46 protein-coding genes (1 of these 46 only partly in view) are annotated in these 44,867 nt (G+C 70.4%); 19 read left to right on the top strand and 27 right to left on the bottom strand.

Going from position 1 to position 44,867, the window contains the following annotated elements; translation table 11 throughout:
* Window positions 1-183 precede the first annotated feature (183 nt).
* The 7 genes from ACFV6H_RS33365 to ACFV6H_RS33335 all read right to left on the bottom strand — a co-directional run bounded on the left by ACFV6H_RS33365 (window position 184) and on the right by ACFV6H_RS33335 (window position 8,626).
* On the bottom strand, window positions 184-1,932 hold the full coding sequence (locus ACFV6H_RS33365) for a dipeptide ABC transporter ATP-binding protein (RefSeq protein ID WP_385549894.1): 1,749 nt from the start codon (window positions 1,930-1,932) through the stop codon (window positions 184-186).
* 14 nt (window positions 1,933-1,946) lie between these two features.
* Complete coding sequence (locus ACFV6H_RS33360; protein ID WP_385549892.1) at window positions 1,947-2,936, bottom strand: ABC transporter permease; 990 nt, start codon at window positions 2,934-2,936, stop codon at window positions 1,947-1,949.
* Window positions 2,933-3,967, bottom strand: coding sequence for an ABC transporter permease (locus ACFV6H_RS33355; protein ID WP_384986078.1), 1,035 nt, complete (start codon window positions 3,965-3,967; stop codon window positions 2,933-2,935). Before ACFV6H_RS33355 ends, ACFV6H_RS33360 begins: the two co-directional genes overlap by 4 nt.
* A complete protein-coding gene (locus ACFV6H_RS33350) occupies window positions 3,964-5,688 on the bottom strand; it encodes an ABC transporter substrate-binding protein (protein ID WP_385549888.1) in 1,725 nt (574 codons plus the stop codon). Before ACFV6H_RS33350 ends, ACFV6H_RS33355 begins: the two co-directional genes overlap by 4 nt.
* Before the next feature lie 216 nt (window positions 5,689-5,904).
* On the bottom strand, window positions 5,905-6,003 hold the full coding sequence (locus ACFV6H_RS33345; RefSeq protein WP_345941103.1) for an Ms4533A family Cys-rich leader peptide: 99 nt from the start codon (window positions 6,001-6,003) through the stop codon (window positions 5,905-5,907).
* Between the two features lie 56 nt (window positions 6,004-6,059).
* Window positions 6,060-7,613: a DUF3152 domain-containing protein gene (locus ACFV6H_RS33340; protein ID WP_385549884.1), complete on the bottom strand. Its 1,554-nt coding sequence runs from the start codon at window positions 7,611-7,613 to the stop codon at window positions 6,060-6,062.
* 8 nt (window positions 7,614-7,621) lie between these two features.
* Window positions 7,622-8,626 carry an alpha/beta fold hydrolase gene (locus ACFV6H_RS33335; RefSeq protein WP_385549881.1) on the bottom strand — a complete coding sequence of 335 codons (1,005 nt, stop codon included), beginning with the start codon at window positions 8,624-8,626 and terminating at the stop codon, window positions 7,622-7,624.
* Between the two features lie 177 nt (window positions 8,627-8,803).
* Between ACFV6H_RS33335 and ACFV6H_RS33330 the strand changes: the two genes are divergently transcribed.
* The 4 genes from ACFV6H_RS33330 to ACFV6H_RS33315 all read left to right on the top strand — a co-directional run bounded on the left by ACFV6H_RS33330 (window position 8,804) and on the right by ACFV6H_RS33315 (window position 10,718).
* A complete protein-coding gene (locus ACFV6H_RS33330) occupies window positions 8,804-9,040 on the top strand; it encodes a hypothetical protein (protein ID WP_385549878.1) in 237 nt (78 codons plus the stop codon).
* Window positions 9,041-9,227: 187 nt separating this feature from the next.
* Entirely contained in the window at window positions 9,228-9,869 is a 642-nt protein-coding gene (locus ACFV6H_RS33325) for a TetR/AcrR family transcriptional regulator (protein ID WP_093603694.1), read from the top strand.
* Window positions 9,870-10,002: 133 nt separating this feature from the next.
* Window positions 10,003-10,230 (top strand): DUF3107 domain-containing protein, encoded by a 228-nt coding sequence (locus ACFV6H_RS33320; protein WP_093603697.1) that lies wholly within the window; start codon window positions 10,003-10,005, stop codon window positions 10,228-10,230.
* A gap of 221 nt (window positions 10,231-10,451) precedes the next feature.
* Window positions 10,452-10,718, top strand: coding sequence for a hypothetical protein (locus ACFV6H_RS33315; protein WP_384986083.1), 267 nt, complete (start codon window positions 10,452-10,454; stop codon window positions 10,716-10,718).
* Between the two features lie 29 nt (window positions 10,719-10,747).
* Here the strand turns inward: ACFV6H_RS33315 and ACFV6H_RS33310 are convergent, their stop codons facing one another.
* Complete coding sequence (locus ACFV6H_RS33310; protein ID WP_384793568.1) at window positions 10,748-11,494, bottom strand: ferritin-like fold-containing protein; 747 nt, start codon at window positions 11,492-11,494, stop codon at window positions 10,748-10,750.
* A gap of 559 nt (window positions 11,495-12,053) precedes the next feature.
* On the opposite strand from ACFV6H_RS33310, the gene ACFV6H_RS33305 reads away from it, so the two are divergent.
* Together ACFV6H_RS33305 and ACFV6H_RS33300 are read left to right on the top strand one after the other, a co-directional pair.
* Window positions 12,054-13,991, top strand: a complete 1,938-nt coding sequence (locus tag ACFV6H_RS33305) for a DEAD/DEAH box helicase (RefSeq protein ID WP_385549872.1) — start codon at window positions 12,054-12,056, stop codon at window positions 13,989-13,991.
* 89 nt (window positions 13,992-14,080) lie between these two features.
* The gene (locus ACFV6H_RS33300; protein ID WP_385549869.1) at window positions 14,081-14,932 is read left to right on the top strand and encodes an alpha/beta fold hydrolase; all 852 of its coding nucleotides are present in this window, start codon (window positions 14,081-14,083) and stop codon (window positions 14,930-14,932) included.
* A 75-nt stretch (window positions 14,933-15,007) separates the two neighbouring features.
* Here the strand turns inward: ACFV6H_RS33300 and ACFV6H_RS33295 are convergent, their stop codons facing one another.
* Window positions 15,008-15,937, bottom strand: a complete 930-nt coding sequence (locus ACFV6H_RS33295; RefSeq protein WP_093602059.1) for an NYN domain-containing protein — start codon at window positions 15,935-15,937, stop codon at window positions 15,008-15,010.
* Window positions 15,938-16,127: 190 nt separating this feature from the next.
* Here ACFV6H_RS33295 and ACFV6H_RS33290 point away from each other — a divergent pair, with 190 nt between their 5' ends.
* A complete protein-coding gene (locus tag ACFV6H_RS33290; RefSeq protein ID WP_363083873.1) occupies window positions 16,128-16,280 on the top strand; it encodes a hypothetical protein in 153 nt (50 codons plus the stop codon).
* A gap of 153 nt (window positions 16,281-16,433) precedes the next feature.
* Here the strand turns inward: ACFV6H_RS33290 and ACFV6H_RS33285 are convergent, their stop codons facing one another.
* From ACFV6H_RS33285 to ACFV6H_RS33270, 4 genes are all read right to left on the bottom strand, one after another.
* Window positions 16,434-17,039, bottom strand: a complete 606-nt coding sequence (locus ACFV6H_RS33285) for a MarC family protein (protein ID WP_384782139.1) — start codon at window positions 17,037-17,039, stop codon at window positions 16,434-16,436.
* Window positions 17,040-17,203: 164 nt separating this feature from the next.
* Window positions 17,204-18,073: a PHP domain-containing protein gene (locus ACFV6H_RS33280; RefSeq protein WP_093602053.1), complete on the bottom strand. Its 870-nt coding sequence runs from the start codon at window positions 18,071-18,073 to the stop codon at window positions 17,204-17,206.
* Between the two features lie 174 nt (window positions 18,074-18,247).
* Entirely contained in the window at window positions 18,248-18,886 is a 639-nt protein-coding gene (locus ACFV6H_RS33275) for a DUF6758 family protein (RefSeq protein WP_093602051.1), read from the bottom strand.
* Between the two features lie 162 nt (window positions 18,887-19,048).
* Window positions 19,049-19,723, bottom strand: a complete 675-nt coding sequence (locus tag ACFV6H_RS33270) for a suppressor of fused domain protein (protein WP_385549863.1) — start codon at window positions 19,721-19,723, stop codon at window positions 19,049-19,051.
* Window positions 19,724-20,157: 434 nt separating this feature from the next.
* Between ACFV6H_RS33270 and ACFV6H_RS33265 the strand changes: the two genes are divergently transcribed.
* Both ACFV6H_RS33265 and ACFV6H_RS33260 read left to right on the top strand, forming a co-directional pair.
* Window positions 20,158-21,282: a magnesium and cobalt transport protein CorA gene (locus tag ACFV6H_RS33265; protein ID WP_384986087.1), complete on the top strand. Its 1,125-nt coding sequence runs from the start codon at window positions 20,158-20,160 to the stop codon at window positions 21,280-21,282.
* A 56-nt stretch (window positions 21,283-21,338) separates the two neighbouring features.
* On the top strand, window positions 21,339-21,866 hold the full coding sequence (locus ACFV6H_RS33260) for a hypothetical protein (protein ID WP_384986088.1): 528 nt from the start codon (window positions 21,339-21,341) through the stop codon (window positions 21,864-21,866).
* Between the two features lie 103 nt (window positions 21,867-21,969).
* On the opposite strand, the gene ACFV6H_RS33255 is transcribed toward ACFV6H_RS33260, so the two are convergent.
* Window positions 21,970-22,758, bottom strand: a complete 789-nt coding sequence (locus ACFV6H_RS33255) for a hypothetical protein (protein ID WP_384986147.1) — start codon at window positions 22,756-22,758, stop codon at window positions 21,970-21,972.
* A gap of 217 nt (window positions 22,759-22,975) precedes the next feature.
* Between ACFV6H_RS33255 and ACFV6H_RS33250 the strand changes: the two genes are divergently transcribed.
* The 3 genes from ACFV6H_RS33250 (at window position 22,976) to ACFV6H_RS33240 (ending at window position 26,085) form a co-directional block, all read left to right on the top strand.
* Window positions 22,976-24,259, top strand: coding sequence for a magnesium transporter MgtE N-terminal domain-containing protein (locus ACFV6H_RS33250; protein ID WP_384782128.1), 1,284 nt, complete (start codon window positions 22,976-22,978; stop codon window positions 24,257-24,259).
* A gap of 7 nt (window positions 24,260-24,266) precedes the next feature.
* Entirely contained in the window at window positions 24,267-24,851 is a 585-nt protein-coding gene (locus ACFV6H_RS33245) for a DUF1003 domain-containing protein (protein WP_385549905.1), read from the top strand.
* A gap of 73 nt (window positions 24,852-24,924) precedes the next feature.
* The gene (locus tag ACFV6H_RS33240) at window positions 24,925-26,085 is read left to right on the top strand and encodes an Mrp/NBP35 family ATP-binding protein (protein ID WP_385549858.1); all 1,161 of its coding nucleotides are present in this window, start codon (window positions 24,925-24,927) and stop codon (window positions 26,083-26,085) included.
* A gap of 145 nt (window positions 26,086-26,230) precedes the next feature.
* On the opposite strand, the gene ACFV6H_RS33235 is transcribed toward ACFV6H_RS33240, so the two are convergent.
* The 5 genes from ACFV6H_RS33235 to sigE all read right to left on the bottom strand — a co-directional run bounded on the left by ACFV6H_RS33235 (window position 26,231) and on the right by sigE (window position 31,008).
* Window positions 26,231-26,896, bottom strand: coding sequence for a hypothetical protein (locus ACFV6H_RS33235; RefSeq protein ID WP_384782126.1), 666 nt, complete (start codon window positions 26,894-26,896; stop codon window positions 26,231-26,233).
* A 116-nt stretch (window positions 26,897-27,012) separates the two neighbouring features.
* Window positions 27,013-27,474 (bottom strand): sec-independent translocase, encoded by a 462-nt coding sequence (locus ACFV6H_RS33230; protein WP_384782125.1) that lies wholly within the window; start codon window positions 27,472-27,474, stop codon window positions 27,013-27,015.
* Window positions 27,475-27,601: 127 nt separating this feature from the next.
* Complete coding sequence (locus tag ACFV6H_RS33225) at window positions 27,602-29,275, bottom strand: S1C family serine protease (protein ID WP_385549854.1); 1,674 nt, start codon at window positions 29,273-29,275, stop codon at window positions 27,602-27,604.
* A gap of 87 nt (window positions 29,276-29,362) precedes the next feature.
* Window positions 29,363-30,253, bottom strand: a complete 891-nt coding sequence (locus tag ACFV6H_RS33220) for a zf-HC2 domain-containing protein (RefSeq protein WP_385549851.1) — start codon at window positions 30,251-30,253, stop codon at window positions 29,363-29,365.
* Window positions 30,250-31,008: an RNA polymerase sigma factor SigE gene (gene sigE, locus ACFV6H_RS33215; protein ID WP_384782119.1), complete on the bottom strand. Its 759-nt coding sequence runs from the start codon at window positions 31,006-31,008 to the stop codon at window positions 30,250-30,252. The genes ACFV6H_RS33220 and sigE overlap by 4 nt, the downstream gene beginning before the upstream one ends.
* A 182-nt stretch (window positions 31,009-31,190) precedes the next feature.
* On the opposite strand from sigE, the gene ACFV6H_RS33210 reads away from it, so the two are divergent.
* A complete protein-coding gene (locus ACFV6H_RS33210; protein WP_384986149.1) occupies window positions 31,191-31,826 on the top strand; it encodes an O-methyltransferase in 636 nt (211 codons plus the stop codon).
* A 313-nt stretch (window positions 31,827-32,139) separates the two neighbouring features.
* Here ACFV6H_RS33210 and ACFV6H_RS33205 read toward each other — a convergent pair whose 3' ends face one another.
* Window positions 32,140-32,307: a DUF3117 domain-containing protein gene (locus ACFV6H_RS33205; RefSeq protein WP_003966491.1), complete on the bottom strand. Its 168-nt coding sequence runs from the start codon at window positions 32,305-32,307 to the stop codon at window positions 32,140-32,142.
* 311 nt (window positions 32,308-32,618) lie between these two features.
* Here ACFV6H_RS33205 and ACFV6H_RS33200 point away from each other — a divergent pair, with 311 nt between their 5' ends.
* Entirely contained in the window at window positions 32,619-33,422 is an 804-nt protein-coding gene (locus tag ACFV6H_RS33200) for an enoyl-CoA hydratase/isomerase family protein (protein ID WP_384986092.1), read from the top strand.
* A 93-nt stretch (window positions 33,423-33,515) separates the two neighbouring features.
* Here the strand turns inward: ACFV6H_RS33200 and ACFV6H_RS33195 are convergent, their stop codons facing one another.
* Together ACFV6H_RS33195 and ACFV6H_RS33190 are read right to left on the bottom strand one after the other, a co-directional pair.
* Entirely contained in the window at window positions 33,516-34,100 is a 585-nt protein-coding gene (locus ACFV6H_RS33195) for a DNA-3-methyladenine glycosylase I (RefSeq protein WP_093598412.1), read from the bottom strand.
* Complete coding sequence (locus ACFV6H_RS33190; protein WP_384986093.1) at window positions 34,097-34,450, bottom strand: DivIVA domain-containing protein; 354 nt, start codon at window positions 34,448-34,450, stop codon at window positions 34,097-34,099. The genes ACFV6H_RS33195 and ACFV6H_RS33190 overlap by 4 nt, the downstream gene beginning before the upstream one ends.
* Window positions 34,451-34,563: 113 nt before the next feature.
* Here ACFV6H_RS33190 and folP point away from each other — a divergent pair, with 113 nt between their 5' ends.
* Window positions 34,564-35,436, top strand: a complete 873-nt coding sequence (gene folP / locus ACFV6H_RS33185; RefSeq protein ID WP_384986094.1) for a dihydropteroate synthase — start codon at window positions 34,564-34,566, stop codon at window positions 35,434-35,436.
* A gap of 43 nt (window positions 35,437-35,479) precedes the next feature.
* Here folP and ACFV6H_RS33180 read toward each other — a convergent pair whose 3' ends face one another.
* Window positions 35,480-36,229 (bottom strand): TIGR00730 family Rossman fold protein, encoded by a 750-nt coding sequence (locus ACFV6H_RS33180; RefSeq protein WP_384782111.1) that lies wholly within the window; start codon window positions 36,227-36,229, stop codon window positions 35,480-35,482.
* 91 nt (window positions 36,230-36,320) lie between these two features.
* Complete coding sequence (gene dapE, locus ACFV6H_RS33175) at window positions 36,321-37,400, bottom strand: succinyl-diaminopimelate desuccinylase (RefSeq protein ID WP_385549845.1); 1,080 nt, start codon at window positions 37,398-37,400, stop codon at window positions 36,321-36,323.
* 166 nt (window positions 37,401-37,566) lie between these two features.
* On the opposite strand from dapE, the gene ACFV6H_RS33170 reads away from it, so the two are divergent.
* Together ACFV6H_RS33170 and ACFV6H_RS33165 are read left to right on the top strand one after the other, a co-directional pair.
* Window positions 37,567-38,559 (top strand): hypothetical protein, encoded by a 993-nt coding sequence (locus ACFV6H_RS33170; RefSeq protein ID WP_385549842.1) that lies wholly within the window; start codon window positions 37,567-37,569, stop codon window positions 38,557-38,559.
* A gap of 373 nt (window positions 38,560-38,932) precedes the next feature.
* Window positions 38,933-39,367, top strand: coding sequence for an ATP-binding protein (locus tag ACFV6H_RS33165; RefSeq protein WP_384986097.1), 435 nt, complete (start codon window positions 38,933-38,935; stop codon window positions 39,365-39,367).
* A gap of 150 nt (window positions 39,368-39,517) precedes the next feature.
* On the opposite strand, the gene dapC is transcribed toward ACFV6H_RS33165, so the two are convergent.
* Both dapC and fdxA read right to left on the bottom strand, forming a co-directional pair.
* Entirely contained in the window at window positions 39,518-40,630 is a 1,113-nt protein-coding gene (gene dapC / locus ACFV6H_RS33160) for a succinyldiaminopimelate transaminase (protein ID WP_385549839.1), read from the bottom strand.
* A 165-nt stretch (window positions 40,631-40,795) separates the two neighbouring features.
* Entirely contained in the window at window positions 40,796-41,116 is a 321-nt protein-coding gene (gene fdxA, locus ACFV6H_RS33155) for a ferredoxin (RefSeq protein WP_003985062.1), read from the bottom strand.
* Window positions 41,117-41,256: 140 nt separating this feature from the next.
* Between fdxA and ACFV6H_RS33150 the strand changes: the two genes are divergently transcribed.
* Window positions 41,257-42,321, top strand: coding sequence for a GNAT family N-acetyltransferase (locus tag ACFV6H_RS33150; RefSeq protein WP_385549836.1), 1,065 nt, complete (start codon window positions 41,257-41,259; stop codon window positions 42,319-42,321).
* A 17-nt stretch (window positions 42,322-42,338) separates the two neighbouring features.
* Window positions 42,339-43,202, top strand: a complete 864-nt coding sequence (locus tag ACFV6H_RS33145; RefSeq protein WP_385549833.1) for a tetratricopeptide repeat protein — start codon at window positions 42,339-42,341, stop codon at window positions 43,200-43,202.
* 74 nt (window positions 43,203-43,276) lie between these two features.
* On the opposite strand, the gene ACFV6H_RS33140 is transcribed toward ACFV6H_RS33145, so the two are convergent.
* Window positions 43,277-44,867, bottom strand: partial view of a hypothetical protein gene (locus ACFV6H_RS33140; RefSeq protein WP_385549830.1) — the 3' portion only. Its footprint extends 587 nt past the window's final position; 1,591 of the gene's 2,178 nt are visible here — the last part of the coding sequence; the start codon falls outside the window, past its right edge; its stop codon occupies window positions 43,277-43,279.

Raw genomic sequence — 44,867 nt, 5'->3', positions numbered from 1 at the left:
CCCCGGTCCGGCTGGTCGGGGGCGCGGGGGGTCCGGCCGCCGCCGTCGGGTCCGCGAATGTGTGTTGTGGGCGGCGGCCGCTCCCCCCCTCCCCCCCCCCCACCACCGGAAGGGGTGAATGCACGTAACTTTCCCGCACCGGTAGCGTTCTGTCGCGCTACGGAGTGCTCCGGCTACGCAAGGTCAGGCCACGGCGACTTTCTCGGCAGGCGCCACAAGCGCCTTCCTGGCCGAGCGGCGCGCGGCGGCGAGCACCGGATCGAGCGCGGGCACGGCCGCGAGCAGTTGCCTTGTGTACGGGTCGGAGGGCGCGCCGTACACCTCCTCGGCCGTTCCCTGTTCCACGATCCTGCCGTCCCGCATCACGGCGACACGGTCACTGACCTGCCGTACCACGGCGAGGTCATGGGCGATGAAGACCAGCGCGAGGCCAAGTTCCCGCTGGAGTTCCGCGAGGAGCGCGACGACCTGCGCCTGAGTGGTCACATCGAGGGCCGAGACGGGCTCGTCGCAGACGATCAGCCGGGGCTCGGCGGCGAGGGCCCGCGCGATACCGACGCGCTGGCGCTGGCCGCCGCTGAACTCGTGCGGATACCGGTCGTAGCGGTCGGGATCGAGCCCGACGCGCTCCAGCAGCTCCCGTGCGCGCGCCACGATCCGTCCCTCGTCCAGCGCTCCGGCCGCCCGCAGCGGATCGGCAACGGACTCGCCCACCGAGCGGCGCGGATTGAGCGAGGCGACGGGATCCTGGAAGATCATCTGCAACTCACGGCGGTACGGCCGCAGTTCCTTCTCGGAGACCGCTCCGATCTCCGCGCCGCGGTAGCGCAGCCGCCCGTCGGTCGGATCCAGCAGCCGTACGAGCATCCGTCCGAGCGTGGTCTTGCCGCTGCCGCTCTCGCCGACGATGCCGAGCGTCTCGCCGGCGCCGACGGTGAGCGACACTCCGTCGACGGCGGTGACGGTCCGCCGCCCGCGCCGGAACTCCCGCCGCAGATCGACGGCTTCGAGCAGCACCTCATCCGCCGAAGGGCGCGGCTCGCCCTGAAGCTCACGCAGAGGACGCGGCTCACCCGCCGGAATGCGCGGCTCGCTCAGAGGGCGCGGCTCCGTCACCGTCCGCGCCACCGGCGCGTCCACCCGAGGCACCGAGGAGAGCAGCGTGCGCGTGTACGTCTGCTTGGGCGCTCCCAGCACCTCGGCGACCGGACCGCGCTCCACCTCCCTGCCGTGCCGCATCACCAGCACCTCGTCCACGCTCTCCGCCGCGACTCCCACGTCATGGGTGACCAGCAGCAGTCCCATGCCCGTCTCGCCGCGCAGATCATGGAGGAGATCGAGGATCTGCGCCTGGACCGTCACATCGAGCGCCGTGGTCGGTTCGTCGGCGATCAGCAGACGCGGCTCGCAGGCGAGCGCCATCGCGATGAGCGTGCGCTGGCGCATACCGCCGCTGAACTCGTGCGGTCTGGAATGCGCCCGGCGCGCCGCGTCCGGGATGCCCACCCGGTCGAGCACCTCGACGGCCCGTGCGCGGGCCGCCCGCCGTGTGGCGTCCGTATGGACCCGGTAGACCTCGGCGATCTGGTCGCCGACGGCGTAGTACGGGTCCAGGGACGACAGCGGGTCCTGGAAGACCATCGCGGCCACCGCTCCGCGCAGCGCGCGCAGTTCACGGTCGGAGGCGGTGCCCACGTCCGTACCGCCCACGCGCACCGCGCCGCCGACGCGCGCGCCCGTCCCACGGTGGAGTCCGAGGAGCGCGCTCGCGACGGTGCTCTTGCCGCTGCCGGACTCGCCGACCAGGCCGATCGCCCGGCCCGCGGCGAGCGAGAACGACAGCCCGTCGACGGCCCGTACGGTCTCCTCGCCCGAGACGAAGTCGACCGTGAGGCCCTCGACCTCGATCAGTTGCTCCGTCGCAGGAGTCATAGGAGTCACAGGAGTCACAGGAGTGCCACCCTCCGGTCGGCCGCCGCGTACAGCAGATCGGCCACCACATTCGCCACCACGACGGCCGTGCCGGTCACCAGCACCACTCCCACCACCACGGGCAGATCGATCTCCCGCACGCCGTCGATCAGTGTCTTGCCGATCCCGGGAATGTTGAAGAGGGACTCGGTGAGCACCGCGCCGCCCATCACCGTGCCGAAGTCCAGCGCGCTGAGCGCGATGACCGGCGGTACGGCGCCGCGCAGCGCGTGCCGCCCGACGACCGCGCGCTCGCCGACGCCGTACGCGCGGAGCGTACGGATATGGTCCTCGGCCAGCGTCTCCAGCGTGGAACTGCGCGTCAGCCGCGCGTATTTGGCGCTCTCGAACAGTCCGAGCGTGAGCCAGGGCAGCAGCATGTTCCACGCCCACTGCTCGGGATCGTCGGTCAGCGGTACGTACGTCGGGAACGGCAGCCACTGCAAGTACGCGCAGACCAGCATCAGCAGCAGCAGTCCGAGGATGAACACCGGCGTGCCCGTCCCGGCCAGTGTGAGCACCGTCAGCGCGCGCTCGGTGATCCCGCCGCGCCGCAGCGCGGAGAGCAGCCCGGTGCCCACTCCGATGACCAGCCAGATCACCATGGCGCCCAGCGCGAGCGAGAGCGTCGCGGGCAGCCGGTCCAGGATCAGCGAGGTGACCTGCTGGTCGGTCTGGTACGAGAAGCCCAGGCACGGCGCGTCGCAGTGCAGCAGGGCCGTACCGGTGGAGTAGTCGCGCCCGGCGAAGATGCCCTGGAGGAAGTGGGCGTACTGCGTGTACACCGAGTCGCCCAGACCGAGCTGTTCGCGTACCTGCGCGACCTGCTGGGTGCTGCACCGCTCGCCGCACGCGAGCCGGGCCGGATCGCCCGGCGCGAGATAGAAGAGCCCGTAGATCACGACGGAGAGCACGAGCAGGACCAGCACCGCGCCGCCGAGCCGTTTGAGCAGATAGCGCGTCATGAGGAGAGGTCCTTGGACGAGTCGGTGGCGGCGGCGCGGGTACGGGACGTACGGCGCCGCCCGATCCGCAGCCGCCCGGCCTCCCGTGGATCGAGGGCCGCCCTGACCGCGTCGCCCAGCACGGTGAAGGCGAGCACGGTCACGAACAGCATCCCGGCCGGCAGCAGTACGTACATCGGATCGGCGCGGAACCAGGTCTGCGCGCTCGACAGCATCTGTCCCCAGGACGGCGTCGGCGGTTTGACACCGACGCCCAGGAAGGACAGCGACGCCTCGGTCACCATGTTCGTCGGCAGCAGGATCGCCGCGTAGGTGATGACGGGAGCCGCGAGCGAGGGCAGCAGCTCACGCCGTGCCACCCGCCACCGCCCGGAGCCCGCGAGCCGCGCGGCGGCCACGAAGTCGAGCTGTTTCAGCGTGAGCGTCTGCGCCCGGACGATCCGCGACGTACCGCCCCAGCTGAGCAGCCCGATCACCAGGATCAGCAGCAGCGGACGCGGGAAGTCGGTGGGCACGACGGCGGTCAGGGCGATGGCCAGCACCAGCATGGGCAGCGCGATCATCACATCGGTGAACCGGCTGAGCACGGTGTCGAGAAGCCGGTTGCCCAGCCCGGCTGCCAGGCCCACGACGATCCCGATGAGCACCTGGACGACGGTGGCGCCCACCGCGACCAGCAGCGACACCCGGGCGCCGTAGAGCAGCCGTACGAACAGGTCGCGCCCGGTGCCCGGTTCGACTCCCAGCCAGTGGTCGCCGCTGACACCGCCGAACGAGCCGATCGGCACTCCGCCGCGCGCCGAGTCCACCAGCGCGTCGTGGTACGTGTTCGCGTCCTGGCCCTCGACGGCGGCGAGCAGCGGCGCGGCGAGGGCCAGCACCACGAGCAGTCCGAGGACGCCCGCGGCGACGACGGCCGACGGGCGTCCGCGCAGCCGCCGCCAGGCCTGACGGGCGTCCGAGGCGGCGGGCACCGCGACCGCGGCACCCGCCTTCGCCCCGGACGCCGGCAGATCGGGAACCGTACTCACTTGACCGCGACCTGCGAGATGTCGAGGACTCCGGTCCAGTCACTGATGACGACGTTCTTGACGTCCTTGCCGTACAGCCGCTTGTAGACCGGGTGGAACAGCGGCACATCGAGCGCCTGCTCACCGATCTTCTTGTCGAGCGCGCCCCAGCGCTCGGCCGCCGCGGCCAGATCGGTCAGCTTGTTGATCTCGTCCATCTCCTTGTTGACCGCGGGGTCGTCGAGCAGCGCGTGGTTGAAGTTGGCGCCGTCCGTGACGATCTGCCGGCCGTCGAAGATCGGTGCCAGGAAGGGACCGCCGGACGGCCAGTCCGCGCCCCAGCGGGAGAGGTAGAAGCCGGGCGACTTGGTGGCGCTCCAGCGTGCCTCGTTGAACGCGTTGGTCTCCAGGCCCACCAGCTTGACCGTGATCCCGGCCTGCTTGAGCGACTCCTGGACGGCCGTGGCGACCTCGGGACTGGTCTCCCGGTTCTGCGCGGTGGAGTGCGTGAGCGAAATGGTCAGACCGTCGGCGTAACCGGCCTCCTTCAGCAGCTCCTTCGCCTTGGCCGGATCGCCGGTCTTGCCCGCCGGGAAGTGGTCGTACGGCGTGTAGCCGAAGGCCTTCTGGTCGGGCAGGAAGGTGGTCGCGGGCTCGGCGAGCGCGGAGCCGCCGGCCGCGTTGATCACGCTGGTGCGGTTGATGGCGTACGAGATCGCCTGACGCACCTTCGGGTTGTCGAACGGCTTCACCTTCGGGTTGAAGGCGAGGTAGTTGGTGTAGCCGAAGTGGCCGGTGCCGACGCGGGCCGCGAGCGCCTTGTCGCTGCTTGTCTGGGCGAGTTCGGCCGGGCCGAGGTTGGTGTCGGTGGTGACGGCCGCGGCGTCCGGGCCCGAGCTGGTGGACAGCCGCTGGTTGATCACGGCGGAGTCGAGGCCCGACTGCACATCGATGGTGTCCGGGTAGGCGTGCCGCTGGTCGTCGGTCTTCTCCGACCAGTTCGGATTGCGCTCCAGCAGCAGATGCCGGCCGTCGTCCTCGTTCTTGACGACCTTGTAAGGACCCGAGGAGACCGGGTGCTCCTCGTACTTGGCGCCGTCGTCCTTGGCCTTCGGCACCGGCGCGAACTGGGTCGCGGTGGCCAGGAACGGGAAGTCGCCCTCGGGCTTCCTGAGCTTGAAGACAATGGTCCTGGCGTCGGGCGTCTCGATCGAGGCGAGGCCCTTCGGGTCCTTGTACGGGCCCTGGTAGTCGGCGCCGCCGACCAGCCAGTCACGCAGATAGGGCGCGCCGCCGGAGAGTTCGGCGGCGAAGGAGCGCTCCACGCCGTACTTGATGTCGGCGCTGGTGATCGCGGTGCCGTCCTCGTACTTCAGTCCCTCCTTGAGGGTGTACGTCCACTCCGTGGCGTCCGCGTTGGGACGCCCGGTGTCGGTGGCCAGGTCGGGCACGACCTTCGTACCGGCCGCGCCGTTCGCGCGGTTGCGGGTGGTGAGCGTACGGAAGACCAGCGAGGGAACGTTGCCGCCGCCGGAGGTGTAGAGGCGCGCCGGGTCGAAGTCGGCCTGCGGCTCGGTGTTCAGCACCGTGAGCTTGCCGCCCTTCTGCGGCTTGCCCTTGTCCGTGGCCGAGGCCTTGGCATCGTTGTCCTGAGGGCCCGAGCAGGCGGCTGCGCCCGCTGCCAGGACCAGGCTGACGGCTGCCGCGGCCAGGCGGCGGGTGTTGACGGACGGTTGACGCATCGGAAGAAAGCCTCTCGGTTGCTGCACGGAGAAAGTCGGACGGAACAGGAGCGAAGGAGCAAAGGCGCTGAACGCTCGGTGTCCGCGCAGACGGCAGCGGTGGAGAGTGGTGGAGGTGGAGAGTGGTGCGCGCCGCGCCTGCGTATGGACGGAGTACGCCCAGGCGCGCGGATGTACGGCGGAAAAAGGAACGGCCGACACGCGCTCGGGCAGGTGTCAGCGACAGTGGATGTCGGCCACGCAGAGCGCGGTCACGCCTATGAGCGCCAGCTCAATGGCGGCGCGGCCGAGTACGGCGGGGCGGTGGGGGGACATGCCGAGAAATATGAACGACCCCGCCGCCGATGTCAACGTGATGTGAGACGGGCATCTCAACTGTTGGGAAAGACCCATGGGTTGGGCCTGCACTTGATCCCGTCGATGTCCAGCGACTTCGTCTGCTGCTGCATCACGGGAGCGAGCGCTCCGGGCGTGCGGCAGATCACGTGGTTGTGCCCGAGCCGATGGCCGACCTCATGGTTGATCAGCATCTGACGGTAGCCGAGCATCGCCTTGGCGCCGAAGGTCTTCGCTCCCTGCGCCCAGCGGAAGGCGTTGATCATGACGCGGTCGGTCGAGGCCGAGTCGCAGGACACATTGTCGACGGTGGTGTCCAGACCGGACTTGGCGCACCAGACGCCCGTGGTGCCGGGACTCGCCAGGGTGATCACGAAGTCGGGGCTGCCGCCGGAGATCCGCTCGAAGGTCATGGCGCCGTTGTGCGCCCAGCTCCGGTCGTCGTTGAGTGTCTTCTGGACGGCGTCCGCGAAGAGCTTTCCGTCCAGCCCGAGTCCGTCCTCGATGTCCACGCGGTAGCGGAACTTCTGGCCCTTGCCGGGCGCCTTGTCCAGGCCCGGTACGGCGGTGAACCGGCCCGAGGCCGTCAGCGCGGGATCGAGCGGGAACTGCCGGGTCATCAGCTCGGCGTAGGTGGCGGGCGCGGGAGCCGGCTCCTCCGGTTTCCCGGAGGACGGCGCGGCCCGGCCGTCCGAGCGGGAGGCGAACTCGTCGTCGGTACGGTCGAGTCCCTCGGCGGGCCGCGCGCCGGACGGCTCCGCGCCACCGGTGACCTGTCCGGCCACGACGACCGCGAGCACGGTGGTCACCGCGGCGGCGGCGATACCGGTGAGGGCGCGGCCCTTGCCGGCTCTGGCGGGCTGGTCGGCATCGGGATCGCCCGGTGTGCCCGGTGTGCCCTCGCCCGTGCCGACGGCCGTGTCCGCGCCGTCGTCGCCGTCGCGCCCGCCGGTGGTGGCGGGGGACGGCGCGGGCGCGAACGGAGCGCTCTCACGCAGACCGGTACGGGGGCGCGGCGCGTCGAAGGCGTCGGCGTCGAACGCGTCTATGAACTCACGTCGTGGGCCCGGGATCAGCGGCGCTCCGGTCCCGGGCGCCGCCGTTCCGGGCGCTCCCGGCCCGGGCTTTCCCTTCGCCGGGCTTCCCGCCGCCGGAACGGCGGTCCCGGGCACGGCGGTCCCGGACGCTCCTGTGCCGAAGGTCGTGCTGCCGCGCGCGGCGGTCGCCGGTCCGCCGGCCCTGCGCGGCGGCGCCACAGCGCCCGGGGCCGCGCCCTGCCAGTCGCCGTACCGCTGTCCGGAGCCCCAGCCGCCACCTGGCTCACGCTGCTCGGGATGGCCGCCGCGCACCTTGGGCACGCCCTGCGCGGGAGTCCCGTACAGCGGAGTGCCGTGCGCGGGCGTGCCGTACGTCGCGCCCGCGCGCTGCCGGCCCTGGTCCTGATCCTGGTCGCGGCCGGCTCCCGAGCGCCGGCGCCGGCCGCCGCCGGAGCCTTCCGGATCCGGATCGGCGCCGGCCTCGGCCGGCGCGACACCGGCCGGGCTCGGCGAGCCCTGGGGTGCGGGGCCTCTGCGGCTGTGTCGTCCCACGCCCCGGATCAGCTCCTGTCGGTGTTGTCGGCGGTATCGATATTGGCGGTGTTGGCGGTGTTGTTGATATGGGCGATAAGTTCCCGCGCGGCCCGTGCGACCTCCCGCGGGTACTCCATCATGGCAACGTGCCCGGCGTCAGGGAGCGTAAGGAGCCGAGAATCACGGAAAGCCATCGCCGCTTTCTGTGCCATACGGTACGAAACGAGCTGATCCCGCCCGCCGTAGACGAGCAGTGTCGGCGCCAGTACCCGCTCGGCCTGCCGCCACAGTGCGTGCTGACCGCTCAATGTGTACGCGTTGACGATACCGCGTGCGGAACGGGCCATCGCGTCCCAGAAATAAGGGAGTTGAAGCCGACGCTCCATCTCCTCGACCGCTTCGCGGAGTTCGTCGTCGGTGACCATGGTGGGATCTCCGTAACAGAGCGCCATCACTCCGCGCGTGCGCTGCTCCGCCGTCCACTCCCGGGTCATCCTGCCGAACAGCCCGGCCGCTCCGGGCAGCGCGAGCAGCGCGGTGGGCACCGCGGTGCGCTGTACGCGGATCTCCGGCAGCGCGGGCGAGACCAGCGTCAGGGTCCGCACCAGATCGGGCCGGGCCGCCGCGACGCGCGTGGCGACGGAGCCGCCCAGCGAGTTGCCGAAGAGATGCACGGGACCGCGCCCGCCCGCGTCCAGCAGCCGGATCACCGCGCGGGCATGGCCGGTGACCGAGTAATTGCCGTCGTCCGGCGGCGGCGAGTCACCGAAGCCGGGCAGATCGACGGCCTCGCCGTCGACCAGGTCCGCCAGCAGCGGCATCAGCGCCGACCAGTTCTGCGAGGAGCCGCCGAGCCCGTGCACATACAGCGCGGGCGGCGCTCCCGTACGCGTCGCGGGCCGTCCCCGTACCGTCAAGGAGAGTCCGGGCAGTGTGACGGAGCGGAGCGTCTCTCCCTCCGCGACCCGGACGGGACTCACTCTCGGAGCCACGGCGGCGGCAATGGTTTCCGGCAGCTCTGTCGAAGACATGCGGCAATGTTACGAGACGATCACGCCCGGGATTATGTGTTCGCCGTCACAGGCCGCATGGCGTCCGGCATCCGAGGCTTCTACGCTTCAGGGGTGAGGGGCGCGCGCGCCGGCCCCTCCTGCCGCGGACGGCCCCGGCTCTCCGCGGTCCCGCGCGGCGAGGAGAAAGGGCACGGTATGCCGGTGGACCCCACGGATCCGGACACCTTCGAGACCGAGGAAACCGAGGAACGCGACAACCTCGAACTGGACGCGGAGACGCCCGAGGCCGACGCCGCGGAACAGCACGCGGAGGTACGGCACCGCGGCGACGAACCGCTGACCCATGTCGATCCGGCCACGGTGAGTGAGGGCGACGCCGCGGAACAGGCGCGTGCGGTCGATCTGGACGAGGACGAGGACGGCTACCGCTGAACAGCGCCCGCTCCACCGAACCGGCGCGGTCCGCCGGAAGGGCCGGAAAGGCCCTGGTCGGACGCCCGGCTACCGCGGATGTCCCGGTCCGTGAAATTCTGCGTCCGCGCCGCGCACAGCCCCGTTACCCAAAAGTACGATGGCGGGGCGGCGCACAGCGCGCACGGCACGATCTTTGGGAGGCGGCGTGACAGCCATAGAGCAGACCGAGGCGGCGCGCCCGCGAGGCACGCGCCTGCCGCGCCGCGCCCGACGCAATCAGCTTCTGGGTGCGGCACAGGAAGTCTTCGTCGCACAGGGCTACCACGCGGCGGCGATGGATGACATCGCCGAGCGGGCCGGTGTCAGCAAGCCCGTCCTCTACCAGCACTTCCCCGGCAAGCTGGAGCTGTATCTCGCCCTGCTCGACCAGCACTGCGAGGCCCTCCTCCAGGCGGTCCGTACGGCACTCGCCTCGACAACCGACAACAAACTGCGCGTCGAGGCGACGATGGACGCGTACTTCGCCTATGTCGAGGACGAGGGCGGCGCGTTCCGTCTGGTCTTCGAGTCGGATCTGACGAACGAGCCCGCGGTGCGCGAGCGCGTCGACCGTGTCGCGCTCCAGTGCGCGGAGGCGATCTCCGAGGTGATCGCCGAGGACACCGGGCTCTCCAAGGACGAGTCCATGCTGCTGGCCGTGGGCCTCGGCGGGGTCTCCCAGGTGGTGGCCCGCTACTGGCTCTCCAGCGAATCGGCCATCCCGCGCGACGAGGCGGTCAGACTGCTGACCTCACTGGCCTGGCGCGGTATCGCGGGCTTCCCGCTGCACGGCGGTGAGCAGCACTGAGCGGCGCGTGTTCGCTGCCGGCGTGCACCGTAGCGTCTTCCGGGTGGATTTCCGGTGGTCTCTCCGGGCTAATGTGTGCTGAGTACAGCGCGGCTGACCGCGCACCGCACTGACCGTTCGGAGGGACATAGCCGTGGAGGTCAAGATCGGCGTGCAGCACGCGCCCCGGGAGATCGTTCTGGAGAGCGGGCAGTCCGCCGAGGAGGTCGAGCGCGCCGTGGCCGACGCGCTGGCCGGCAAGGCGCAGTTGCTCAGCCTCACGGACGACAAGGGACGCAGGGTCCTCGTACCGGCCGAGCGGGTCGCGTACGTGGAGATCGGTGAGCCGACGACACGACGGGTCGGGTTCGGCGCGCTCTAGGACGAGCTCTGGTCACTGACATCGCGATGGTCCGGCGGGATTCCCGCCGGACCATTTCTTTTGTCGCTGCTCCAACACCGTACGTGGGCCACTTGGCAGCCCGGGATTGATCGTGTCCGGGCGATCCGGGGAGGGTTGCGTTCCGCGCACTCCGGGTAGTGACGTGCTGGGCCCAAAGGTCCGGACCGCGGTGTCCATCGTGTGCAGTGAGGTGATCGGCAGTGATCTGGGTAACTCTGGCATCGGCCCTGCTCGGGCTCGGTCTCTCGGGGGCCGCGGCCCATCTGCTGTCGCACCGGCTGCCGTCGTACCGGACGGTTTTCACCGCGGGCCCGCTCGGCGCCCTCTTCGGTGCCTATCTGACGTATATGGCGCTCGGCCCCGGCCATGTGCTGGCGATGCTCGCCGGCGCGCTGCTGGTGGGCGCGGTGCTGCTGTCGCTGCTGGTCCGGCCCGCGGGCCGGCTGCACCGGGCCATGCCGTCCTGACGCACGGCCCGGTCAAGGTCCCGGACCGCTCAGGCCGCGAGCCCCAGCGCGGCCATCCGCTTGGTGTGCGCCTCGGTGATCCGGGAGAACATCCGGCCGACCTCCGCGAGATCGAAACCGTCCGCCACTCCGCCGACCAGCATCGTGGAGAGCGCGTCCCGCTCGGCCACGACCCGCTGCGCCTGCGAGAGCGCCTCGCCCATCAGCCGCCGCGCCCAGAGCGCCAGCCGCCCGCCGACGCGCGGCTCCGCCTCGATCGCGGCGCGCACCTTCTCCACGGCGAAGTTGCCGTGCCCTGTGTCGTCCAGTACGGCCAGTACCAGCGAGCGGGTGTCCGTGTCGAGACGCGCGGCCACCTCACGGTAGAAGTCGCTGGCGATCGAGTCCCCGACATAGGCCTTGACCAGGCCCTCCAGCCAGTCCGACGGCGCGGTCAGACGGTGGAAGTCGTCGAGCGCCTTCGCGAAGGGCTCCATCGCGCCGGTCGGCTCGGCGTCGATCGCGCGCAGCCGCTCGTTCAGCTGCTCGAAGTGGTGGAACTCGGCGGCGGCCATCTTCGCCAGCGCGGCCTTGTCGGCCAGCGTGGGCGCCAGTTTGGCGTCCTCGGCGAGCCGCTCGAAGGCCGCCAGCTCGCCATAGGCGAGCGCGCCGAGCAGATCCACGACCGCGGCGCGGTACTGCGGCTCGGTGGCGGCCGTGTCCCAGCCCTGGGCGGCGATCCCAGTGGGTCCCTCGGCTGCGGGTGCGGGTGCGGTGGCGTTGTCGGGCGTCTCCATGGACGGCACAGTAGCGCGCTCTTCCCGCCCGGGAAGGGCCTGGTCAGACACTGTCGTCACGCCGTTCCGACGAATTCGCCCAACACACATGCGCGATTCCGGGGTACAGTGATAAAGAGCCCGCTGGTGTTCTGGCGGGCCCTCGCAGTATCTGGCAGTGTTTCGCAGTGTGCTGGCAGCGTTCTTGGCAGCACTTTGGCAGCATTTCGTCCGGGGCTTTATCTCGGACAGGCCCCATGAGGATGCCCGGTCGGTGGCCCGATCGGCTCCGACCCGACCGCCCTCCACGCGAATCGTACGCACAGCCGCGTACGACCGCAGATGAGGGGCCCCCTCAGCGGCACGAGCGCTCGAGCGACGGCAGTGGTCCCGCACCATCCGGCCAACCCACGGCCGGCCGAGTACCCAGGTGCGGTACGACCCCCAGCGTTCGCCTCGCGCCGCGTCTCACAGAAGAGGCAGCACCCTGACTACGACTTTCCGAGAACTCGGAATCCTTCCCGAGACGGCCGAGGCGCTAGAAGCCGTCGGCATCCTGTCTCCGTTCCCCATCCAAGAGATGACGCTCCCGGTCGCGCTTTCCGGCAAGGACGTCATCGGACAGGCCAAGACCGGCACGGGCAAGACGCTCGGGTTCGGTCTGCCGCTCCTTGAGCGCGTCACGGTCCCCGCGGACGTCGAGTCCGGCCGGGCCGTGCCGGAGAAGCTCACCAACGCTCCGCAGGCGCTGGTCGTCGTTCCCACCCGCGAGCTGTGCACCCAGGTCACCAATGATCTGCTGACGGCCGGCAAGGTGCGGAACGTCCGCGTTCTGGCGATCTACGGCGGCCGGGCCTACGAGCCCCAGGTCGAGGCCCTCAAGAAGGGCGTCGATGTGATTGTCGGCACTCCGGGCCGGCTCCTCGATCTGGCGGGCCAGAAGAAGCTCGATCTCTCGCATGTGCGCGCGCTCGTCCTGGACGAGGCCGACGAGATGCTCGATCTGGGCTTCCTGCCCGATGTCGAAAAGATCATCCAGCTGCTGCCGCCCAAACGGCAGACCATGCTGTTCTCCGCGACCATGCCGGGCGCCGTCATCGGTCTCGCCCGCCGTTACATGTCGCAGCCCACACACATCAGCGCCACCTCGCCGGACGACGAGGGCGCGACCGTCGCCAATACGACACAGCGTGTCTACCGCGCCCACTCCATGGACAAGCCGGAGCTGGTCGCGCGCATTCTCCAGGCCGAGGGCCGCGGACTCGCGATGATCTTCTGCCGTACGAAGCGCACGGCCGCCGATATCGCCGACCAGCTCGCCCAGCGCGGCTTCGCCTCCGGCGCGGTCCATGGCGACCTCGGCCAGGGCGCCCGTGAGCAGGCGCTGCGCGCGTTCCGCAACGGCAAGGTGGATGTCCTCGTCTGCACCGATGTCGCCGCGCGCGGTATCGATGTCGAAGGCGTGACGCATGTCATCAATTACCAGTCGCCGGAGGAGGAGAAGACCTACCTCCACCGCATCGGCCGTACCGGCCGCGCGGGCGCTTCCGGTACGGCGGTGACGCTGGTCGACTGGGACGACATCCCGCGCTGGCAGCTCATCAACAAGGCGCTCGACCTCGGCTTCCCGGACCCGCCGGAGACGTACTCCACGTCACCGCACCTGTTCGAGGAACTGAACATCCCGGCGGGGACCAAGGGCGTGCTGCCCAGGGCCGAGCGCACCCGCGCCGGTCTGTCGGCCGAGCAGGTCGAGGATCTGGGCGAGACGGGCGGCCGTGGCCGCAAGTCGGCGGCCACCGCGGTACGCGAAGAGCGCCCGGCCCGTACGCGCACTCCGCGCCAGCGCCGCCGCACCCGTGGCGGGACCGTGCTGGACGGGACGACGGCCGAGCCGCAGTTCCAGACGGCCGTTCCGGTCGACGTACCGGAGAGCGGGAGCGAGAGCACGGAGCAGCCGGCGGCCGAGCCGCGCACGCCGCGCCGTCGCCGTCGTACCCGCGCCGGTGCCGGTGCCGAGGCACCGGCCCTGGAGACGGTGGAGACACCGGTGGCCATGGAGCCGGTGGTGGCGCCCGAGCAGCCGGAGGCCGAGGCGGCGCCCAAGCCGCGCCGTCGCCGTACGCGGGCCGCCAAGCCCGCCGCGGAAGCGGCCATAGCGGTCGAGACGGTCGAGGCCCCCGTGGCGGTGGCCGTCAGCACCGTCGACAGCGCTGACACCGCCGTAGCCGTCGCCGAGACCAAGCCGCGCAGACGGACCCGGGTCGCCAAGCCCGCCGCCGCCGAGGCAGTCGTCACGGCGGAGACGGTGGCGGTGGCCGACCCGGCCGAGGTCTCCGTAGCGGAGTCCAAGCCCCGTCGGCGTACGCGCGTCGCCAAGCCCGTCGCCGAGGCGGCGGACACGGTCGAGACGGGCGACGGGACACCGGAGGGAGACGCGGTGCCCAAGCCGCGCCGCCGCCGTACCCGTACGACAGCCACCACGACCACCACCACCGTGGCCAAGACCGAGAGCTGACCCACGGACTTCGCCGATGGCCCGACGCCCCAGGGTGCCGGGCCATCGGCGTACCACGACAGGGCACGGCAGGGCCTAATCTTCGTCGCATGAGTCGGCCGTCCAGCTTTGTCCCGCCCTCCTGCGCCCGTGCCCGTAGTCTGTCGACCCGGCGCGGCCGGTTCGCCGTGCTCGACGGCAGGCCCACGGGTGAGCCACAGGGAACCGTGCTTCTGCTGCCCGGGTACACCGGCAGCAAGGAGGACTTCATCTCACTGCTCGAACCGTTCGCCGAGGCGGGCTATCGCGCCCTCGCCGTGGACGGCCGCGGACAGTACGAGACCGACGGACCGGACACTCCGGAGGCCTACGCACAGGGCGAGTTGGCCGCCGATGTGCTGGCGCAGGCCGAGGCGATCGGCACTCCCGTCCATCTGCTCGGACATTCGCTCGGCGGGCAGATCGCCCGCGCCGCCGTGCTGCTCGACCGGAATCCGTTCCTCTCGCTGACCTTGATGTCCTCGGGGCCCGCGCAGGTCGCGCCGGCCCAGCAGGAGCGGGTGAAGATGCTCAGCGACGCGCTCGCGACCATGACCATGGCCCAGGTCTGGGAGGCCATGCGCATGATGGACACACCCGTCGACGACGATGTGACTCCGGTCGACGGTGACGATCTGCGCAGGCGCTGGCTGCGGACCAATCCTGCGCAGCTCATCGCCACCGGACGGCAGCTCTCCATGGAGCCCGACCGGGTGGACGAGCTGGCCGCCGTACAGCCGCTGCCCAAGCATGTGGTGTCCGGCGAGCGCGACGACACCTGGCCGCTGCCGCTGCTCGACGCGATGGCGGAGCGGCTCAAGGCGCGCAGGAGCGTGATCGAGGGCGCACAGCACTCGCCCAACACCGACCGGCCGCTGGAGACCGCCGCCGCGCTGACGGACTTCTGGGACGGCCACTACTGAGAACACTGAGAACTGAGAGCGGTAACGCTCTTGTCCGGTCGGTACCGCGACGATCAGTGGTCGGTACCGCGACGGTCAGTACTGCGACTGGAGGTGCTGCCAGAAGCCGTCCCGCAGTGACCGCCGCAGTATCGCGTGGCCTCGTAGCGACCTCTGGAGCAGCCTCTCCGCCTCGATCAGCAGATCCTGGTCCACCGGGCCCGGCAGATACGGATGGCCCGGCAGCAGCTCGCCCATCGCGTCCCGGCCGCGCTCCGCCAGCCAGGTCGCGGCGATCTGCGCGCCGATGAAGCGCACCTGGTCCCGGGAGGGCGGTGGCTCGCCCTCGTGCTCGTACGTCGTGACCGGGCGCCGGGTGACATACGGCTTGCAGAACTCCAGGTCGAAGGTGCGCTGGCTGTCGACCTCCCACAGCAGCGGCTCGGCCTGGTTGCGTCCCTCGCCGGCCTCTATGCCCCAGAGATGGACCCGAGCGCCGTAGCCCTGCGCCGCCTCGACGGCGGACACCAGGTCCTCGTCACCGCCGACCAGCGCCGCGTCGCTGATCGCGCGGTGCCGGGCGAGCGATTCGAGATCCGTACGGATCAGGGAGTCGACGCCCTTCTGCTGGTTGTTGGCGTTGAGATTGCCGAGCCTGACCTTGACGTCGGGCAGCTCCGCGATGGACTGCTGCTCGGGCGTGTGGATCCGCCGCCGGGCGCCGTCGTACCAGTAGACACGGAGCAGTCTGCTGTCCGCGAAGATGATCCGGGCCTTGTCGATGAAGGCCTCGATCAGGCCCTCGGCGTCGAGATCAAAGGCCCGCCGGTCTTCGGTGCCCGCTACAAGCAACCCGGCCGCAGCATAGACGTAACCGGCGTCCACGAAGATGGCATGCGTGGACGGGGTCTTGGCGACCTCGGCGAGCATGCGCTGGAGCAGCTCGTTGGTCCGCTCAAGACGGGCGGCGATCTCGGTGATCTCACTGGTCTCGGTGATCTGTGGGTTGATCTCTGCCTCGTTCATACGCGTTTCATTTTCTGTGGACGACACCGTACCCGCCAGTAGTCAGCGTCCCAGAGAATTTCCTTAGCCTAGGGAATATTTGCAGAGGGCAACCCGTTGAAGCTACACGTAACAGCGTTCGCGTAACGACCGACGGATGTCCCGTCACCCACAGTTCTCCAGCAGGAGGATCAGACGAAGGGAGAAGCCTGTGCGCTTCGAAATCATGCGACTCGACGATGTCGACGGCACCGCCGTGGACAGCACCGTCGTGGACGCCGCCTCCGTCAACCGCATCGTGCAGCAAGCGGCCGCGATGGGCCAGCGGATCTATATCCGTCCGGCCGAAGACCCGGCCTCATAACCGCTCACCTCACCACTGTTCGCCTCACCGCACCGCAGACGAAGCGCCTCTGTACGGATCACTCGTACGGAGGCGCTGCCTGTGTGCGGAGCCTGCGGAGCCATGCCGCAGGACGGGCGCCCGGGTAGGGCGTCCCGGGTCAGGAGTCCCGGGTCAGGCACCTTGTACGACCTGGGTCACGCCATTGATGATCTGCTGCACGGCGATCGCCGAGAGCATCATCCCGGCCAGCCGTGTCACCAGCACCACACCTCCGTCCCTGATCAGCCGGATGATCACCAGCGAGTAGCGCATCGTCAGCCACAGCACGCCATGCATCGCGACGATCGCGGCCCAGACCGAGAGCTGCGCCGCCGCGCCGTCGGCGTGCTGCACGGCGAGGATGACGGACACGATCGCGCCGGGCCCGGCCAGCAGCGGCATACCCAGCGGTACGAGTGCCACATTGACGTCCTTGGTCTGCTTCGGCTCATCGTTCTTGCCGGTCAGCAGATCCAGCGCGATGAGCAGCAGAAGCAGCCCGCCGGCGATCATCAGCGCCGGTACGGAGACATGGAGATAGTCCAGGATCTGCTGGCCGAGAATCCCGAAGACGGTGATCACACCGAAGGCGACGGCCACCGCCTGCCAGGCCATGGCGCGCTGGACCTTGGCGGGACGTCCTGAGGTGAGGGCGAGAAATATGGGCGTGATCCCGGGCGGATCCATGATCACGAAGAGAGTCAGAAAGAGCGATCCGAAAACGGCGACATCGAACACGGTGAAGGCCTTGCGGGAAGAGTGGGCGGAGCGAACAGGAAAGAGCGAAGGGCCGTGGCGCGCGGCGAAGTAGCCCGTACGAGCGGGCTGTTACGTACGGGCCCGAGGCGACGGCGTCCGAGGCGGGCTGCGGATCGGACGCTCAGGGGTGCGCCCGACGGAACCTAGGCGCGTCCGCCCGCGCCCGGCACCGGGAACGCGCCGGACGCGCGCCGGGTGATCTCGCCGTAGATCTCCGGATCGGTCGTGCACGCGCCAAGTGCCACGGACTTCCTGCTGCCGTGGTAATCGCTGGAGCCGGTGACCAGCAGCCCGAGCTCGGCGGCCTGGTCGCGCAGCCGGGCCCGCGTCGGTGCGTCGTGGTCGATGTGGTCGACCTCGATACCGTCGAGACCGGCCGCGGCGAACCGCGCGACCGCGGAGTCCGGCACGACCTCACCGCGCTTGACGGCCTGCGGATGCGCGAAGACGGTGACTCCGCCGGCGGCCTTGACCAGGCGGATCGCCTCGAACGGATCGAGTTCGTGCTTCTCGGCGTAGGCGCGTCCGCCGTTGGCCAGCCACTCGGGCGTGAAGGCGTCCGACACCGTCTCGACGACACCGAGTTCGACCAGGGCCGTGGCGATGTGCGGACGTCCGAGGGAGGCGTCGCCCGCGATCCTGGCCACCTGCTCCCAGGTGATCGGAACGCCCAGCTCCTGGAGCTTGCCGACCATCGTCCGCGCCCTGGGCACCCGGTCGTCCCGTACCAGCTCGCGCTCGCGCAGCAGCTCGGGCTCGTCCGGGTCGAAGAGATAGGCGAGCATGTGCAGGCTGATGCCGTCGAGCCGGCAAGACAGCTCGGCGCCGGTCACCAGCGTGAGATCACGGTCGAGATCCGCGAGCGCGGCGATCGCCTCGGCATGGCCGCGAGTGGAGTCGTGGTCGGTCAGGGCGACGACATCGAGCCCGGCGGCAGCCGCGTTACGGACCAGCTCGGCCGGAGTGTCCGTACCGTCCGAGGCCGTGGAGTGGGTGTGCAGATCGATGCGCACGACGCGTACTCCGGGAGCTCGGGGCGGACAGGGGACGCTCAAGGATAACGGGAGATTCGAACAGCCCGGACGCCCGCGGTCCGGTCCTGGAAGGCGAGGGTCCAGGAACGAAATCCGACGGTCAGGACACTCAACGGTCCGGTCAGGACGTGCGACGGTCCTGGCATACGACGGTCAGGACAGCAGTCGCGGCGACAGCGCGCCGCACGGCAGCAGTTCCACCTCGGCGCCCGCGTCCCGCAGATCGGTCAGCACCAGTTCGTCGTAGAGCAGCAGTCCCGACTGCTCCGGCCAGACGATCGCCCACAGCCACAGTCCGAGCGCCTCGCCCGCGAAGACCGCCCGGTCGTCCGGCGCTTGGGCGACATGCCACAGCGGCGTGGGCCGGCCCGCGGCGAGCAGCTTGGCCTGCGGAGGCTTGTCGACCCCGATGTGCGGCCCGGGATCGGGGCCGTCGATCCCCGCGTACCGGGCTCCCAGCCCGACTCCCAGCTCCTCCGCGACCAGCAGCAGCTCGCCCATGCCGCCGAGCGGTCCAGGACCCGAGCAGGCGACGGCGGTGGCACGGCCTCCGCTGCGGTCGTCGCCCGCGTACGCCACTCCGGTGTAGAGCCAGCCGACGGGCAGCGGCCAGGGCATCCAGACCGGCACCTGGGCGCGGTGCACCACGACACCGAGGGCCTCGACGCTGGGCGGTATCACGGGCTGGAGCGGATGCACGGTGCCGTGCACATCACACTGCCAGGAGTCGGCGAAAAGACCGGGCGCCCTGACCCGGCCACCGCACTTCGGGCAACTGGGTTCGCCCCTCATAGCGCCCCACGGTCCTCCCCGGCCGACGCCGCGTCAAGGACGATCACCCTTCCGGCGGGAGTCGCCCGGGAACTGAACGGAACTGAACAGCCGCGTTCCGCCGGGGACCGGTCCGCCGGGAGTCCGCCGGGATCGGTCCGGCGCTGCCGGCGATCAGTCCGATCAGTCCAGGGATACGGAGCGGCGCAGCGGATCGCGCAGATCCGTGCCGTTGGCCAGCCAGCGCTCCTGAAGCTCCTGCGCGCCTCTGACCCGTTTCCACGCCGCCTCGTTCGGTGTCATCGGCAGCAGCGGCAGAAAACGTACCGGCTCCAGCGGAGCGTCCAGTTCCAGGTCCGGCACCAGTCCGCCGGACTCTCCCACCAGTACCGACTGGAACGGCGCTCCCGGCCAGAGCGGCGCACCGAGGTCCAGCGAGCCGCCCGAGGCCACGACCACGCCCTCGACCTGCGGAGACGCGGCGAGTGTGGCCAGCGGACGCAGCACCTGGTCGGTCCCGGCGAGCCCTGCCCGTACGGTGAGGATCAGCTCCGCCCTGGGCCCTTTCACCGGATCGGCGAGCAGCGCCGACGGGTCCGCCATCGGCTGTGCCGACATCCCGAGCGTGACATACCTCACCACCGCGTCCGGGCCGCCCGCGGAGCCGCCGTCCCACGCGGAACCGACATCCGGAGAACCGCCGTCCGGAGAACCGCTCCGGGAGTCCTGGCTCCGGGAGTCCTGGAAGCGCAGCACCTCGATACGGTCCGTCCCCAGGAAGGTCACCGAGGCCCGCGCGTCCGGTTCGCCCAGCGCCGTGCGCAGCCTGGCCTCCACCAGAGCAAGAATTTCTCCCATACGGCGAGCATAGATCGCATATGAATCGGGCAGAGGAAGGGATTGACGTCTGTCTGCTGATAGTCTTGGCCGCTGGTCGGGACAGCGTGCGGAAGCGTCGCTCTCCGGTCCCGACATCACGTCATCCCCCACGGGGGACCGGCCGGAGGAGGTGGGGCTGCGGTGGATCGAAGTCACCCGGCCAGTACCAGCCGCTCTTCCGCCCCGCTCCTGTCCCGGTGACCCGGGTCCCGGGGATCTGAGGCCTCAGCCCGTCCGGGCACGGCACTTCGCACGACGGAAGAGCACTTCTTTCTTCTCTGTGTTTTCCGCCTGTCTGTAGCGAACGCCGTCACCGCGACCTCGCGGTGCCGCCCGCTTTGCGGACGTACGCACCACGTCCCCATTCCGGGCTGTGCCACCTCGCCGACGGCCTCTCCGTGAAGGAGCCCGCCATGTCGATGATCCGAGACCTGCGCGCAGTGGTCCGCCCGGCCCTGCGCAAGAGCACCGCCGCCTACGGCAAGTACGACTCGTACGACGCCACCCGTGATCCGTCCGCGTCGAGCGCGGTGGTCGACTGCGCGGTCTACCGCAAGGGCCGGCGGGTGATGGAGGACCCGTGTGTCACGCCTCACGAGGCGATGCTGCGGGTACGGGACGGCGGCGGCTTCGCCTGGATCGGCCTCCATGAGCCGACCGAGGAGGAATTCGCCGGTATCGCGGCCGAGTTCGGGCTCCACCCGCTCGCGGTCGAGGACGCGGTGCACGCGCATCAGCGGCCCAAGCTGGAGCGGTACGACGACACCTTGTTCACGGTCTTCAAGACCATCCACTATGTCGAGCACACCGAACTGACCGCGACCAGCGAGGTCGTGGAGACCGGTGAGGTGATGTGCTTCACCGGACGGGACTTCGTCATCACCGTCCGGCACGGCGGCAAGGGCTCACTGCGCGCCCTGCGCCACCGTCTGGAGGAGGACGAGGAGTTGCTCGCCAAAGGGCCCTCGGCCGTGCTGCACTCCATCGCCGACCATGTGGTCGACGGATATATCGCGGTGGCGGCGGCCGTGCAGGACGACATCGACGAGGTCGAGATCGATGTCTTCTCCGCGCCCGCGAAGGGCAGTCCGCGCGGCTCCGACGCCGGGCGGATCTATCAGCTCAAGCGCGAGGTACTGGAGTTCAAGCGGGCCGCCTCGCCGCTGCTGCGGCCGATGCAGCTGCTGAGCGAGCGGCCGATGCGGCTGGTGGACCCGGACATCCAGAAGTACTTCCGCGATGTCGCCGACCATCTCGCGCAGGTGCACGAGCAGGTCATCGGCTTCGACGAACTGCTGAACTCGATCCTCCAGGCGAATCTGGCGCAGGCGACCGTCGCGCAGAACGAGGACATGCGCAAGATCACATCCTGGGCGGCCATCATCGCCGTGCCGACGGCCATCTGCGGGATCTACGGCATGAACTTCGATCACATGCCGGAGCTGCACTGGAAGTTCGGTTATCCGATGGTGCTCGGCGCGATCGCGGTCGTCTGTGTGACGATCCATCGCACGCTCAAGCGCAACGGCTGGCTCTGACCTCGGTCCGGGCGGTGTACGGCCGGGTGTCCGAGGCGGCCGTTAAGCTGCGGGGCATGACGGATCCGCAGCTCGGCCAGGCGCTCGGCCAGGCGCTTGTCGAGGAGGCCACCAAGAAGTCCGCCCTCATCTGGGTGCGGGGCCCAGGTCCCGGCCGCGCGCTGTGGCACATCTGGCATGAAGGCGCCACGTATCTGGTCGGCGACGGTCCCGGGGAGCAGCCGCTGCCGGGGCTCGCCGACGGCTCCACCGCCGAGGTGACCGTACGCAGCAAGGACAAGGGCGGCCGGCTGGTCGTCTGGACCGCGGCCGTGGCCGAACTGCCTCCGCACTCGGCGGACTGGGAGACGGCCGTCGCCGAGCTCAAGGGCAAGCGGCTCAACGCGCCGGACGCGGAGGAGATGCCGGAGCGCTGGGCGCGTGAGTGCCGGGTGCTGCGGCTGACGCCTCAGGACATGACCACCGACCTGCCGTCGGACTCACAGGCCGCCGTACCGCTGCCGACGGTGGCGACAACTCGTCAGCCCGCACCGGCCTCACTCGGGCGGCTGCTCCTGAGAAGATCCCGCCCGTCCGGCGACTAGGACAACGACCGAGGGCAGACGGCCGCCGGACGGTCGCGGCGAGCCGGATGGTCGCGACGGACGGCCCCGCCCGCTCCCGTACCGGCCTGTCCCGTACCGGCCGTCACTGGTCCTCGGCCTTCGGCAGACGGCTGCCGTAGTCGACGGTCTCGCTCTTCGCCGGCGCCTCCAGCACGAAGTCCTTGCCCCAGTCGGAGAGCGTGACCGTGCCGGCGCCGCCCGCGCGTACCAGTTGCAGCGGATACGGCACGCCCTCCAGCGAGACGTCCAGCGTCCCGCCGTCGCCCTCGCCGCCGTTGACCTTGACGGTCCGCAGGCCGCCGATCCGGTCGCGGTCGCCCTTGGTCAGCTTGCCGTGCAGCGTCAGTATCCCGTCGAGCAGCACATTCTTGTCCGTGAAGCCGCTGAGCTGCTTGTACGACGGATCGTCCTCCGGGACCTTCACATACTTGTCCTGGAGCTTGTCCGCGACCGCGGAATCGGCCTCGCTGGGCGCTGTGCTCGCGCTGTCGCCGCCGCCGTCGTCGCTGTTGTCCGCATGGCTCCAGAAGCCGGCGTCGGCCTTCAGATACAGCTCGTCCTCGATCCGCAGGAGCTGGAAGGTGCTGTCCTTCGAGATGACCGAACCGATGCCGCCGTCCGCCTTGAGCTGCATATTGAGCTTGTAGGTCTCGCCGTTGCTCACCAGCGAGCCGGAGAGCCGGACCGCGCTCGCGCCGTCCGCCGCCGACTGCGCCTTTCTCTCGATCTCGGTGGCGGTGAGCTTCCCGACACCGTTCGTTCCCTTGTCCGGATCCTCACCGCACGCCGTCAGTACGGCGGCCAGCCCCACGCAGAGCGCGACGGGGAGTGCGGTCCGGCGGACACGGCCGGACGACAGGAGAAGGGACACAGACACACTGCCTCTCATACGCGGTGGCGGCTGGCAGACCGCAGCGTACCCGGGCTGTCCGCACCGCTCGACAGAGAGCCGTACCGATGCCGCGCACACGCCGTACGGACCGTTCCACCAGGGCGTACCGCACCGGTACGGGCTAGCCTGAACCCGTTATCACGCTGGATAGAAGGACATTCAGGGACAAGCGCTCAGGGACAAGGAGGCGCGCGCGATGGCGGCTGGCGCTCCTCGGATCTTCGTCTCGCATCTGGCCGGTGCGCCGGTCTTCGATCCCAGCGGCGACCAGGTGGGCCGGGTCCGCGATCTGGTGGCGATGCTGCGGGTCGGCCGCCGGCCGCCGCGGCTGCTCGGTCTGGTCGTCGAGGCGCTCACCCGGCGCCGGATCTTCCTGCCCATGACACGCGTGACCGGTATCGAGTCGGGCCAGGTGATCACCACCGGTGTGCTGAACGTACGGCGCTTCGAGCAGCGCCCTACGGAGCGTCTGGTCCTCGGCGAGCTGCTGGACCGGCGGGTGCGGCTGGTGGAGAGCGGCGAGGAGGTGACGGTCCTCGATGTGGCGGTCCGCCAGCTCCCGGCCCGCCGCGACTGGGAGATCGACAAGGTCTATGTACGGCGCGGCAGGAAGGGCGGCGCGCTGCGGCGGCGCGGAGAGGCGCTGACCGTCGAGTGGTCGGCGGTCACCGGTTTCTCGCTGGAGGAGGAAGGGCAGGGCGCGGAGAATCTCGTCGCCACCTTCGAGCGGCTGCGCCCGGTCGATCTCGCCAACGCGATGCACCACCTCACACCGAAGCGGCGGGCCGAGGTGGCCGCGGCGCTGGACGACGACCGGCTCGCGGATGTGCTGGAGGAGCTGCCCGAGGACGACCAGGTGGAGATCCTCGGCAAGCTGGAGGAGGAGCGCGCGGCCGATGTGCTGGAGGCGATGGATCCGGACGACGCGGCCGATCTGCTCTCCGAGCTGCCCGAGGTGGACAAGGAGCGGCTGCTGACGCTGATGCGCCCGGACGACGCGGCGGACGTACGGCGGCTGATGTCGTACGAGGAGCGGACCGCGGGCGGTCTGATGACGACCGATCCGATCGTGCTGCGGCCGGACGCGACGGTCGCCGACGCGCTGGCCCGGGTACGCCAGCAGGACCTCTCGCCCTCGCTCGCCGCACAGGTCTATGTGTGCCGGCCGCCGGACGAGACGCCGACGGGCAGATATCTGGGTACGGTCCACTTCCAGCGGCTGCTGCGGGAGCCGCCGTACACCCTGGTCAGCTCGATCGTGGACAGCGATCTGCCGCCGCTGCACCCGGAGACTCCGCTCTCCTCGATCACCAGCTTCCTCGCCGCGTACAACATGGTCTCGGCGCCGGTGGTGGACGACAGCGGCTCGCTGCTCGGCGCGGTGACCGTCGACGACGTACTCGACCACATGCTGCCGGACGACTGGCGCGAGACGGACTACCACGGCCTGGAGGAGGAGGCGGTGGGCCGTGGTGAGTGACCACCGTATGGACAGGGACGGCGGCCGGGAGCGCGCGCGGGCCGTGCCCGGCATGGGATCGACGGCGCTGACACGCGGCGGCCGGAACCGTCTCGACCAGCCGCTGCCACCGCGCCGCAAGCTGCTGCCCGACTACGATCCCGAGGCCTTCGGAGTGCTCTCGGAGCGGATCGCCCGTTTTCTGGGCACGGGCCGCTTCATCGTCTGGATGACGCTGATCATCGCCATGTGGCTCGTCTGGAACATCACCGCGCCGACGTGGCTGCGCTGGGACCCATATCCGTTCATCTTCCTGACGCTGATGCTGTCCCTCCAGGCCTCGTACGCCGCGCCGCTGATCCTGCTGGCGCAGAACCGCCAGGACGACCGGGACCGGGTCACCCATGAGCAGGAGCGCAAGCAGAACGAGCGCTCCATCGCGGACACGGAGTATCTGACCCGGGAGATCGCGGCGCTGCGGATGGGCCTCGGCGAGGTCGCCACACGCGACTGGATCCGGTCCGAACTCCAGGATCTGGTGCGGGACATGGTGGAACACCGGGTGGTGTTCCCGGCCGAGACCGTCCATGGCCATGAAGACTCGGACCGCTGACAGACACTGACGGACACTGCCAGACAGCTGCCGGCCTTTCCCGTGGCGGCGCCGGGCGCCGTACCATCTGGGTATGGCTACCGACACGTACGGAACCGCCGTCCCCGCGGAGGACGCGGTGCGCGCCGCCCTGGCGACGGTGAACGACCCCGAGATCCACCGGCCCATCACCGATCTCGGGATGGTCAAATCCGTGGAGATCGGCGCGGACGGCGCGGTGGCTGTCACGGTGTATCTCACGGTGTCCGGCTGCCCGATGCGCGACACGATCACCCGCAGCGTCACGGAGGCGGTCGCCCGGGTCGAGGGAGTGACCCGGGTCGATGTCACGCTGGATGTGATGAGCGACGAGCAGCGGCGTGAGCTGACGGCGTCGCTGCGCGGCGGCACCGCCGAGCGTGAGGTGCCGTTCGCCAAGCCCGGCTCGCTGACCAGGGTGTACGCGGTGGCATCGGGCAAGGGCGGCGTCGGCAAGTCCTCGGTGACGGTCAATCTGGCCGCGGCGATGGCGGCCGACGGGCTGAAGGTCGGAGTGGTCGACGCGGACATCTACGGCCACAGCGTGCCGCGGATGCTCGGCACCGAGGGCCGGCCCACCCAGGTCGAGAACATGATCATGCCGCCGTCGGCGAACGGTGTGAAGGTGATCTCCATCGGTATGTTCACGCCGGGCAACTCGCCCGTGGTGTGGCGCGGACCGATGCTGCACCGCGCGCTCCAGCAGTTCCTCGCGGATGTGTACTGGGGCGATCTGGATGTGCTGCTGCTCGATCTGCCGCCGGGGACGGGCGATATCGCGATCTCGGTGGCGCAGCTGGTGCCGAACGCGGAGATCCTGGTGGTCACGACTCCGCAGCAAGCCGCGGCGGAGGTCGCGGAGCGGGCCGGCTCCATCGCCGTACAGACCCATCAGAAGATCGTCGGCGTGGTCGAGAACATGTCCGGTCTGCCCTGTCCGCACTGCGACGAGATGATCGATGTCTTCGGCACGGGCGGCGGCAAGATGGTCGCCGAAGGGCTGACGAGGACGACGGGCGCCACGGTGCCGGTGCTGGGCGCGATTCCCATCGACGTACGGCTGCGGGAGGGCGGCGACGAGGGCAAGCCGATCGTCCTCTCCGATCCCGACTCTCCGGCGGCGACGGCGCTGCGCGAGATCGCGGGCAAGCTGGGCGGCAGGCAGCGCGGTCTGGCGGGCATGTCGCTGGGCATCACGCCGCGCAACAAGTTCTGAGGGCGGTATGGGCTGAGAGCCGTGCGGGCACGCCCGTACGAGCATGAGTGACAAGCATGTGTAAGGGGCGACCGCAATGGCGGTCGCCCCTTACACGTTGCCCTGAGGTGGCTCTCTACGGGCCGTACAGGCCATACGGGAGCCCTTACGCGTCGTACGAGCGGATGTCCTCGATCACCGAGAAGCCGAGGCCGTACGCGCTCATCCCGCGGCCGTAGGCCCCGAGGTGCACATCGCCGCTCGTCGATCCGGCCAGCACCCAGCCGGACTCGGACTCGCGGTAGTGGAAGGGCGTCGGCACTCCGTCGACCGGCAGCGAGAGCACCGACCAGGCGGGCCCTTCCAGATCGTCGGCCAGCTCGAACGCGGCCTCCGTCTGCTGGTTCAGCCAGTCGTCACGCAGCGTGTGGTCGAGCTGCGGCGGCCAGGTCGCGGAGAGCAGGCCCGAGCCGGCCAGCCAGGCGGCCGAGGAGGCGGTGGTGGCGTCGAGATGGCCGCTGCCGTCACCGCTGCGGCGCTCGGGGCTGATGGCCACCGTGATCACCACCGCGAAGCGCTCCTGGTCAGCCGAGGCGGGATCCGGCCTTATCGACGGCTCCTCACCGTGGCCGGTGGAGCCGTGCCGTACGGTGCCGTCGGCCGTGGCTCCGACCTGCATCAGCCAGCGCGGCCCGGTGAACGCGTCGTCCAGTCCGTACCACGGGAACGGAGCGCGCAGATACTCCGCGACCGTGCGGCGCGCGAGCACCGGCGCTCCGTCGACGGTGGATGAACTGGCGCTCCGCGCCTCTGTCCGGCTCGTCGTCTCCATCTGGCCGGCGCCTCCTCGATCTCTCGCGTCCGCAGCGGCCCGCCCCCGACGGGCGCCTCACTGCCGGACAGATGGAGGATAGCCACCCCGTACCGGCTCGCCGGGATTGATGGGGCTCAGGTGGCGTCTGCGTCGAAGGGCGGGCGGTCGTCCCGAGCGGGCTTCTCGCGCTTCTTGAGCAGGTCGGGAGTGCTGGAGGAACCATTCGCCGAGGCGATCGGAGCCACCGGCGCGTCCGCCGCGGAGCCACTCTCATGGCCGTTCACCGCGTCGGCCACATCGGCCATCTCCTTACGGAGATCGAAGCTGCTGCGGATCTCCTTCAGTCCCAGATCGTCGTTGTCCATGAGCTGCTTGCGGACGAACGTCTTGGGATTGAGGTCCTCGAAGTCGAAGTCCTTGAACTCCGGGCCCAGCTCGGAGCGGATGTCCTCCTTGGCGCTCTCGGAGAACTCGCGGACCTTGCGGATGAAGCGCGAGGCGTCCTGGATGACCTTGGGCAGCTTCTCCGGGCCGAACACGAGCACCGCGAGGACCACGATCGTGACCAGCTCAAGTGCGCCGATGTCATTGAACACCTTGCTGCTCCTTGTGTTCTCCATGTACGCGGACGGAGGTCAGGGCCGTCCTGGCCTGAAGTGGTCGAGGTCCGGGCCGCTCCACGGTACCTGGCGCACCTGTCCGGGCGGTACCTTCGGGTGTCCGTCAGGTGCCGTCCGCGGAGCCCAGGGCCACCGTCAAGGTCCTTTCCCGGCCGCCGCGCAGCAGTGTCAGCTCCAGCCGGTCGCCCGGGCGGTGGGCGCGGATCTTGACGATCAGTTCCTCGCCGCTGTGCACGCGCCGGCCGTCCACCTCGGTGATGACGTCTCCCGCCTGGATCCCGGCCTTGGCCCCGGGACCGCCGGAGGTGACCGCAGGACCGCCGTCGGCCGCCTTCGTACCGACCCGGGCGCCGTCGCCCGCGTACTCCATGTCGAGGCTGACACCGATCACGGGATGGGTGGCCTTGCCGGTGTTGATCAGCTCCTCGGCGACGCGCTTGCCCTGGTTGATGGGTATCGCGAAGCCGAGACCGATGGATCCCGACTGGCCGCCGTCGAGGCCGGCGCCGCTGTCCGCGGCGCGGATGGCGCTGTTGATACCGATGACCCGGGCCCGGGTGTCCACCAGAGGACCGCCGGAGTTGCCGGGATTGATCGGGGCGTCGGTCTGGAGGGCGTCGACATAGCTCACATCGCTGCCGTCGCCGCTCTCACCGCCCGCGGTGATCGGGCGCTCCTTGGCGCTGATGATCCCGGAGGTCACGGTGTTGGACAGGTCGAAGGGAGCGCCGATGGCCACGACCGGATCGCCGACCCGGACATTGTCGGAGTTGCCCAGCGGCAGCGGTTTGAGTCCGGAGACTCCGGTGACCTTGACGACGGCGAGGTCGTAGCCGCTGTCCTTGCCGACCAGTTCGGCCTTGGCGGTCTGGCCGCCGCTGAACGTGACGGATATCTCGCCGGAGGATCCCGCGGGCTGGACGACATGGTTGTTCGTCAGGATGTGGCCCTGCCGGTCGAGAACGAAGCCCGTGCCGGTGCCCTGTTCGTCGCTCCCACTGACATGGAGGGTGACGACGCTGGGCAGGGCGCTGGCGGCGATGCCCGCGACACTGTCGGGCGCCCGGCCGCCGGACTCCCGGTCCGCCTGCGGGAGTTCGACGCTGGTGAAGCCGTCGTTGCGCTCGATGTACGCGCCGACCGCGCCGCCCAGCACACAGCCGGCGAACGCGAGGAGGACCGCGCCCGCGACTCCGGCCCTGCGCCGCTTGGCCGGCCGCGACTCACCGCGGTAGGTCAGCGGCTGCTGCCCGGGGACGGGCGCGGCGGTGTTCCACGGGTCGTACTGGACCCACTGCGACGGCTGCGACGGCTGCGGCTGCTGGTGCTGGTGTGGCTGCTGGTGCTGTGGCTGGTGCGGCTGCGGCGGTGGGTAGCTCTGCGGGCCCTGCTGACGCGCCTGTTGGCCCGCGTACGGCGGTGGCAGCGGCGTACCGTGCGCCGGCGTCGGGAGCTGTACGGGCGGCGCGGGCGCCCAGGGCCCGGGCCCGCCGTAGGGCGGTGTGCTGTACTCGTCGGGCTCATGCAGCGGCTGCGGTCGCTCCTGCGGTACGGAAGCCTGATCGGCGGACGCCGCGAGCCGATCGGCGGGCGCCGCGAGCGCGGGCCCGGGAGCGTGCTCACCGGACCCTGACACCTCGTCGGCGACGGGAGGCAACTGCGCCGTCACCTCGCCGCCGTGCACCGGCGGCACCTCAGGCTCCTGCGGTATCGCGCGTCCCGCTGGGGGACGGCTCCACCATGTCGCCTTGGGTCCGGTGGGCTTCCCGTCGTCCATGCTCTCCCCGCAACTGCCGCTCCGCGCCCCGACAGAGGCACCCCTGTAAGGATTCAACCAGGTTTACGAACGTTCGCGCAGGGCCGCTCAGCGCCGGGTCGAGAACGTGCTTGCAGGCAGCGTCGGTGCGGCGAGCTGGGTGGGACTGGGTGTGGCGGTGTAACCGGTCCCGGAGACCGCGTCGATCTGGACGGCCGGATCCGCGGGCCGTATCAACGGCGGCTGTACGGCGCCCATCAGAATGCCCGGCGCGAACGGGTGCTCGGAGAGCGTCTGGGTCTGGAACACTCCGGGCGGCGCCTCGGCGGCCCTACGGTCCACGGAGTGCGGCAGCAGTCCACCGCCTCCGCCCTGGCGCCGGCCCGACTCACCGCCCGCCGGCGTGATCGTGCCGGGAGCCCGCATCGGCGTCACATTGTTGCCCGAGCCCCTGGGCAGGGCATCGGCGGCCGTGCCGAGCGGCATCGTGCCGCCGAGGGCCATCGCGGCGAACGACACCGCGCTGGCGGCGGCGAAGGCGAAGCGCCGTCCGCGCCACGGCGAGCGCTCGGCCTCCTGGCGTGCGACCTCATGGATACGGAAGCCGGAGCCGCTGGACAGCGCGCCCGCGTGGGCACCGGCCGGGACATAGCCGAACCCGTCCGTGCGCACACCGAAGCCGTCCGAGCTCACACCGAAGACGCCCTCACCAAAGCGCCCCCCGTCGAACAGCCCCTTTGTGTTGTCATCATCTCCCGGAGATCCGCCGGGCAGTCCCTGGAGTCGCGCGAGCAGCCCCGCGGAGGGCGCCGGCGGGGCCGTCTTGGCGAAGACGCTCTTCAGCCGTCGCTGGGCGTCGGCCTCCGCCTTGCACTTGGCGCACGTCGCGAGATGGGCCAGCACACGCTCACGCGCGTCATGGTCCAGCTCTCCGTCCACCAGGGCGGCGAGCCGGTCGCCCAGATGCTGCTCGGCGGGGGTCGGGCTTGTGCCACTCACGCCGCTCCGCCCTCCCCGGCCACGCTCACAAAGGCGCGCTGCTCGGCTCGGGCCTCGGGCGAACGGTGCTGAAGGGCCTTGCGCAGATGCGAGCGCCCGCGGTGGATCCGGCTCCGTACGGTGCCGAGCTTCACACCGAGCGTGGCCGCGATCTCCTCGTACGACAGGCCTTCGATGTCACAGAGCACCACGGCGGCGCGGAACTCGGGCGCGAGGGTGTCCAGCGCCTGCTGCACGTCCGCGTCGAAGTGGGTGTCGTGGAAGGCCTGCTGAGGCGACGGCTCACGGCTGGGCAGCCGCTCCGCGGCGTCGTCCCCGAGCGCGTCGAACCGGATCCGCTGCTTGCGGCGGACCATGTCCAGGAAGAGATTGGTGGTGATCCGGTGCAGCCAGCCCTCGAAGGTGCCGGGAGTGTACGTCGACAGCGAGCGGAAGACCCGGACGAAGACTTCCTGGGTCAGGTCCTCGGCGTCGTGCTGATTGCCCGTGAGGCGGTAGGCAAGGCGGTAGACACGTCCGCTGTGCGTGCTGACGATCTCCTCCCAGCTGGGAGGCGTCCACGCCTGCGATTCCGCATCCGATGCGAAGGTCGCGGTAACTGCGGAGTCGGTGGAGCGAGAACGGTCAGCGAAGTTGGTCACGGATCTCGGCTTGCCGGCCGACCTGAGATAGCGCGTCAGCGCTCCTCCCCGATCCACAGGCGCAGCCGCACCTCCCCTGTCGGCTCTGGTGGTGTCCAGTGGAGCCCCTACCATAGCCACTCCGCCCGTTAGCTCCGGATAAGAATCTTTACGCGAAATTCGGACCGGCCCCCGCGCCGACCGAGCTGAATCACGAGAGAGCCACACCCCTGCATAACGCCTGGTCCCATCTGCGGGTTCCCGGGCGCAGCGGATACAGTCACCGTTGCGCCGCCAACGGGGACAAGGAGAGGGTCATTACCGCCAACCGGCAGACGAGCTGGGCGTTCGCCGACGCCTTTGTCGCCGAGGACGAAGCACTGCGCTGGGCCCGGGACCGGGCCCGTGAGACAGGGCTTCGCTCGGTGTCACCAGGCACCGGAGCCGCGCTGCGTCTGCTCGCCGCCACGCTGGACGCGAAGGCGGTGGCCGAGATCGGCACCGGCACCGGTGTCTCCGGGACGTATCTGCTCCTGGGCATGCGGCCGGACGGCGTCCTGACCACGGTCGACACGGAGCCGGAGCGCCAGCAGTTCGCCCGGCAGACCTTCCGGGCGGCCGGATTCACGGGCAACCGCGCGCGGTTCATCCCGGGCCGGGCCCTGGACGTACTGCCCAGGCTCGCCGACGGCGGATACGACCTGGTCTTCTGCGACGGCGACCGCCTTGAGTGCATGGACTATCTCGCTGAATCGTTGCGGCTGCTCCGGCCCGGCGGACTTGTCTGTTTCGAGGGTGTCTTCGCGGACGGCAGGACGGTCGACTCGGCGGCCCAGCCCGCGGAGGTGCTGCGGCTGCGGGAGCTGCTGCGGACCGTACGGGAGAGCCCGGAGCTGCTGCCCACGCTGCTGCCGGTGGGCGACGGGCTGCTGTGCGCGGTGCGGCGCGGCTGAGGCCGCGAACGGCGCGCGGGACGCGGTACGGGGCCGTAACACCGCTGGACATCACACTGCCCCGGTACGGACTCTCATCCGTGCCGGGGCAGCGTCGGTGCCGGTCCGCGCGGGCGACCGTGCACCCCGAAGACTGTGAGCCTTCCGCTCAGGCCCTGTCCGGTCGATCTTCGTGGGCCCGGAACGCCTGGCACGGCACCTCGCCGCGTTGTCGGAGTCGGCCAAGTACGTCCAGTACGAGTCCGATCCTCCGCCTTGCGATGCACCGCACCAGACGCCCCGGCCTGATCCACGAAGATCGACCGGACAGGACCTAGCCGACGACCTTCTTCAGCGCGTCGCCCAGCGCATCCGCCTCGTCCGGAGTCAGCTCGACGACAAGCCGACCGCCGCCTTCGAGCGGAACGCGCATGACGATGCCCCGCCCCTCCTTGGTCACCTCGAGCGGGCCGTCGCCCGTTCGCGGCTTCATGGCCGCCATGCTCGTTCCCCTTCCTGAAACCAGCTCATCGCAGCCGGCGGCCCCATCACAGGCGCTGTGTCACCGGCATCGAACACATTGCTTCCAGCCCATTATCCCGCATGGCGGGACCCGATGACCAACATCGGGCGGCATCGCTTATGCAACGCGCTCCCGCAAAACCACTCAATTCGGCGATCCGCCTGCGATACTTCGCCGCCGCGCCCGCCACGGCGGCCCGGCATTCTTAGACGCAGGTCACATGCCGTCGCCGGTGATCTCCGCCATGCTGGGGCCGGACAGGACTGCCCGAGCCGCGAAGGGACCCGATCATGGCCGACACCGTGCTCTACGACGTGACTGACGGACTCGCAACGATCACGATCAACCGGCCCGAGGCCATGAACGCGTTGAACGTCGAGGCCAAGGTCGCGCTCAGGGACGCGCTGCGGGCCGCCGCCGACGACAGCGGTGTACGGGCCGTGCTGCTGACCGCCTCGGGCGACCGGGCGTTCTGTGTGGGCCAGGACCTCAAGGAGCACACCGCCCTGCTCGAAGCGGACCGCGAGCGCGGCTCCGGGGACACCATGAGCACCGTACGGGAGCACTACAACCCGATCCTGCGGGCGATCACCGAGATGCCCAAGCCGGTGGTGGCGGGCATCAACGGGATCGCGGCGGGCGCGGGCCTCGGCTTCGCGCTGGCGGCGGACCACCGGCTGGCGGCGGACACCGCCGCGTTCAACACATCCTTCGCGGGCGTCGCGCTGACCGCGGACTCCGGTGTCTCCTGGACGCTGCCCCGGCTGATCGGCCGCGGCCGGGCGACGGATCTGCTGCTGTTCCCGCGCTCGGTCAAGGCGCCGGAGGCGTACGAGCTGGGCCTGGTCGACAGGCTCGTACCCGCGGCCGATCTTCCGGCCGAGGCCGCCGCGACGGCCCGCGCGCTCGCCTCGGGTCCGACGCTCGCGTACGCGGCGCTGAAGGAGTCGCTGGCGTACGGCGCGGCACAGTCGCTGGCGCGGACGCTGGAGAAGGAGGACGAGCTCCAGTCGAGGGCGGGCGCCTCCGAAGACCACGCGATCGCGGTGCGGGCATTCCTGGCGAAGGAGAAGCCGAGGTACGTGGGCCGCTGACGCGGACCGGACGCCGGAGCCGGCGCGGGGGCCCAGGACCCGCGCCAGGGACCCGCGCCGGAATCCGCCAGGGATCCGCCCAGGGATCGTCCGTCAGGGATTGCGGAAGGCGCAGGCGGCCAGATGGTCGTTGACCAGACCGCAGGCCTGCATGAGCGCATAGGCCGTGGTCGGGCCGACAAAGCGGATACCGCGCTTCTTCAGGTCCTTCGCCAGCGCCGTGGACTCGTCCGTGACCGCCGGGATGTCGGCCGATGTCCTGGGCGCCCGGCGGGCCGGATCGGGCGCATGGGACCAGATCAGTGTGGTCAGCTCGCCCGCGGGCCACTCCGCCAGGGCGCGCGCGTTGGCGAGCGTCGCGTCGATCTTGGCGCGGTTGCGGATGATCCCGGGATCGGCGAGCAGCCGCTCACGGTCCGCGTCGGTGAACTCCGCCACGGACGCGATCTTGAACGAGGCGAACGCCTCGCGGAAGCCCTCGCGCCGGCGCAGGATCGTGATCCAGGAGAGACCGGACTGGAAGGCCTCCAGGGACAGCCGCTCGAACAGCACGTCGTCGCCGCGGACCGGCCGGCCCCACTCGGAGTCGTGGTACGCGACATAGTCCTCCGTGGACAGTCCCCATGGGCAGCGCAGCCGCCCGTCGGGTCCCGCCACCACACCACCGGCAGCGCTCATCGGCCGCTCTCCTCTCCCGGTTTCTTGAAGAGGTCGGGCGAGGAGACCGCTGTCGCCTGGGCCCCGGCCAGCGCCGCCTCCAGCTCCGCGATCCGCGCGTCCCGCTCGGCGAGCTCCGCGCCGAGCCGGCCGAGCACATCGTCCACCTCCGCCATCCGGTAGCCGCGCAGGCCGAGCGGCAGCCGGAGCATCTCGACATCGGCGCGGCCGACGGGACGGGTCAAGGGCAGGGGATCCACCAGCCGGTCCGGCGCGGCCTCCGGCAGGACCGGCTGATCTCCGCCGCCGATGACCGCGAGCGTGACCGCGGCGACGACCACGACCATCGCGATGAGCAAGAACAAGAACACGAGCTTCTCCCCTGGCAGGAAAACGTCCGGTGCCGATGGTGCCACGGGAAGGCCGTTAAGGTCGCAGACGAGCGGACGTGAGGCAGGCGAGCGGACGCCAGGAGGGAGCAGGGATGCGCGGCGGGACTCTGCGGCTGGGACGTCGGGAATTCGACGCGTACGAGCCGGTGATCATGGCGATCGTCAACCGGACCCCGGACTCCTTCTACGACCAGGGCGCGTCCTTCCACGACGAGCCCGCCCTCGCCCATGTCGAGCGCGCGGTGGCCGAGGGCGCAGCGATCATCGACATCGGCGGAGTGAAGGCCGGGCCCGGCGACGAGGTCACGGCCGCGGAGGAGGCACGCCGTACGGTCGGCTTCGTCGCCGAGGTGCGCCGCCGCCATCCGGATGTGGTGATCAGCGTCGACACCTGGCGGCACGAGGTGGGCGAGGCGGTCTGCGAGGCGGGCGCCGATCTGCTGAACGACGCATGGGGCGGTGTGGATCCCAAGCTCGCGGAGGTCGCCGCGCGGTACGGCGCGGGGCTGGTCTGTACGCATGCGGGCGGAGCCGAGCCCAGGACCAGGCCGCACCGCGTCGGCTACGACGATGTGATGGCCGACATCCTGCGGGTGACGCTGGGCCTGGCCGAGCGCGCCCTGGCGCTGGGAGTGCGCCGGGACGGGATCGTCATCGATCCCGGGCACGACTTCGGCAAGAACACCCGGCACTCGCTGGAGGCGACGCGCAGGCTGGGCGAGATGACGGAGACCGGCTGGCCGGTGCTGGTCTCGCTCTCCAACAAGGACTTCGTGGGCGAGACGCTCGACAAACCGGTCAAGGAACGGCTGATCGGGACACTGGCGACGACGGCGGTGTCCGCGTGGCTCGGGGCCCGGATCTACCGGGTCCACGAGGTCGCGGAGACCCGGCAGGTGGTGGACATGGTCGCGGCCATCGCCGGTCACCGTCCGCCGAAGGTGGCCCGCCGGGGCCTGGCCTGACCAGCGGGCCAGTCCAGGCCCCGGCGGGCCACCGGACTACTTGCTACTTGCCCGTTTCCTTGGTCACCAGCGCGACCGCTTCGTCCACATCGTCCGTGACATGGAACAGCATCAGATCCTTCTCGGACGCCTTGCCCTGCGCGACCACGGTGCTCCGCAGCCATTCGACCAGCCCGCCCCAGTACGCCGTGCCGAACAGCACGATCGGGAAGCGGGTCACCTTACGGGTCTGGACCAGGGTCAGCGCCTCGAACAGCTCGTCCAGTGTGCCGAGACCGCCCGGCAGCACCACAAAGCCCTGCGCGTACTTCACGAACATGGTCTTGCGGACGAAGAAGTAGCGGAAGTTCACACCGATGTCGACATGCGGATTGAGCCCTTGCTCGAAGGGCAGCTCGATCCCGAGCCCCACGGAGATTCCCGACGCCTCCCGAGCCCCCTTGTTCGCCGCCTCCATCGCGCCGGGACCGCCGCCCGTGATCACCGCGAATCCGGCGTCGACCAGCGCCGCGCCGATCCGGACGCCCGCCTCGTACTCGGGAGAGCCGACCGGAGTGCGCGCGGAGCCGAAGACGCTGATGGCGCTGGGCAGTTCGGCGAGCGCGCCGAAGCCCTCGACGAACTCCGACTGGATACGCATCACTCGCCAGGGATCGGTGTGCACCCACTCCGAGTCGCCTTCGGTGTCCAGCAGCCGCTGATCGGTCGTACCGGGCTGCACCTGCTCCCGTCTGCGGATCACCGGTCCGAGCCGCTGTTCCTCAGGCTTCCGCGCTCCGTCAGGCATGCCCATGACCCGCTCCCTCCGCTGCTGTGCGTTGTTCTGGGCAAGGGTAGGTCCCTGGGCGTGACAAACGGCGAAATTCCGGCAGACGATCAGACCGTCACTTGGTGAGCCAGTCGCGCAGACGTTCCTCGCAGTGAGTGATCCGCTCGACGGCCACGCGCTCGTCGCGCTTGTGGGCGAGCAGAGGATCACCCGGACCGTAGTTGACCGCGGGCACTCCGAGTCCGCCGAACCGCGAGACATCCGTCCAGCCGAACTTGGGCCGTGCCGTACCGCCCACGGCGGTCATGAAAGCCGCGGCGGCGGGATGCGAGAGACCTGGCAGCGCCGCTCCCGAGTGGTCGTCCACCGTGAACTCCGCGATCCCGCAGTCCGCGAAGACCTCATGGACATGGGCGAGGGCCTCCTCCTCGCTGCGGTCCGGGGCATAGCGGTAGTTGACGGTGACGGTGCAGGCGTCGGGGATGACGTTGTTGGCGACGCCCGCCTCGATCCGTACGGCGTTGAGGCCCTCGCGGTACTCCAGACCGTCGATCACGGGCCGGCGCGGCTCATACGCGGCGAGACGGTTCAGGATCGGCGCTGCGCTGTGAATGGCGTTGGAGCCCATCCAGCTCCGCGCGGAGTGTGCCCGCTCACCAGTGGTACGGAGAAGGACCCGTAGCGTGCCCTGGCAGCCGCCCTCCACCTCACCGTCGGACGGCTCCAGCAGTACGGCGAAATCGCCCTCCAGCCAGTCCGGGTGTGCGTCCGCCATATGTCCGAGTCCATTGAGATCCGCGGTGACCTCTTCGTTGTCGTAGAAGACGAACGTGAGATCACGGTTTGGCTCGGGGACCGTGGCCGCGATACGCAGCTGGACGGCCACTCCCGCCTTCATGTCGCTGGTGCCGCAGCCCCACAGCACTCCGTCCTCGTCCAGTCGCGAGGGCACATTCGCGGCGATCGGGACGGTGTCGACATGACCGGCCAGGATGATCCGCTCGTCCCGTCCGAGCCGTGTCCTGGCCACGACATTGTTGCCGTGCCGGTCGACGGTGAGATGAGGCAGGGCACGCAGCGCCTGCTCGATCGCGTCGGCGAGCGGCTTCTCCTCGCCGCTGACCGACGGGAAGTCGACCAGGCACGCGGTGAGCGCCGGGCCGTCCAGAGTGAGGTCGAGCACGTTCTCAGACATGCTGCGACCCTAGTACGCCCGGCATGCCCGGCCCGCTGGACGGGATGTCCGGCACGCTGCACAGGATGCCGGCCCGGCGCCGTGGCGGTCCAAGGCCGGTGTCCCCCGGGATCCGGCTCCCGTACGGGTGATCCGACTCCAGTTCCGACTCCAGTACGGTGGGCCCGTGTCCGAGACCGCTCCCCCCTCCCGTCGCGGCCGTCTTCTGCGTATCGCCGCCGCGCTCGTCGTACTGCTGGCCCTGGCCGGATATATGGCGGTGCAATACATGTCCGGCGGCGGAGGTGCGCCCAGGTGTGTGGTCCGGGCCACGGATCCGACGGGTGACAACGGTTCGGGCGACACTCCCACCTATGAGATGAGCCCGGAGCAGGCCGCGAACGCGGCGACGATCTCCGCGGTGGGCACCACCCGTGGACTGCCCGAGCGCGCGGTCACGATCGCGCTGGCGACGGCCCTCCAGGAGTCCGCGCTGCGCAATCTGAACCACGGCGACCGGGATTCGCTCGGTCTCTTCCAGCAGCGCCCTTCGAAGGGATGGGGCACGGCGAAGCAGATCCTCGATCCGGTCTACTCGGCGGGACAGTTCTACGACCATCTCGCCAAAGTCCCCGGCTACTCGCGGCTGCCGCTCACCGAGGCGGCCCAGCGCGTGCAGCGCAGCGGCTTCCCGCAGGCGTACGCGAAGCACGAGCCGGACGCGGCGCTGCTGGCCGCGGCGCTCACCGGCCGGTCCGCGGCCTCGCTGACCTGCTCGGCGCCGGACACCGCCGTGGCCGGTGATCCGGCGAAGGTACGGGCCGCCCTGGTGCGCTCCTTCGGATCCGGAGTACGGCCCGCCGACTCGGACACCGGAGTGTCCGTGCCGGTGTCCGCCACCACCGGAACGGGCCCGGACACCGCCATGGACACGGTCGCGGACGCGAGCGGCGGCCCGGCGGGCGAGGGCTCCTCGTCCCGGCGCGGCTGGGAGCTGGCGCACTGGGCGGTGGCACAGGCCTCCGTCCTGCGGATCGACGAGGTCACCTACGCGGGCCGGGTATGGAGCGCGAAGAAAGCGGACCAGGGCTGGCGGCGGGCCGACACCTCCGAGCCGTCCGGCAAGGCCGGGGAGCCCGGCAAGACCGCAGCCGAGGTCCGTATGCGCACCGCGCGATAGCCGGCCCGTTCACACCGTCGTACCGACACACCCGCACCGGCATCCTCGTACCGGCATACCGGGCCATATCGCGCACCGCTCAGCAGTACGACTACTCCCCCGGACGGGCGAGTCCTCTGCTCTTCCGACGGCATTTCTTCCGATGATTCGGCAGCGCCCGTCTCATCGGCCATTTCCCTTGCGCCCCAAGGGAAGTGACGATTCATCAGACAGCACAGGACACCCGCATTTGCCCGCTTTCCTCCATCGCCGACAATACGACGCGTTATCAAGCCGTTACCTCGGTGCACCGCAACTTCCGGCGCCCTTCGAGGGGTTGTCAGGCCGTCCGATCGACGGACAAGCACTGTTTCCCTCCCGTCAAAGGAGCATCATGTCCCTCCCCGTGACCCGCCGGATCGCCCGTGCCGCGCTGCTCGTCGCCGCCGGCGCAGCTCCCGTGATCGGTGCGGCCGGCTCCGCGAGCGCGGCGGCGCTGCCGCAGACCCCGGACCTGGGCGCGGTGAGCGCGCTCGACGGCGCCGCCGTGGGCAGCACCGTGGACACCGGCGCGCGGCAGGCCACCGAGGTGGCGGGCGACCTCGGCGGCAAGGCCGTCAAGAAGGGCGTCCCCGCCGCGGGCAAGACCGTCGGCTCGGTCGGCAAGACGGCGACGCCCGCCGTCCAGAAGGTGGCCGGCGACACCACGGGAAGCGCCGGTGAGCTGCTGGGCACCGCCGCCTCGACCGCCGCGAAGGGCGCCGGATCCGCGCCGACCGGCGCCCTCATGGGCGGCCTGCCGATCCAGGGCCTGCCGATCGGCGGCTGACGCGCGAGGCGCCCGGATACGAGAAACGTGGGGTGTACGGGGAGGGCCCGGGGAGCAGCAGCTCCCCGGGCCCTCCCCGTGGCTCTCCCACAGGCCGGAGCTCCCTCGCAGGCCGGAGCTCTCGGAGCTCTCTCGCAGGTCGGAGCACCCTCAGGCCAGCCGCTTGACCGCCGCCTCGATGCGCTCGTCCGTGGCCGTCAGCGCCACTCGCACATGGCGCTCTCCTCCCGGACCGTAGAAGTCACCGGGCGCGACCAGGATTCCCAGCTCCGCGAGGTGCGCCACGGTGTCCCAGCACGGCTCGTCGCGCGTCGACCACAGATACAGACCGGCCTCGCTGTGGTCGACACGGAAGCCGTGCGCCTCCAGTGCGGCGCGCAGTGCGGTACGACGGGCCGCGTACCGCTCGCGCTGTTCCCGTACGTGTGTGTCGTCACCGAGCGCCGCCACCGTCGCCGCCTGCACCGGCGCCGGCGTCATCATTCCGCCGTGCCTGCGGATCTGGAGCAGCTCGCCGAGGACGGCCGCGTCACCCACCACGAACGCCGCGCGGTATCCGGCGAGGTTGGAGCGCTTGGAGAGCGAGTGGACGGCGACGACGCCCTCGTACGTACCGCCGCAGACGTCCGGATGCAGCAGGGACACGGGCTCGGTCTCCCAGCCCAGCTCCAGATAGCACTCGTCGCCGACGACGAGCACTCCGTGCTCCCGGGCCCAAGCCACGATCCGGGTCAGCGCGTCCTTCGCCAGCACCGCTCCGGTCGGATTCGACGGCGAGTTCAGCCAGAGGAGCTTCACATCCTCCAGGCCGGCGCCCGCCGGATCGGCCGCGAAGGCCTCCACGTCGTACGGCACGGGCTCGGTACCGGCGAGCCGCGCCCCGACCTCGTACGTCGGATACGCGAGCCGCGGATACGCGACCCGGTCGCCCGCGCCGAGGCCGAGCTGTGTCGGCAGCCAGGCCACCAGCTCCTTGGAGCCGAGCACCGGCAGGACGTTCTCATGCGTCACTCCGCGCGCGCCGAGCCTGCTCTCCGCCCATGCGGTCAGCGCGTCACGCAGCGCGGCCGTGCCCCACACCGTGGGATATCCGGGCGAGTCGGCGGCGCCGATCAGTGCCCGCTGAATCAGCTCGGGAACGGGGTCGACCGGAGTGCCGATGGACAGGTCGACGATCCCGTCGGGATGAGCCGTGGCCGTCGCCTTGTGGGGCTCCAGCTTGTCCCAGGGGAAAAGGGGAAGGCGCGAAGAGACAGCGGACACGTGCTCACTCTTTCTCGTACACACTTCTTCTCGAACTCATTCGTACCGGACCCGGGCCCATGCCGGACGTACCGGACCCGGACCGGGCGTACCGGACCCGGCCCCGTACCGGGAAACACCCCGGTCCCGTACGGCGCGGGCCGTACGGGACCGGGAGGCGCGCCGTCAGCCGTTCTGGGGCGGCAGCGCGGCGATGAAGGGGTGGTCGCGCTCGATCAGGCCGAGCTTGGAAGCACCGCCGGGCGAACCGAGCTCGTCGAAGAACTCGACATTCGCCTTGTAGTAGTCCTTCCACTCCTCCGGGGTGTCGTCCTCGTAGAAGATGGCCTCGACCGGGCAGACCGGCTCACAGGCTCCACAGTCGACGCATTCGTCCGGGTGGATGTACAAGGACCGGGAGCCCTCGTAGATGCAGTCGACCGGGCACTCCTCGATGCACGCCTTGTCCTTGACGTCGACACAAGGCTGCGCGATGACGTAGGTCACGCTGTCGTTCCTCCTCGATAGGGCGCGGCGGGCCGATCTGCGGCTCCGTCCACGGGCGCGCGGAAGCGCGGCGTCGTCGATGCCCGCATCTAGTATCTCCGTTCTTGAGCACGATCCGAACAGGAGGGGCGGACAGAGCTGTGGAATTCACTGCGGGCGGACGGCTCCGGGTCCGTCTGACCCCGGCTGACGTGGGCAAACGTGTATCAGTCAGACAGTTGACGGAAGGCGGCGCGGGGCCGGAGAAGTTCACCGACACGGTCGGCGTTCTCACATCGTGGGACAAGGGTGTGCTGCTGATCACACGCCGCACCGGTGAGAGCGTCCGCGTCCCCGAGTCGGCTCTGGTCGCGGGAAAGGTCGTACCGGCCGCGCCGGCCAGACGCCGTGGGCCGGCCGCGGACTTCGAGGAACTGGCACGGGTCGGCGCCCGTGCCTGGCAGCCGGTGGAGAGCGAGCCGCTCGGCGACTGGCTGCTGCGGGCCGCGGCGGGCTTCACACGGCGGGCCAACTCCGTCCTGCCGCTCGGCGATCCCGGGACACCGCTGGACGAGGCGCTGGAGCGCGTACGGCGGTGGTACAGCGAGCGCGGGCTGCCCGCGTACATCCAGGTCGCGACCGGCGCGGAGGGCACCCAGGAGAGGCTGTACGCGGAGCTGGAGCGGCGCGGCTGGCGGGCGGAGACGACCACGGAGGTACGGATCGGGTCACTCGCCGCGATCGTGGACCGGCACCCTGAAGATGCTGCGGACGCTGAGGACGCCGCCGTCTCCCGGGTACGGCTCGACCGCTCGCTCGGCGCGGAGACAGCCACAGCGGCAGCCACAGGCACCACCACAGCCACCGGCTGGCTCCAGCGTTACCAGCGGTCCGGTGTGCCGGGACCCCATGTGCTCCACGTACTGGCCAGTGGCCCTTCGGTGTGGTTCGCCTCGGTACCCGGACCGGCTGACGTACCCGCGGCCATCGGCCGGTGTGTGGTCGACGGACGCTGGGCGGGATTCATGGCGGTGGAGGTCGATCCGGACCGGCGTCGCCAGGGCTTGGCGACGGCCGTGATGACCACGCTCGCCCGGCGCGCGCTGGAGGAAGGCGCGTCCGCCGCCTGGCTCCAGGTGGAGTCGGACAACACCGGCGCGCGGGCGCTCTATGACGCGATGGGCTTCGCCGTCCATCACAGCTATCACTACTTCCGATCGCCCTGAGCGGGTACGAGGCCGATATGCGACCGGAATCCGTCGACCCGCGCCGGCGCTTCGCCGTGGAGGCCCGCGCTGACCGTCCCGACCTGGCGACGCTCTGTCTGCTCGTGGGCGCCGAGGCCGATCCCGCCCTGGGCGAGGCCGGTATCGACGCGGCCCAGGCCGAACTGGACCGGCTGGCCGGACTGCTGCCGTTCGGTGTGCTCGGAGCGCGCGCCTGGGCGGTGGCGCTCGCGGAACTGCTCGGCGAGCGGTGCGGCTTCGAGGGCTCTCCCGCCGAGTACCAGCGGCTCGACTCCTCGCTGCTGCCGGTGGTGCTACGGCGTCGGCGCGGACTGCCCATCCTGCTCTCGGTGGTGTGGATGGAGGTCGCGCGACGGGCCGGAGCACCGGTGTACGGAGTGGCCCTGCCCGGCCATTTCGTGGTCGGCTTCGGCGATCCCGGCGATCCGGGCGATCCGGGCGAACGGATCCTCGCCGATCCCTTCGCCGGCGGACGGCTGCTGACCAGCGCGGACACGGCACTGCTGGTGAGCGGTGCCACGGGCATGACACCGGCGGACGCGGCACTGGACGACTCCCTGTTCGCTCCGGCCGATCCGCTCGACATCGTCCTGCGCGTCCTGAACAACATCCGCGCCTGGGCGGCCACCCGGCCCGAGCGCACCGATGTGGCGCTGTGGGCGGTCGAACTCTCCCTGCTGCTGCCCGCGCACCCGGCCCGACTGCGCTACGACCGTGCCCAACTCCTCGTCCAGCGCGGTGAGTTCCTCCAGGGAGCGACGGAGATGGAGGAGTACGCGGAGGTGGTGGCGGCGGTCGAGCCGTCCACGGCGGAGGCGATCCGCCGCCGGGCACGGGCCGCACGGGCGATGCTCAACTGACCACCGGCGCCGGACATGCCGGAGCCCTCGCCCGGGAAGGGACGAGGGCTCCGGAACAGCGAACAGTGAGTCGCCTAGCTGGGATCGAGATCGATCACCTGGGTGCGCTCGGCGGGTGTGGTGCCGAGCAGTGCCTTCTGCATCGCCTGGGCGACATCGTCGGCGGAGACGGGATGCTGCTTGCCGTCTCCCTTGGTGATCGTGATGCCGTCGAAGACACCTTCCAGCAGCTCCTCGATGGCCTTCTTGTCGTAGACCTCCACCAGCCGGCCGTCGATCGCCTTCATGGAGAGGATCTTCGGCAGCGACTTGGCGGGACCGAACTGGATCTGCTTGTCGCCCGCCTTGATCGTGATCAGATCGGACATCGCGGGCTTGGCGAACTCGTTCATCGCCCGGTCCAGCTCCGCCTGTGTGATCGTCGGATCGCGAGGAGCGATGGGCAGCTCGACGGCGTTCGTACGGCCCGTCTGCACCTGGGAGCGGTAGGCGTCCCGTACCGAGATGATCGAGTGGCTGACATCGAGCGACTGGCCCGACTTGCCCGCTACGGCGACGGCCCGGCCCGGCTCGAACTTGATCGTTCCTTCGGTGGCCGAGCCCGAGACACCGGCCAGATCGGTCAGCGCGGCGCTGAGCTTCTCCTCGTCGACCGGGATCACCGGCTGGGCGATCCGCAGGCCGCCGAAGAGCGAGCCGATCACCGAGACCGGGTTGTAGTCGCTGCCGGCCGCGTCACGGACGGTCGCCTGGCTGTCCAGACTGAGGCCCGCCTTGTCCGGGGAGAGCTCCTCGGTCTTGCCGCCGACGCTGAGCAGCAGCGGCGCGGAGGCGCGCTTGCCGAGGGCCGCGTCGAGCTTGATGACCGCCGCGTCACGGGTGCCGCCGCCGATGTCGACGCCGAGGACGGTGGTGCCCTTCGGTACGTCGGAGTGGTTCATGAGCAGGCCCGCGCCGTACACACCGCCGCCCGCCACCAGGAGGACGCCGACGAGGAGCGCCAGCTTGGACCGGCCCTTCTTGACGGGCGCGGGTGCGGGCGCCGCCGGAGCCGCGGACCGCGCCGGCGCGGGTGCCGACGGCCCGCCGCCCGGTGCGGAGCCGATCGGACCCGGGAAGTCCGGCGCCGAGAAGTCCTGGTCCTGGCCGTGGGAGCCGGGACCGCCTGGCCGGTGGCCCTGGTCGGTGCCCGGACCGCCGCCCTGCGGGCCCGAGCCCGGGAAGGGCGAGCGGGGCTCCGCCGGCACCACGGGAATTCCGCTGGTGAGCGTGTCCCCGGAGACATGACCGCCCGGTCCCGGCTCGGGCGCGTACTGCTGCGGAGTCAGCTCCGCGGTGTCGTCGGACATCCGCGGCGCACCGCCCTGGACACCCTGGCCGTTGCCTGGCCCGGCGCCCAGCGACGCGGGCGGTGTGCCCAGCGAGGCGGCGCCGGTGACAGGTCCCGCGGTCGGACCGCTGGGACCACCAGGGCCGCCGGGCCCGCCGGGCCCGCCGGGAGTACGGATACCGAGCACCGGTGTGGTGGGTCCGCCACCGGGCCCGAAGCCATTGCTGCCCTGGCCCGGCAGACCGGCTCCCGGCAGACCGGTTCCGGCCAGAGCGGCGCCCATGGCGGGATCGCCGAGCGGGCCACCGCCGGTGGACGGATGCGGCCGTGGCTGC

The organism is Streptomyces sp. NPDC059743, from assembly GCF_042732975.1.
In the GTDB taxonomy this organism is placed as follows: domain Bacteria; phylum Actinomycetota; class Actinomycetes; order Streptomycetales; family Streptomycetaceae; genus Streptomyces.
This window is presented reverse-complemented; position numbering and strand designations above follow the sequence as displayed.

Coding starts and splice junctions, on each gene's coding strand:
- ACFV6H_RS33365 (WP_385549894.1), bottom strand. CDS start 1,932: ATGACTCCTGCGACGGAGCAACTGATCGAGGTCGAGGGCCTCACGGTC.
- ACFV6H_RS33360 (WP_385549892.1), bottom strand. CDS start 2,936: ATGACGCGCTATCTGCTCAAACGGCTCGGCGGCGCGGTGCTGGTCCTG.
- ACFV6H_RS33350 (WP_385549888.1), bottom strand. CDS start 5,688: ATGCGTCAACCGTCCGTCAACACCCGCCGCCTGGCCGCGGCAGCCGTC.
- ACFV6H_RS33345 (WP_345941103.1), bottom strand. CDS start 6,003: ATGTCCCCCCACCGCCCCGCCGTACTCGGCCGCGCCGCCATTGAGCTG.
- ACFV6H_RS33335 (WP_385549881.1), bottom strand. CDS start 8,626: ATGTCTTCGACAGAGCTGCCGGAAACCATTGCCGCCGCCGTGGCTCCG.
- ACFV6H_RS33330 (WP_385549878.1), top strand. CDS start 8,804: ATGCCGGTGGACCCCACGGATCCGGACACCTTCGAGACCGAGGAAACC.
- ACFV6H_RS33310 (WP_384793568.1), bottom strand. CDS start 11,494: ATGGAGACGCCCGACAACGCCACCGCACCCGCACCCGCAGCCGAGGGA.
- ACFV6H_RS33305 (WP_385549872.1), top strand. CDS start 12,054: ATGACGCTCCCGGTCGCGCTTTCCGGCAAGGACGTCATCGGACAGGCC.
- ACFV6H_RS33300 (WP_385549869.1), top strand. CDS start 14,081: ATGAGTCGGCCGTCCAGCTTTGTCCCGCCCTCCTGCGCCCGTGCCCGT.
- ACFV6H_RS33295 (WP_093602059.1), bottom strand. CDS start 15,937: ATGAACGAGGCAGAGATCAACCCACAGATCACCGAGACCAGTGAGATC.
- ACFV6H_RS33275 (WP_093602051.1), bottom strand. CDS start 18,886: ATGAGGGGCGAACCCAGTTGCCCGAAGTGCGGTGGCCGGGTCAGGGCG.
- ACFV6H_RS33270 (WP_385549863.1), bottom strand. CDS start 19,723: ATGGGAGAAATTCTTGCTCTGGTGGAGGCCAGGCTGCGCACGGCGCTG.
- ACFV6H_RS33265 (WP_384986087.1), top strand. CDS start 20,158: ATGTCGATGATCCGAGACCTGCGCGCAGTGGTCCGCCCGGCCCTGCGC.
- ACFV6H_RS33260 (WP_384986088.1), top strand. CDS start 21,339: ATGACGGATCCGCAGCTCGGCCAGGCGCTCGGCCAGGCGCTTGTCGAG.
- ACFV6H_RS33250 (WP_384782128.1), top strand. CDS start 22,976: ATGGCGGCTGGCGCTCCTCGGATCTTCGTCTCGCATCTGGCCGGTGCG.
- ACFV6H_RS33245 (WP_385549905.1), top strand. CDS start 24,267: ATGGACAGGGACGGCGGCCGGGAGCGCGCGCGGGCCGTGCCCGGCATG.
- ACFV6H_RS33240 (WP_385549858.1), top strand. CDS start 24,925: ATGGCTACCGACACGTACGGAACCGCCGTCCCCGCGGAGGACGCGGTG.
- ACFV6H_RS33235 (WP_384782126.1), bottom strand. CDS start 26,896: ATGGAGACGACGAGCCGGACAGAGGCGCGGAGCGCCAGTTCATCCACC.
- ACFV6H_RS33225 (WP_385549854.1), bottom strand. CDS start 29,275: ATGGACGACGGGAAGCCCACCGGACCCAAGGCGACATGGTGGAGCCGT.
- sigE (WP_384782119.1), bottom strand. CDS start 31,008: ATGGTAGGGGCTCCACTGGACACCACCAGAGCCGACAGGGGAGGTGCG.
- ACFV6H_RS33205 (WP_003966491.1), bottom strand. CDS start 32,307: ATGGCGGCCATGAAGCCGCGAACGGGCGACGGCCCGCTCGAGGTGACC.
- ACFV6H_RS33200 (WP_384986092.1), top strand. CDS start 32,619: ATGGCCGACACCGTGCTCTACGACGTGACTGACGGACTCGCAACGATC.
- ACFV6H_RS33195 (WP_093598412.1), bottom strand. CDS start 34,100: ATGAGCGCTGCCGGTGGTGTGGTGGCGGGACCCGACGGGCGGCTGCGC.
- folP (WP_384986094.1), top strand. CDS start 34,564: ATGCGCGGCGGGACTCTGCGGCTGGGACGTCGGGAATTCGACGCGTAC.
- ACFV6H_RS33180 (WP_384782111.1), bottom strand. CDS start 36,229: ATGGGCATGCCTGACGGAGCGCGGAAGCCTGAGGAACAGCGGCTCGGA.
- dapE (WP_385549845.1), bottom strand. CDS start 37,400: ATGTCTGAGAACGTGCTCGACCTCACTCTGGACGGCCCGGCGCTCACC.
- ACFV6H_RS33165 (WP_384986097.1), top strand. CDS start 38,933: ATGTCCCTCCCCGTGACCCGCCGGATCGCCCGTGCCGCGCTGCTCGTC.
- ACFV6H_RS33145 (WP_385549833.1), top strand. CDS start 42,339: ATGCGACCGGAATCCGTCGACCCGCGCCGGCGCTTCGCCGTGGAGGCC.